This window comes from Mycobacterium fragae (assembly GCF_002102185.1).
In the GTDB taxonomy this organism is placed as follows: domain Bacteria; phylum Actinomycetota; class Actinomycetes; order Mycobacteriales; family Mycobacteriaceae; genus Mycobacterium; species Mycobacterium fragae.
Genome location: NZ_LQOW01000014.1, coordinates 114,259 through 171,929, shown reverse-complemented (window position 1 = coordinate 171,929; position 57,671 = coordinate 114,259). Strand labels below are relative to the sequence as shown.

47 protein-coding genes and 1 tRNA gene (2 of these 48 only partly in view) are annotated in these 57,671 nt (G+C 65.6%); 28 read left to right on the top strand and 20 right to left on the bottom strand.

From position 1 onward, the window contains the following. The 3 genes from AWC06_RS07290 to AWC06_RS07280 form a co-directional block, all read left to right on the top strand. On the top strand, window positions 1–1,004 hold the 3' portion of the coding sequence (locus AWC06_RS07290) for a DUF3152 domain-containing protein (RefSeq protein ID WP_085195862.1). The gene continues 46 nt to the left of window position 1, outside the view; the window shows 1,004 of its 1,050 coding nt (coding positions 47–1,050); its start codon lies beyond the left edge, outside the window; its stop codon occupies window positions 1,002–1,004. 246 nt (window positions 1,005–1,250) lie between these two features. Then, the gene (moeZ, locus tag AWC06_RS07285) at window positions 1,251–2,417 is read left to right on the top strand and encodes an adenylyltransferase/sulfurtransferase MoeZ (protein ID WP_085195860.1); all 1,167 of its coding nucleotides are present in this window, start codon (window positions 1,251–1,253) and stop codon (window positions 2,415–2,417) included. A 36-nt stretch (window positions 2,418–2,453) separates the two neighbouring features. Next, complete coding sequence (locus AWC06_RS07280) at window positions 2,454–3,308, top strand: TIGR02569 family protein (protein ID WP_085195858.1); 855 nt, start codon at window positions 2,454–2,456, stop codon at window positions 3,306–3,308. On the opposite strand, the gene AWC06_RS07275 is transcribed toward AWC06_RS07280, so the two are convergent. Both AWC06_RS07275 and AWC06_RS07270 read right to left on the bottom strand, forming a co-directional pair. Next, window positions 3,305–3,601: an MGMT family protein gene (locus tag AWC06_RS07275; RefSeq protein WP_085195856.1), complete on the bottom strand. Its 297-nt coding sequence runs from the start codon at window positions 3,599–3,601 to the stop codon at window positions 3,305–3,307. The two genes, AWC06_RS07280 and AWC06_RS07275, sit on opposite strands and share 4 nt — an antisense overlap. A gap of 1 nt (window position 3,602) precedes the next feature. Continuing rightward, on the bottom strand, window positions 3,603–4,382 hold the full coding sequence (locus AWC06_RS07270; protein ID WP_085195854.1) for an alpha/beta fold hydrolase: 780 nt from the start codon (window positions 4,380–4,382) through the stop codon (window positions 3,603–3,605). A 76-nt stretch (window positions 4,383–4,458) separates the two neighbouring features. On the opposite strand from AWC06_RS07270, the gene AWC06_RS07265 reads away from it, so the two are divergent. Together AWC06_RS07265 and AWC06_RS07260 are read left to right on the top strand one after the other, a co-directional pair. Beyond that, window positions 4,459–7,569 (top strand): ATP-dependent DNA helicase, encoded by a 3,111-nt coding sequence (locus AWC06_RS07265; RefSeq protein ID WP_085195852.1) that lies wholly within the window; start codon window positions 4,459–4,461, stop codon window positions 7,567–7,569. After that, window positions 7,566–10,805, top strand: coding sequence for an ATP-dependent helicase (locus tag AWC06_RS07260; protein WP_085195850.1), 3,240 nt, complete (start codon window positions 7,566–7,568; stop codon window positions 10,803–10,805). The genes AWC06_RS07265 and AWC06_RS07260 overlap by 4 nt, the downstream gene beginning before the upstream one ends. On the opposite strand, the gene AWC06_RS07255 is transcribed toward AWC06_RS07260, so the two are convergent. After that, entirely contained in the window at window positions 10,789–11,184 is a 396-nt protein-coding gene (locus tag AWC06_RS07255; protein WP_085195848.1) for a DoxX family protein, read from the bottom strand. The two genes, AWC06_RS07260 and AWC06_RS07255, sit on opposite strands and share 17 nt — an antisense overlap. Window positions 11,185–11,223: 39 nt before the next feature. On the opposite strand from AWC06_RS07255, the gene AWC06_RS07250 reads away from it, so the two are divergent. Both AWC06_RS07250 and nudC read left to right on the top strand, forming a co-directional pair. Next, window positions 11,224–12,291, top strand: a complete 1,068-nt coding sequence (locus AWC06_RS07250; protein WP_085195846.1) for a potassium channel family protein — start codon at window positions 11,224–11,226, stop codon at window positions 12,289–12,291. Window positions 12,292–12,301: 10 nt separating this feature from the next. After that, on the top strand, window positions 12,302–13,225 hold the full coding sequence (nudC, locus tag AWC06_RS07245) for an NAD(+) diphosphatase (RefSeq protein WP_085195844.1): 924 nt from the start codon (window positions 12,302–12,304) through the stop codon (window positions 13,223–13,225). A 2-nt stretch (window positions 13,226–13,227) separates the two neighbouring features. On the opposite strand, the gene mrx1 is transcribed toward nudC, so the two are convergent. Next, entirely contained in the window at window positions 13,228–13,491 is a 264-nt protein-coding gene (mrx1, locus tag AWC06_RS07240) for a mycoredoxin Mrx1 (RefSeq protein WP_085195842.1), read from the bottom strand. Window positions 13,492–13,579: 88 nt separating this feature from the next. Here mrx1 and AWC06_RS07235 point away from each other — a divergent pair, with 88 nt between their 5' ends. The 3 genes from AWC06_RS07235 (at window position 13,580) to AWC06_RS07230 (ending at window position 16,270) form a co-directional block, all read left to right on the top strand. After that, window positions 13,580–15,682, top strand: coding sequence for an ATP-dependent DNA helicase UvrD2 (locus AWC06_RS07235; protein WP_169715312.1), 2,103 nt, complete (start codon window positions 13,580–13,582; stop codon window positions 15,680–15,682). 87 nt (window positions 15,683–15,769) lie between these two features. Continuing rightward, on the top strand, window positions 15,770–15,895 hold the full coding sequence (locus AWC06_RS23795) for a hypothetical protein (RefSeq protein WP_264033113.1): 126 nt from the start codon (window positions 15,770–15,772) through the stop codon (window positions 15,893–15,895). A gap of 132 nt (window positions 15,896–16,027) precedes the next feature. Beyond that, the gene (locus AWC06_RS07230; RefSeq protein WP_085195838.1) at window positions 16,028–16,270 is read left to right on the top strand and encodes a WhiB family transcriptional regulator; all 243 of its coding nucleotides are present in this window, start codon (window positions 16,028–16,030) and stop codon (window positions 16,268–16,270) included. A 67-nt stretch (window positions 16,271–16,337) separates the two neighbouring features. On the opposite strand, the gene AWC06_RS07225 is transcribed toward AWC06_RS07230, so the two are convergent. The 3 genes from AWC06_RS07225 to AWC06_RS07215 are packed head-to-tail and all read right to left on the bottom strand — an operon-like array spanning window position 16,338 to window position 20,013. Beyond that, window positions 16,338–17,681 (bottom strand): macrolide-binding ATPase MABP-1, encoded by a 1,344-nt coding sequence (locus AWC06_RS07225; protein ID WP_085195836.1) that lies wholly within the window; start codon window positions 17,679–17,681, stop codon window positions 16,338–16,340. 43 nt (window positions 17,682–17,724) lie between these two features. Further along, on the bottom strand, window positions 17,725–18,576 hold the full coding sequence (locus AWC06_RS07220) for a cyclodehydratase (protein ID WP_085195834.1): 852 nt from the start codon (window positions 18,574–18,576) through the stop codon (window positions 17,725–17,727). A gap of 36 nt (window positions 18,577–18,612) precedes the next feature. Continuing rightward, window positions 18,613–20,013, bottom strand: coding sequence for a zinc-dependent metalloprotease (locus AWC06_RS07215; protein WP_085195832.1), 1,401 nt, complete (start codon window positions 20,011–20,013; stop codon window positions 18,613–18,615). Window positions 20,014–20,092: 79 nt separating this feature from the next. Here AWC06_RS07215 and AWC06_RS07210 point away from each other — a divergent pair, with 79 nt between their 5' ends. Next, the gene (locus tag AWC06_RS07210) at window positions 20,093–21,115 is read left to right on the top strand and encodes a YlbL family protein (protein WP_085195830.1); all 1,023 of its coding nucleotides are present in this window, start codon (window positions 20,093–20,095) and stop codon (window positions 21,113–21,115) included. A gap of 73 nt (window positions 21,116–21,188) precedes the next feature. Further along, entirely contained in the window at window positions 21,189–24,176 is a 2,988-nt protein-coding gene (locus AWC06_RS07205; RefSeq protein WP_085195828.1) for a UPF0182 family protein, read from the top strand. A gap of 8 nt (window positions 24,177–24,184) precedes the next feature. On the opposite strand, the gene AWC06_RS07200 is transcribed toward AWC06_RS07205, so the two are convergent. After that, window positions 24,185–25,198, bottom strand: coding sequence for a GlxA family transcriptional regulator (locus AWC06_RS07200; RefSeq protein WP_211281921.1), 1,014 nt, complete (start codon window positions 25,196–25,198; stop codon window positions 24,185–24,187). A gap of 78 nt (window positions 25,199–25,276) precedes the next feature. Between AWC06_RS07200 and AWC06_RS07195 the strand changes: the two genes are divergently transcribed. The 4 genes from AWC06_RS07195 to AWC06_RS07180 all read left to right on the top strand — a co-directional run bounded on the left by AWC06_RS07195 (window position 25,277) and on the right by AWC06_RS07180 (window position 27,413). Further along, window positions 25,277–25,987, top strand: a complete 711-nt coding sequence (locus AWC06_RS07195) for an SDR family oxidoreductase (RefSeq protein ID WP_085195826.1) — start codon at window positions 25,277–25,279, stop codon at window positions 25,985–25,987. 100 nt (window positions 25,988–26,087) lie between these two features. Further along, complete coding sequence (locus AWC06_RS07190) at window positions 26,088–26,738, top strand: HD domain-containing protein (protein ID WP_139819945.1); 651 nt, start codon at window positions 26,088–26,090, stop codon at window positions 26,736–26,738. A gap of 11 nt (window positions 26,739–26,749) precedes the next feature. Further along, window positions 26,750–27,280 carry a cupin domain-containing protein gene (locus tag AWC06_RS07185; RefSeq protein WP_085195822.1) on the top strand — a complete coding sequence of 177 codons (531 nt, stop codon included), beginning with the start codon at window positions 26,750–26,752 and terminating at the stop codon, window positions 27,278–27,280. A 59-nt stretch (window positions 27,281–27,339) separates the two neighbouring features. Continuing rightward, window positions 27,340–27,413: transfer RNA gene (locus AWC06_RS07180), tRNA-Met, on the top strand. 109 nt (window positions 27,414–27,522) lie between these two features. On the opposite strand, the gene AWC06_RS07175 is transcribed toward AWC06_RS07180, so the two are convergent. Next, the gene (locus AWC06_RS07175; protein ID WP_227371004.1) at window positions 27,523–28,446 is read right to left on the bottom strand and encodes a helix-turn-helix domain-containing protein; all 924 of its coding nucleotides are present in this window, start codon (window positions 28,444–28,446) and stop codon (window positions 27,523–27,525) included. A 414-nt stretch (window positions 28,447–28,860) separates the two neighbouring features. Between AWC06_RS07175 and AWC06_RS07170 the strand changes: the two genes are divergently transcribed. The 4 genes from AWC06_RS07170 to AWC06_RS07155 all read left to right on the top strand — a co-directional run bounded on the left by AWC06_RS07170 (window position 28,861) and on the right by AWC06_RS07155 (window position 33,155). Beyond that, entirely contained in the window at window positions 28,861–30,354 is a 1,494-nt protein-coding gene (locus AWC06_RS07170) for an FAD-dependent oxidoreductase (RefSeq protein WP_244899035.1), read from the top strand. A 61-nt stretch (window positions 30,355–30,415) separates the two neighbouring features. Next, window positions 30,416–31,564, top strand: a complete 1,149-nt coding sequence (locus tag AWC06_RS07165; protein WP_169715311.1) for an LLM class flavin-dependent oxidoreductase — start codon at window positions 30,416–30,418, stop codon at window positions 31,562–31,564. 163 nt (window positions 31,565–31,727) lie between these two features. After that, the gene (locus AWC06_RS07160) at window positions 31,728–32,156 is read left to right on the top strand and encodes a cupin domain-containing protein (protein WP_227371003.1); all 429 of its coding nucleotides are present in this window, start codon (window positions 31,728–31,730) and stop codon (window positions 32,154–32,156) included. 99 nt (window positions 32,157–32,255) lie between these two features. Then, on the top strand, window positions 32,256–33,155 hold the full coding sequence (locus tag AWC06_RS07155) for an SAM-dependent methyltransferase (RefSeq protein ID WP_085195815.1): 900 nt from the start codon (window positions 32,256–32,258) through the stop codon (window positions 33,153–33,155). A 19-nt stretch (window positions 33,156–33,174) separates the two neighbouring features. On the opposite strand, the gene AWC06_RS07150 is transcribed toward AWC06_RS07155, so the two are convergent. The 7 genes from AWC06_RS07150 to AWC06_RS07120 form a co-directional block, all read right to left on the bottom strand. Beyond that, window positions 33,175–33,879: a nitroreductase family protein gene (locus AWC06_RS07150; protein ID WP_085195813.1), complete on the bottom strand. Its 705-nt coding sequence runs from the start codon at window positions 33,877–33,879 to the stop codon at window positions 33,175–33,177. 159 nt (window positions 33,880–34,038) lie between these two features. Next, window positions 34,039–34,740 (bottom strand): alpha/beta fold hydrolase, encoded by a 702-nt coding sequence (locus AWC06_RS07145; protein ID WP_085195811.1) that lies wholly within the window; start codon window positions 34,738–34,740, stop codon window positions 34,039–34,041. A 78-nt stretch (window positions 34,741–34,818) separates the two neighbouring features. Continuing rightward, entirely contained in the window at window positions 34,819–35,601 is a 783-nt protein-coding gene (locus AWC06_RS07140) for an alpha/beta fold hydrolase (protein ID WP_085195809.1), read from the bottom strand. After that, a complete protein-coding gene (locus AWC06_RS23580) occupies window positions 35,598–35,753 on the bottom strand; it encodes a PPE domain-containing protein (RefSeq protein WP_425320173.1) in 156 nt (51 codons plus the stop codon). The genes AWC06_RS07140 and AWC06_RS23580 overlap by 4 nt, the downstream gene beginning before the upstream one ends. A 488-nt stretch (window positions 35,754–36,241) precedes the next feature. Continuing rightward, on the bottom strand, window positions 36,242–37,840 hold the full coding sequence (locus AWC06_RS07130; protein WP_085195805.1) for a UbiD family decarboxylase: 1,599 nt from the start codon (window positions 37,838–37,840) through the stop codon (window positions 36,242–36,244). A 10-nt stretch (window positions 37,841–37,850) separates the two neighbouring features. Beyond that, on the bottom strand, window positions 37,851–38,450 hold the full coding sequence (locus AWC06_RS07125; RefSeq protein ID WP_085195803.1) for a UbiX family flavin prenyltransferase: 600 nt from the start codon (window positions 38,448–38,450) through the stop codon (window positions 37,851–37,853). Between the two features lie 368 nt (window positions 38,451–38,818). Then, complete coding sequence (locus AWC06_RS07120; RefSeq protein WP_085195801.1) at window positions 38,819–39,850, bottom strand: LLM class flavin-dependent oxidoreductase; 1,032 nt, start codon at window positions 39,848–39,850, stop codon at window positions 38,819–38,821. Between the two features lie 376 nt (window positions 39,851–40,226). Here AWC06_RS07120 and AWC06_RS07115 point away from each other — a divergent pair, with 376 nt between their 5' ends. The 6 genes from AWC06_RS07115 (at window position 40,227) to AWC06_RS07090 (ending at window position 49,483) form a co-directional block, all read left to right on the top strand. Then, on the top strand, window positions 40,227–41,672 hold the full coding sequence (locus AWC06_RS07115; protein WP_372458022.1) for an aldehyde dehydrogenase: 1,446 nt from the start codon (window positions 40,227–40,229) through the stop codon (window positions 41,670–41,672). Between the two features lie 171 nt (window positions 41,673–41,843). Further along, a complete protein-coding gene (locus AWC06_RS07110; protein ID WP_085195797.1) occupies window positions 41,844–42,287 on the top strand; it encodes an MmpS family transport accessory protein in 444 nt (147 codons plus the stop codon). Beyond that, a complete protein-coding gene (locus tag AWC06_RS07105) occupies window positions 42,284–45,145 on the top strand; it encodes an MMPL/RND family transporter (RefSeq protein WP_085195795.1) in 2,862 nt (953 codons plus the stop codon). The genes AWC06_RS07110 and AWC06_RS07105 overlap by 4 nt, the downstream gene beginning before the upstream one ends. Before the next feature lie 169 nt (window positions 45,146–45,314). Beyond that, a complete protein-coding gene (locus AWC06_RS07100) occupies window positions 45,315–46,292 on the top strand; it encodes a helix-turn-helix transcriptional regulator (protein WP_169715310.1) in 978 nt (325 codons plus the stop codon). A 485-nt stretch (window positions 46,293–46,777) separates the two neighbouring features. Next, on the top strand, window positions 46,778–48,520 hold the full coding sequence (locus AWC06_RS07095) for an acyl-CoA dehydrogenase family protein (protein ID WP_085195791.1): 1,743 nt from the start codon (window positions 46,778–46,780) through the stop codon (window positions 48,518–48,520). Between the two features lie 21 nt (window positions 48,521–48,541). Then, entirely contained in the window at window positions 48,542–49,483 is a 942-nt protein-coding gene (locus tag AWC06_RS07090) for an NAD-dependent epimerase/dehydratase family protein (RefSeq protein ID WP_085195789.1), read from the top strand. A 13-nt stretch (window positions 49,484–49,496) separates the two neighbouring features. On the opposite strand, the gene aceA is transcribed toward AWC06_RS07090, so the two are convergent. Further along, window positions 49,497–51,806, bottom strand: a complete 2,310-nt coding sequence (gene aceA / locus AWC06_RS07085; RefSeq protein ID WP_085195787.1) for an isocitrate lyase ICL2 — start codon at window positions 51,804–51,806, stop codon at window positions 49,497–49,499. Between the two features lie 227 nt (window positions 51,807–52,033). Here aceA and AWC06_RS07080 point away from each other — a divergent pair, with 227 nt between their 5' ends. Then, the gene (locus AWC06_RS07080) at window positions 52,034–52,987 is read left to right on the top strand and encodes an alpha/beta fold hydrolase (RefSeq protein WP_085195785.1); all 954 of its coding nucleotides are present in this window, start codon (window positions 52,034–52,036) and stop codon (window positions 52,985–52,987) included. Here the strand turns inward: AWC06_RS07080 and AWC06_RS07075 are convergent. After that, entirely contained in the window at window positions 52,982–54,328 is a 1,347-nt protein-coding gene (locus AWC06_RS07075; protein ID WP_085195783.1) for a flavin monoamine oxidase family protein, read from the bottom strand. The genes AWC06_RS07080 and AWC06_RS07075 overlap by 6 nt on opposite strands. 62 nt (window positions 54,329–54,390) lie before the next feature. Here AWC06_RS07075 and AWC06_RS07070 point away from each other — a divergent pair, with 62 nt between their 5' ends. After that, window positions 54,391–55,866 (top strand): flavin-containing monooxygenase, encoded by a 1,476-nt coding sequence (locus tag AWC06_RS07070; protein WP_085195781.1) that lies wholly within the window; start codon window positions 54,391–54,393, stop codon window positions 55,864–55,866. 81 nt (window positions 55,867–55,947) lie between these two features. On the opposite strand, the gene AWC06_RS07065 is transcribed toward AWC06_RS07070, so the two are convergent. Together AWC06_RS07065 and AWC06_RS07060 are read right to left on the bottom strand one after the other, a co-directional pair. Continuing rightward, complete coding sequence (locus tag AWC06_RS07065; RefSeq protein WP_085195779.1) at window positions 55,948–57,063, bottom strand: Rv3169 family protein; 1,116 nt, start codon at window positions 57,061–57,063, stop codon at window positions 55,948–55,950. Then, window positions 57,060–57,671: the 3' portion of a phosphotransferase family protein gene (locus AWC06_RS07060; RefSeq protein WP_085195777.1), read on the bottom strand. It continues 537 nt past the right edge of the window; the window shows 612 of its 1,149 coding nt (coding positions 538–1,149); its start codon lies off the right edge, out of view; it ends in the stop codon at window positions 57,060–57,062. The genes AWC06_RS07065 and AWC06_RS07060 overlap by 4 nt, the downstream gene beginning before the upstream one ends.

The window sequence follows — 57,671 nt, the reverse complement described above, 5'->3', positions numbered from 1 at the left end:
ACACGCGGGTACCGGTGCTCCGCGACGACTGGCGAGAACCGCTGCGCGCGCAGCGGGACCCGCTCGCGTGGGGGTCCGGAAGGGTCCGGTCGAATCGGGACACTAACCGGTGGCGCAAACAGACTTGGCTGGGCCGCTTTGTATCTACCTACGGCTGGCGCGCCTACGCGCTGCCCGTGCTGGTCGCGCTCACCGCGGTAGTGGTGTATCAGACGGTGACCGGGACCAGCGTGCCGGCGCCGGCATCGGGGGAGCCGGTGCAGGGCCCGCCGAAAATCGGCGCCGTGGGCACCGAGATCATTGACGCGCCCCCGCACGGTCTGACGCAGTTCGACGCGAATCTGCCTACCGGGATGCTGCCCGACGGTGGTCCGTTCAGCGAAGCCGGCGACAAGACATTTCGTGTGGTTCCGGGTGGCACACCCAAGTTCGGCCAAGGCACCGCCAAAGTGTTCAAGTACACCGTCGAGGTCGAAAACGGCGTGGACACCGCGGCATTCGGCGGTGACGACGCCTTTGCTGCGATGGTCGACCAGACCTTGGCCAACCCGAAGAGCTGGACCCACAATCCGCAGTTCGCCTTTACCCGCGTCGACCGAACCGACACCGGCAAGCCCGATTTCCGGATCTCGCTGAGCTCACCGATGACGGTGCGCGACGGCTGCGGCTACGAATTCCCGCTGGAGACATCGTGCTACAACCCGTCATACGGGCCCGACACACAACCGCGGGTGTTCATCAACGAGGCGCGGTGGGTGCGCGGCGCAGTGCCGTTCCAGGGAGATGTGGGTTCATACCGGCAGTACGTGATCAACCACGAGGTTGGCCACGCCATCGGATATCTGCGCCACGAACCTTGCGATAAGCAGGCCGGCCTGGCCCCGGTCATGATGCAGCAGACCTTCTCGACCGCCAACGACGATGCCGCGAAGTTCGACCCGGAATGGGTCAAACCGGACGGCAAGACCTGCCGGTTCAATCCCTGGCCGTATCCGATCCCCTAACTGCTCTGGCTATCGGCGCCGCCAAAGGTACCGCCTCTTCATCGAAATTGACGTTATGCAGACGAAGTGCGAGTGCTGGCCTGCGTAACGTCGATCTCGGCGCAGGAGCACGCTCGGTCGGGGAAGCAACGCAGGCCGTTTGCCGTTGTTCCACACAACTGCTGTGATGGTTCTTGGCTGACACGCGCGGAATGTGGATTTAGCAAACGAATCGAGGAGAGATCGGTGTCTGGGCAACATAGGCCGTTGCCGCCGCTGGTTGAGCCGGCCGCCGAGCTGACGCGGGACGAGGTTGCCCGCTACAGCCGGCATCTCATCATTCCCGACCTGGGTGTGGACGGCCAGAAGCGGCTCAAAAACGCTCGGGTGCTGGTGATCGGGGCCGGTGGGCTGGGGGCGCCGGCGTTGCTGTACCTGGCCGCCGCCGGCGTCGGCACCATCGGCATCGTCGACTTCGACGTGGTCGACGAGTCCAACCTGCAGCGCCAGATCATCCACGGGGTCTCCGACATCGGCCGGTCCAAGGCGCAGTCCGCGCGCGACTCGATCGCCGAGGTCAACCCGCTGGTCCAGGTCCGGTTGCATGAGGTGCGGTTGGAGCCGGCTAACGCCGTCAATCTGTTCAAGCAGTACGACCTGATCCTCGACGGCACCGACAACTTCGCCACCCGGTATCTGGTCAACGACGCCGCCGTGCTGGCGCACAAGCCCTACGTCTGGGGATCGATCTACCGCTTCGAAGGCCAGGTTTCGGTGTTCTGGGAGGATGCGCCCGACGGGCGCGGACTCAACTACCGCGACCTGTACCCCGAAGCGCCGCCGCCGGGCATGGTGCCGTCCTGCGCCGAAGGCGGCGTACTGGGCATCCTGTGTGCGTCCATCGCATCGGTGATGGGCACCGAGGCGATCAAGTTGATCACCGGCATCGGTGAGTCGCTGCTCGGCCGGCTGATGGTCTATGACGCGCTGGAGATGAGCTATCGCACCATCGCGATCCGCAAGGACCCGTCCACACCGAAGATCACCGGACTCATCGATTACGAGGAATTCTGTGGAGTGGCGTCCGAAGAGGCCGCCGAGGCCGCCGCCGACTCTTCGATCACCCCGCGCGAGTTGCGCGAGCTACTGGACTCCGGCAAGAACATCGCGCTGATCGACGTGCGCGAGCCGGTGGAATGGGACATCAACCACATCGATGGCGCTCAGCTGATCCCACAGTCACTGATCAACTCCGGTGAGGGCCTGGCAAAGCTGCCGCAGGACCGGATGCCCGTGCTGTATTGCAAGACCGGGGTGCGCTCGGCGGAGGCGCTGGCCGCGCTGAAAAAGGCCGGTTTTGCCGACGCGGTGCACCTGCAGGGCGGGATTGTGGCGTGGGCCAAGCAGATGCAACCCGACATGGTGATGTACTAGCCCCGACACCCAGTTGGGCGCGATTAGGCTGGTCGTGTGAGTTTCGAGCCGCCGCCCGAGCATGTATTGGCGGCGTTCGGTTTGAGCGGTGTGCGGCCCGTGCCGTTGGGGGCCAGCTGGGAAGGCGGCTGGCGGTGCGGCGAAGTGGTGCTGTCGATCGTGGCCGACAACGCCCGTGCCGCTTGGTCAGCACGGGTGCGTGAGACCCTGTTCGTCGACGGCGTACGGCTGGCCCGGCCGGTGCGCTCGACAGATGGGCGCTACGTGGTTTCCGGTTGGCGGGCAGACACATTCGTCGCCGGCAGGCCGGAGCCCCGGCATGACGAGGTCGTCTCGGCGGCAGTGCGCCTGCACGAGGCCACCAGCAAACTGGAACGGCCCCGGTTTCTCACCCACGGCCCAACGGCGCCCTGGGCGGAGGTCGACGTGTTCATCGCGGCTGACCGCGCCGCGTGGGAAGAGCGGCCGTTGGCCTCGGTGCCCCCGGGGGCACGGGTGGCTTCTCCCACGGCCGACGGGCAGCGGTCGATCGATTTGATCAACCAGCTTGCCGGCCTACGGCGGCCGACCAAGAGCCCCAACCAGCTGGTCGACGGAGATCTCTACGGGACAGTGCTGTTCGCCGGCACCGCCGCACCCGGGATAACGGACATCACGCCCTATTGGCGGCCCGCGTCGTGGGCGGCGGGCGTGGTCGTCGTCGACGCATTGTCGTGGGGAGAAGCCGACGAAGGCCTTATCGAGCGTTGGAGCGCATTGCCGGAGTGGCCGCAGATGTTGTTACGGGCGTTGATGTTTCGACTCGCGGTCCACGCGCTGCATCCACGCTCGACCGCCGAGGCCTTCCCGGGACTGGCACGCACCGCTGCCCTCGTTCGGCTGATCCTTTAAAGCTCGTGACGGACCTCGGCTAGCGCAATCCTGCCGTCAACCGCCAAAACCCCTTCGGCGCGCAGCAATTCCAGCTGCCGGGTGGCAAGGTGTCGCGCCGGCCGGCCGGACGCCGTGATCACTCGGTGCCAGGGCAGATCCGCGGAGTCCGTGCGCATGATCCACCCGACGATCCGTGGGCTGGAAAGCCCTGCGGCAGCGGCGATATCACCGTACGTGACGACCCGGCCCGCGGGGATGGCGGCGACCAGGGCGCGCACTCGCTCGACTTGCTCGTCGGTCACCGGTGCCATGTCAGCGCATCCGTTCCCGGATCAGCGCGGCGACCTCGGCCGGCTTGGCCTGCGCAACCATGTGCTCGCAGTCGAAATCCAACAGCCGGAAACCGGGTCCCAGTCGGTCGCGCAAGGCGGCGATCAACTCATCGGTGACATACGGCGGCGACGTCGAGGTAGCCCGCACCAGCGTCGTCTCGATTCCTCTGGGCGGCAGCCTGATTCCCCGGGCGAGCTCGCTCCAATAGGACATCATCGCCGGTAGGCTGATCCGCCAACCATAGCGACCGCTCGGCAGCGCGACCAGGTGCTCGTCGAGCTCGGCTTGCAGGATGGCCGGGTCCACATCGGCCCACGAGCCCGTCGCCTTCTCAGCGCGGGCTTCTTCGGCGTTCGGGTAGTCGGGGGAGGCCAGCATCTCCTCGGCGATCTCACCCATCCAGACACCGTCTAGCGCGATCGCCGGGTCAAGCAACACCAGCGCTGCCACCCACTCGGGATGAGCGGCGGCCAGGTGCATGGCGACCGCGCCCCCGAACGAATGGCCGACGACGACCACGGGGGCGTCGGCGTGCCGGTCGAGCAGCGCTGCCAGCGCCTCGACATTGGCATCGATGGTCCACGGTGCGGCCCACGTCGATCTGCCATGGCCGATCAAATCGGGTGCAGCCACACTGATCTCGCCCAGGTGGTCGGTGGCCAGCGGTTGCCAGCGCTTCCCATGTCCGGTCAGCCCGTGAATCGCCAACACTTGCACCGGTTCCGCCGGGCCGTAACGGTGCACGTGCAGGTCGGTCACGCGTTGATGGTGCCAGCTGACGTCACCTCGTCGTCGGCCGGGCCGACTTGTCGGACCCTCGTGATGTCATGCCGCTATGTCTGATCGTTGGGGCCGCGAAGCGCGAGCAGTGCTGGATCCCGGTCTGCGCGGGCTGGTTCGGGTGTTGGGCGGTCCCGGAACCGGCAAGAGCTGCCTGCTGGTCGACGCGGCGGCCGCCCGTATCCGCGCCGGCGCAGATCCCGAATCGGTTCTGTTGCTGACCGGTTCGGGCCGGATCGGGGCGCGGGCGCGCAGCGCGTTGACCACGCAGCTGTTGCGTTCGCGGGCGGACGCTCCGTGCCGTGCGGTGATCCGCCAGCCACTGGTGCGTAGCGTGCACAGCTACGCGTTCGCGGTACTGCGACTGGCCGCCCAGCGTGCCGGCGCTCCGCCACCTCGCCTGGTGACCAGCGCCGAACAAGACGCGATCATCGCCGAATTGCTCGCCGGTGATATCCAGGACGGCACGGGTGCGGCGACGGCGTGGCCTGCTGAGCTACGGCCGGCCCTGCGCACTGCGGGTTTCGCCGCCGAGCTGCGTGACCTGCTGGCCCGCTGCGCGGAACGCGGCGTTGACCCGCGCGAGCTGCAGCGGCTGGGCCGGTTGTGCGGTCGTCCGGAGTGGACCGCCGCAGGCCAATTCGCGTGCCAGTACGAGCAAGTGATGCTGCTGCGGGCTGCGGTAGGGACGGCGGCTCCGCAGGCGACGACGCCCGCGGTGGGGGCGGCCGAACTGGTCGGGGCCGCGCTGGAGGCGTTCGCCGCCGACCCGGAATTGCTGGCCGCGGAGCGCGCCCGGATTGCGGTGCTGCTGGTGGACGATGCCCAGCAGCTGGACCCGCAAGCCGCCCGGCTGGTTCGGGTGCTGGCGGCCGGCGCAGATTTGACCCTGCTGGCCGGCGACCCGGCCCAGGCGGTGTTCGGGTTCCGCGGGGCCGAGCCGGCTGCGCTGTTGGGAGCCGATTCGCCGTCGGTGGCGCTGACGGTCTCGCACCGCTGCGCTCCGGCGGTGGCACGGGCCATCTCCGGCATCGGGAGCCGGCTTCCCGGCAACAACGAAATAGCCGGCAGCGGAACGGATTCCGGATCGGTGACGGTTCGGCTGGCCGCCTCCGCGCACGCGGAGGCGGCGCTGATCGCCGACGCGCTGCGGCGCGCACATCTCGTCGACGGTGTGCCGTGGTCACAGATGGCGGTCATCGTGAGGTCGGTGCCGCGCGCCACCAACGGGTTGTCGCACGCGCTGGCGCGGGCCGGGGTTCCGGTGGCCCCGACTGCGGTCGCCGGTTCACTGTCCGACCAGCCCGCTGTACGGGCGTTGCTGACGGTGCTGGCCGCCACCGCCGACGGGCTGAACGGCGACCGGGCCCTCGCGCTGTTGACCGGGCCCATCGGCCGGGCCGACCCGATTCTGCTTCGCCAGCTGCGACGCGCGCTGCGCCGCAGCGATAAGAACGGCCTGCCAAGGGAATTCGGCGAGTTGCTGGTGGAGGCGCTGTCCGGCGAAGCGTCGTCGGGGCTGACCGCCGCGCAGGCCAGACCGCTGCGACGGGTACGCGCGGTGCTGGACGCTGCGAGCCGCTGTCATCGACGCGGCGCGGATCCGCGCTACACCCTTTGGGCGGCCTGGCAGCGTTCGGGCCTGCAACGTCGCTGGCTGGCGGCCGTTGAGCGGGGCGGCACGTCCGGCGCGCAGGCCGGCCGAGACCTCGACGCGGTGACGGCTCTGTTCGACGTCACCGACCAATACATGTCCCGCACGGCCGGTACGTCGCTGCTCGGGCTCATCGACCACGTCGGCGCCCTGCAACTGCCCGCAGTCAGCCCCGGGCCGGTAGCTGCGGCGGAGCAGGTCGCCCTGCTCAGCGCGCACGCTGCCCTCGGACAGGAGTGGGATCTGGTGGTCATCGCCGGCCTGCAGGAAGGCTTGTGGCCCAACACCATTCCGCGCGGCGGCGTACTGGGTACGCAGCGGCTGCTCGACGTTCTCGACGGGGTCGGCGACAAGGCCTCGATGAGCGCACCGCTGCTCGCCGAGGAACGCCGGCTGCTAATGGCGGCGATGGGCCGAGCGCGCAAGCACCTACTGGTGACCGCGGTCGACGGGGAGGGTGACGAGACCGACCTGCCCTCGCCGTTTTTCGTCGAGATCGCGCGGTGGGCCACGGGGGATCTCGACACCTCCCCGGTCACAGCGCCGCGGCTGCTGTCGGCGGGTGCGGTGGTCGGCCGGCTGCGCGCTGTGGTGTGCGCGCCGGAGGGCGCGGTGAGCGACGCGGTGCGTGGTTGTGCGGCAGCGCAATTGGCCCGCCTGGCCAGGGCGGGCATTTCGGGCGCTGACCCGACCGAGTGGCATGGCATGACGCCGGTCAGCAGCACCGAGCCGCTGTGGAGCGGTGGCGGTCACACGGTCACCCTGACGCCGTCGAGCTTGCAGACGTTGACCGACTGCCCGCTGCGCTGGCTGGCCGAACACCACGGTGGAACGGACGCGCGCGATCTGCGCTCCACGATCGGTTCGCTGATGCATGCGCTGATCGCCGAATCGGCACGCAGCGAGTCGCACTTGCTGGTCGCCCTGGAGCGGGCTTGGCAACATCTGCCGTTCGAATCCCAGTGGTATTCCGCCAACGAGCTGGCCCGCCATCGCGCCATGATCCAGACGTTCCTCGGCTGGCGGGCCCAGTCGCGCCGCGAGCTGACCGAGGTCGGCGTGGAGGTCGACGTCGACGGGGTCCTCGACGGTCAGGGCGGCGCGGCCGGCAACGTGCGGCTGCGCGGCCGCGTCGACCGGATCGAACGCGACGGCGCCGGCCGCCTGGTCATCGTCGACGTCAAGACCGGGAAAAACCCGGTCAGCAAGGACGACGCGCAACGGCATGCCCAGCTGGCGATGTACCAGCTGGCGGTGGCCGAAGGCTTGATGCCGCACGGTGACGAGCCCGGCGGCGCGCGCTTGGTTTACCTGGGCAGGACCGGGCCGGCGGGCGCCCTTGAACGCGAACAGGACCCTTTGACCCCCGCGACACGCGCCGAGTGGCGCGACCTGGTCGGGAAGGCCGCCGCCGCCACGGCCGGCCCGATGTTTGTGGCCCGGATCAACGACGGCTGCACGCATTGCCCGCTGCGGCCGAGTTGCCCCGCCCACGCCGGGGGATCGCAATGACGCCGCACTACAGCCCCGCTGAGTTGGCTTGCGCCCTAGGTGTTTTCGAACCGACCGCCGAGCAGGCGGCGGTGATCGCGGCGCCGCCGGGACCGCTGGTGGTGATCGCGGGCGCCGGCGCCGGGAAAACGGAGACGATGGCCGCGCGGGTGGTGTGGCTGGTCGCCAACGGCTACGCCGAACCCGGCCAGGTGCTGGGATTGACATTCACCCGCAAGGCCGCCGGCCAGCTGCTGCGGCGGGTCCGCTCGCGGCTGGCCCGGCTGTCCGGCGTAGGCCTGTTGGCCGCCGAGCCCGCCGACGCTCCGACGGTCAGCACCTATCACGCCTTCGCCGGCCGGCTGCTGCGCGACTACGGCCTGCTGGCCGGGGAGGGATTTCAGCCGGTCGAGCCGGATACCCGGCTGCTCAGCGAGACCGAACTGTGGCAGCTGGCGTTCGACGTGGTCAACGGATATCGCGGCGAGCTGCACACCGACAAGACCCCGGCCACGGTCACCTCGATGGTGCTTCGGTTGTCGGGTCAGCTCGCCGAGCACCTTGTCGACACCGGGCAGCTGCGCGATACCCACGTCGAGCTCGAACGGTTGGTGCACACCCTGCCGGCGGGCCGCTACCAGCGCGAGCGCGGCCCCAGCCAGTGGCTGTTACGGATGCTGGGCACTCAGACCGAGCGCGCCGAGCTGGTTCCGCTGATCGACGCGTTGCACCGGCGGATGCGCGACGAGAAGGTGATGGACTTCGGTGCGCAGATGGCCTACGCCGCGCGGCTGGGCTCGGCGGTTCCGCAGGTCGGCGAGCAGCTGCGCAACCGCTACCGGGTGGTGCTGCTCGACGAATACCAAGACACCGGATACGCCCAGCGCGTCATGTTGTCGTCGCTGTTCGGCGGCGGGGTGGACGACAAGCTGGCATTGACCGCGGTCGGTGACCCGATTCAGTCCATCTACGGCTGGCGCGGTGCCTCGGCGACCAACCTGCCCCGGTTCAGCACCGATTTCCCGCGGCACGACGGCAGCCCGGCGCCGGTCCTGGAACTGCGGACCAGCTGGCGCAATCCGCCACGAGCGCTGCGCGTGGCCAACGCCGTCTCGGCCGCGGCGCGCCGGCGTTCGGTGGCCGTGCGCGCTCTTAGTTCCCGCCCGAACGCCGCGCCGGGCACCGTCAACTGCGCGCTGCTACCCGACGTGGCGGCCGAACGCGAGTGGATCGCCGATCACCTGCAACGGCGCTATCAGCAAGCCAACGCCGACGGGGCGGCGCCGCCGACCGCCGCGGTGCTGGTGCGGCGCAACGCCGACGCCGCGCCGATGGCCGATACGCTGCGTGCCCACGGTATCCCGGTGGAAGTCGTTGGCTTGGCTGGGCTGCTGTCCATCCCCGAAGTCGCCGACTTGGTCGCGATGCTGCGGCTGGTCGTCGACCCGACCGCCGGTGCTGCCGCGATGCGGGTGCTCACCGGCCCGCGCTGGCGCCTCGGTGGCCGTGACATCGCCGCGTTGTCGCGGCGCGCCGTAGCCCTGAGCGACGGGACACCCCAAGCCGATTCCGCCGAGCAGATCGCCGCTGCGGCCGCGCCGGACGCCGACGCGCCGGGCCTGGCCGACGCGCTCGTCGATCCCGGACCGGCGAGCGCCTATTCGCCGACGGGCTATCGGCGCATCGTCGCGCTCGCCGACGAGCTGGCCACGCTGCGCAGTCATCTCGGTCATCCGCTGCCCGACCTCGTCGCCGAGGTGCGCCGGCTGGTGGGCGTCGACTGCGAGGTCCGGGCGGCGCGGGCGGCGCCGGGCTGGACGGGCGCCGAACACCTCGACGCCTTCGCCGACGTGGTCAGCGGCTACGCCGGGCGGGCGACCACTACATCTGTCGCGGGCCTGCTGGCTTACCTGGATGCGGCCTCGGTCGTCGAGAACGGTTTGCCGCCGGCCCAGTTCGCCATCGCCAAGGATCGGGTGCAAGTGCTCACCGTGCACGCCGCCAAGGGTCTGGAGTGGCAGCTGGTGGCCGTCCCGCACCTGTCGGCGGGAGTGTTCCCGTCGACCGCGTCGGCTCGCACCTGGCTCACCGACGCCGCCGACCTGCCGCCACTGCTGCGCGGCGACCGCGCGTCGACCGGTGTGCACGGCGTCCCGGTCTTGGATACCTCGGATGTCACCGATCGAAAGCAACTGTCGGACAAGATTTCAGCGCATCGCCGCCAACTGGAGCAACGGCGACTCGATGAAGAGCGCCGACTGCTCTACGTGGCGATCACCCGCGCCCAGGACACCCTGCTGCTGTCCGGCCACCACTGGGGCGCAACCGGGATCAAGCCGCGCGGCCCATCGGATTTCCTGTGCGAGCTCAAGGATGTCATCGAAGGCCAGGACTGCGGCGTGGTCGAACACTGGGCACCGGCGCCGGCAGATGGCGAACGAAACCCGTTGCATGACAGCGTTGTCGAAGCACTGTGGCCGGTCGATCCGCTCGGGGCACGGCGCGCCGACGTCGAGCGCGGTGCGGCGCTGGTGAACGCGGCGCTGTCGGCCGACGCACCGCCACCGACGGCAGACGCCGAAGGTTGGGCGGCCGACGTCGATGCGCTACTCGACGAGCGTGCCCGGGCCGTCCAACCACAGATACAAGCGCTGCCCAGCCAACTGTCGGTCAGCAGCCTGGTGGACTTGGCTCGTGACCCGGACGAAGCGATGCAAAGGCTGGCGCGCCGCCTTCCGGCGCGTCCGGACCCGCATGCGTTGCTGGGCAACGCATTTCACGAGTGGGTCCAACGGTTCTACGGAGCCGAGCGATTGTTCGACCTCGCCGACCTGCCCGGCGCGGCAGATACCGACATTGCGCAGGCTGACACCGAGAAGCTGGCCGAGTTGCAGGCGGCCTTTCTCGGCTCACCGTGGGCGTCGCGCACGCCCGTTGCCGTCGAAGTTCCGTTCGAGATGGCCATCGGCGCCACCGTGGTGCGCGGTCGCATCGACGCGGTCTTCGCCGACCCGGACGGTGGCGCCACCGTGGTGGACTGGAAGACCGGCGAGCCGCCCCACGGCCCGCAGGCCGCCCGGCACGCCGCCATTCAGCTCGGCGTCTATCGGCTGGCCTGGGCGGCGCTGTCCGGTTGCTCGGAGTCGTTGGTGCGCACCGCGTTTCACTATGTACGCACCGGCGCCACCGTCATGCCCGATGTGCTGCCCGAGCCCGAGGAGCTGGCCGCGCTGCTCGACGCTAGGCGTTGCGCCTGACCTTGAGCGCTTCGGTGATCATCGGAATCTGCAACGGCAGCCGGGCCAGAGCGGCGATCCGCATGGGCCAAGGCTTGTCCCACCACAACCTGACCATGTTGACGTTCGCCGGAAAGACCGCGACGAACAGTGCGACGGCCGCAAGTGCGCCGAACCGCCGGGTCCGTCGCACCAACAGCAGCGTTCCGATGGTGATCTCGGCGACGCCCGACGCGTAGGTGTAGAGCCGCGGGTTTCCGGGCAGCTCGGCGGGAATGATCGTGTCGAACGGTTGCGCCGCCACAAAATGAGTGGCGCCGACGCCCAGCAACAGCGCGGCGAGTCGGTAAGCGGCCGTCGGGCTGGCGTCACGCTGAGCTACTGGTGTGATCGCGGTCATGGTTACATTGTGTCGTGCGCCAGCCGATGACGGGTTGCCGTGGCCAGAGCTAGGTGGCGGCGGAGCGGTGTCGACGAGTCGCTGACCGCCCAGCCGGATTACGCATTGGTCGGCGTGCTGCGGATCCCCGAGAGCCAGATCGGCCCGACCCGCGCAATCTCGCGGCGCATCGGGATCGCGCTGCTGGCGTTGCTGGTTGCGGTGATCGTCGTCTACATCGACCGCGACGGCTACATCGACGTGCGCGGCGGTCGAATGTCGTTTCTGGACTGCCTGTACTTCGCCACTGTCTCGCTGACGACGACCGGCTACGGCGATGTCACGCCGTTAACCGAATCCGCGCGCCTGATCAACATCGTGATCATCACCCCGCTGCGGGTCTTGTTCTTGGTGGTGTTGGTCGGCACGACGATTCAAGTGCTCACCGAGCGGTCCCGGCAGGCATGGAAGATCCAGCGTTGGAGGAACAGAGTGCGCAACCACACCGTCGTCGTCGGCTACGGCACCAAGGGCAAGACGGCGGTCGCCGCGATGCTCAGTGACGGCGTGGCTGCGGGAAACGTCGTCGTCGTCGACACCGACCAAACGCCACTGGATCACGCCGCGGCAGCCGGCTTGGTCACCGTGCACGGCGACGCCACCCGAGCCGACGTGCTGCGGTTGGCTGGGGCGCAGCATGCATCGTCGATCATCGTGGCCACGAGGCGTGACGACACCGCGGTGCTGGTCACACTGACCGCGCGGGAGATCGCACCCCAAGCCAAAATCGTGGTGGCCATCCGGGAGGCCGAGAACCAGCACCTGCTGCGGCGATCCGGCGCGGATTCGGTGGTGGTGTCCTCGGAGACCGCCGGCCGGCTGCTAGGCATCGCCACCACGACACCCAACGTCGTGGAGATGATCGAAGACCTGCTGACCCCGGCCGCGGGCTTCACCATCGCCGAGCGCGAGGTCGAGCAAACCGAGGTCGGCGGCTCCCCGCGGCATCTGTCCGACATCGTGCTCGGCGTCGTCCGCGACGGGCAGTTGCTGCGGGTCGACGCGCCCGAGGTCGACGCCATCGAGGCCAGCGACCGGCTGCTCTACGTGCGCAGCGTCGGAAAGTAGCCCGATCAGCGTGGACTTCCGACTGCAGAGCGTTCCGCTGTTGTCGCGGATCGGCGCTGACCGCGCTGATCAGGTGCGTACCGACGTCGAGGCGGCTACCGCGGGTTGGGCGCAAGCGGCACTGCTGCGGCTGGACTCGCGCAACCAGGTGATGGTCGCGAACGGTCGGGTGGTGCTCGGCAGCGCGAAGGTCTTGGCCGACAAGCCCCCGCCGGATGCGGTGTTTCTCGGCCGCATCGAGGATGGGCGGCACGTGTGGGCGATCCGTGCTCCGCTGGAAGCACCCGAAGATCCTGAGGTGCAAGCCCAGGTGGCCGATCTTCGCCGGGCCGGCCAGCTGTTCGACGAGATCAGCGCGCAGCTGGTGTCCTCCGCCGCGGCACTGCTGAATTGGCATGACAGCAACCGCTTCAGCTCCGTCGACGGCTCACCGACCAAACCAGTCCGGGGCGGCTGGGCGCGGGTCAACCCGCTCACAGGTCATGAGGAGTTCCCGCGCATCGACCCGGCGGTGATCTGTCTGGTCCATGACGGCGGCGACCGGGCTGTGCTGGCTCGCCAGACCGTGTGGCCGGAGCGGATGTTCTCGCTGCTGGCCGGGTTCGTGGAGGCCGGCGAGTCGTTCGAAACCTGTGTGGCCCGCGAGATCCGCGAGGAAATCGGGCTGACCGTTCGCGATGTGCGCTATCTGGGCAGCCAACCGTGGCCGTTTCCTCGCTCGCTGATGGTCGGCTTTCACGCCGTGGCTGATCCCGATCAGGATTTCTCGTTCAACGACGGGGAGATCGCCGAGGCGGCGTGGTTCACGCGCGAGGAGGTGCGCGCCGCCCTTGCCGTCGGCGACTGGACCAGCGGGTCGGACTCCAAACTTCTGCTACCGGGCTCGGTTTCGATCGCTCGGGTGATCATCGAATCCTGGGCGGCTCTTGACTGAACTCACCGCGTCAATTCGGCCAGCTTCGCCTTGACTTCGTTGGCGCCCGGGTTGGTCAGCGTCGACCCGTCGGCGAACTTCACCGTCGGAACCGTGCGGTTGCCGCCGTTGACCGAGCCGACGAATTCCGCGGCGGCGGCGTCTCTTTCGATATCGACCTCGTCGTAGGGAATCCCGGCGGCCTCCAGCATCGTCTTGAGTCGACGACAGTAGCCACACCAGGCGGTCGTGTACATGGTGAGCGCGGCACCAGAAGCATTCGTCATAGTTTCTTCAACATAACTTGCCTCCCGCGTATTGCCGCGGCGTGGCGCTGCCCGGGGTTTGTCGGCGGGCACTGCCAAGATGGACGCCATGCCGGTGATCGCAGACGCCTTGATTGCCGGCCTCGACGACGAGCAGCGCGAGGCCGTGCTGGCCCCGCGCGGACCGGTGTGCGTCCTCGCCGGGGCCGGAACCGGTAAGACCCGCACGATCACGCACCGCATCGCCCAGCTCGTCGCCGCCGGTCATGTCGCCGCCGGGCAGGTCCTGGCGGTCACCTTCACCCAGCGCGCCGCCGGCGAGATGCGCGCCCGGCTGCGAGCATTGGGCGCCGCCGCGGAGACAGGCGAGGGCGCCGGCGCCGTGCAGGCGCTGACGTTTCACGCCGCCGCGCACCGGCAGCTGCGGTACTTCTGGCCGCGGGTGGTCGGAGACACCGGCTGGCAGGTGCTGGAGAGCAAGTTCGCCGTCGTCGCCCGGGCCGCCAGCAGCGCCGGACTGCACCTGAGCACCGACGACGTGCGGGATGTCGCCGGTGAGATCGAGTGGGCCAAGGCGTCGTTGATTTCGCCGGAGCAGTACCCGGCCGCCGTGGCGGCCGCCGGCCGCGACATCCCGTTGGACGCCGCCCAGATCGCCACCGTCTACACGTCGTATGAAGCCCTCAAATCCCGCCGTGACGGCGTTGCGCTGCTCGACTTCGACGACCTGTTGCTGCACACCGCGGCCGCGATCGAGGACGACGCCGCCGTCGCCGAGGAATTCCGGGACCGGTACCGCTGCTTCGTCGTCGACGAATACCAGGACGTGACACCGCTGCAGCAGCGGGTGCTGTCGGCGTGGCTGGGCGACCGTGACGATCTGACCGTCGTCGGTGACGCCAACCAGACCATCTACTCGTTCACCGGGGCCTCACCTCGTTACCTGCTGGACTTCTCGCGGCGGTTCCCGGACGCCACCGTGGTGCGTCTCGAGCGGGACTACCGATCCACGCCGCAGGTGGTGTCGCTGGCCAACCGGGTGATCGCCGCTGCTCGCGGACGGGTGGCCGGCAGCAAGCTGCACCTGGTCGGTCAGCGTGATCCTGGACCAGACCCATCGTTTCGGGAACATCCCGACGAAGTCGCCGAGGCCGCCGCAGTGGCGGCATCGATCGCGAAGCTCGTCGACGCCGGCACGCCGCCGGCCGAGATCGCGGTGCTGTACCGGATCAACGCCCAGTCCGAGGTCTACGAGGAGGCGCTGACCGAGGCCGGCATTCCCTATCAGGTCCGCGGCGGCGAGGGCTTTTTCAGCCGCCAGGAAATCCGGCAAGCGCTGTTGGTGTTGCAGCGCGCGCTCACCCGCGGCGCCGACGGACCGCTTCCCGACGTGGTGCGCGAGCTGCTCGAGCCGCTGGGTTTGACCGCCGAACCGCCGGCCGGCACCCGGGCCCGGGAGCGCTGGGAGGCGTTGACCGCGCTCGCCGAGCTCGTCGACGAGGAGGTGGCGCAGCGCCCGCGGCTGGATCTGCCCGGGCTGCTGGTCGAGCTGCGCAGCCGCGCCGACGCTCGCCACCCACCCGTGGTGCAGGGCGTCACGCTGGCGTCGCTGCACGCCGCCAAGGGGCTGGAGTGGGACGCGGTCTTCCTGGTCGGATTGGCCGACGGCACGCTGCCTATTTCGCATGCGTTGGCTCACGGCGCCGAGAGTGAGGCCGTCGAAGAGGAACGGCGGCTGCTCTACGTCGGAATCACCAGGGCCCGAGTGCATTTGGCGCTCAGCTGGGCGTTATCACGGACCCCGGGCGGGCGGCAGAGCCGCAAACCGTCGCGGTTTCTCAGCGGGTTGGCCCCCCAGACGCAACCCCACTCCGCGCCCAACCGGCCGCGGCGCAACCGCGGCTCCGCACAACGCTGCCGGATCTGCAACAACGTGCTGAGCACACCGGCGTCGATCATGCTGCGCCGGTGTGAGACGTGCGCGGCCGACATCGACGACAAGCTGTTGCTAAGGCTCAAGGACTGGCGGCTGCGTACCGCCAAGGAGCTCAACGTGCCGGCCTATGTGGTGTTCACCGACAACACCCTGATCGCGATCGCCGAGATGCTGCCCACCGACGACGCGGCGCTGGTCGCGATACCGGGTATCGGTGCCCGCAAACTGGAACAGTTCGGCCCGGACGTGCTGCAACTGGTCCGTAACCGCGGATAAAACCGCTGGTAGAAAATCGCTTGCCTGGCCAAGCTGCTACCCTTTAACCTCTTAGCCGCAGTTCCGACAGCGCGAAAGGAGGGAGCCATGATGATCACCACGACTGGCTTCCCCCGTGCTGCGCATGCCGCGGCGGCGGCCGTATTGGCTGCGCCGCGTCATCGCCGTATCGCCGCCGCAGCCGACGCGTCCGTGGATCGAGGGTCCACCTAGGTTCTAGGAATCCCCCGACGGCCACGGACTCGAAATCAGATCCGTGGCCATTATTTTCGGGTCATCCGCCCGCCACCTGGTCCGGATCTTTTGAAAAGACCACCACCCGACCAGGAAGCAGGTGACCAGGACATGTCGACTCTGGAGTTGCCATGTAATCGCGATCCCGACCTGTGGTTCGCCGACACTCCGTCCGGCTTGGAGCGGGCCAAGGCGTTATGCGCTGACTGCCCGATCCGCAGCGCGTGCCTGGCCGCGGCGCTGGAACGGGCAGAACCGTGGGGAGTGTGGGGCGGTGAGATCCTCGACCGCGGCTCGATCGTGAGCCACAAGCGTCCGCGCGGCCGTCCGCGCAAGGACGCCGTCGCCGCCTAGCGCGCGAAAGTGCAACTGGCAACGCATTTCCCGAGAGGGAGCGTCGGTAGTTGCACTCTCGCGGTGGTTAAACCACCGCCGTGTCGGGTTCGGCAAAGCCGGGGATCAGCTCCTCCGAGAGCGCCTTCATCGGCACATGCGCGTCCAGTTGGCACAGAATCGCGCCCACCGACGCGAGCACCCGCATCGGCATCGCCAGCTTGGCCGGCAGGTCCAGCTGTCGCACTGTCCTCATCTGCGACACCGACCGGTCGATACGTTGGGCGGCCGCCCGCTGCAGCCACTTGCGGTTGTAGTGGAACACCTCAACTTCGACGGGTTCGACGTGCTGGCGCAGCATGTCGTCGATGTCGCGCACCGACACCTGCTGGCCCTTCTGGATCAGGCCTGCCTTCTCCATCGTCGGCAGCAGCAGGTCGTAGTTCTTCTCCCGGGCCAGCCGGATCGACATCCCCAACTCGATGGGGAAGCCGCCGGGCAGCGGCGCGACCGCCCCGAAGTCGATGACGCCCATCCGGCCGTCGGGCATCAGCATGAAATTGCCGGGATGCGCGTCGCCGTGGATCATCTCGAGCCGACGCGGCGCGTCGAAGGTGAGTTCGACCAGTCGGGTTCCCATCAGGTCACGCTGTTCGGTGGTCCCGTTGCGGATGATCTCCGCCATCGGGATGCCCTCGATCCACTCCTGGATCACCACCTTCGGCGCGCTGGCCACGACGTGCGGCACCAGGAAGTGCGGGTGGTCCTGGTATGCCTTCGCGAACGCGCGCTGGTTGTCGGCCTCCAGCCGGTAGTCGAGTTCCATCTCGGTGCGCGATATCAGCTCGTCGACCACGCCTTGGACGTCCGCGCCGGGTGCGAGCTGCTTGATCACGCCAACCATGCGCTGCATGGTCTTCAGGTCGGCGCGCAGCGCTTCGTCGGCGCCGGGGTATTGGATCTTGACCGCGACTTCGCGGCCGTCGTGCCACACCGCCTTGTGGACCTGTCCGATGCTGGCCGAGGCCACCGGCGTGTCGTCGAACTCGATGAACCGTTCGCGCCACTTGGTGCCGAGCTGCGCGTCGAGCACCCGATGCACCTTGTGCGCGGCCAGCGGCGGGGCATCCTTCTGCAGCTTGGTCAGCGCTTCGCGATACGGCTCGCCGAATTCCTCGGGAATAGCGGCTTCCATCACGGACAACGCCTGGCCGACCTTCATCGCGCCACCCTTGAGCTCACCAAGCACGGTGAACAGTTGATGCGCGGCCTTCTCCATCAGCTCGGCGTTGACTTCGTCTCTCGACTTGCCGGTCAGTCGCTTGCCGATCCCGAGCGCTGTGCGGCCGGCGATGTTTACCGACAGGCCGGCCAGCTTCGCGTTGCGCGCCGCGCGGCCCCGTTTGATGTCCGTCACAGAACCATCATCCATGACGGCGCCCGGCTCGCCCGCATCGATCTGGCAACAAGTGCTGTCAACAAGAACACAGTGGGTGCCGCGGCCAGTGCCGCGTCACGATCGAACCGGCATGGACATCGAACTCCAGCGTCGAGTTCAACGCCGGCGGCGGCCCCGGATCAGGCATCGAATCGGATCCGCGAACCGCACCGATCACCCGGCTGACCTGGCTGAGCGCCAGAGCTGCCGTCGCCAGAACGGTCGCGCGGTCGGCCGTGCCTACGGTGTCGCGCAGCTGGGCGGCGACGGCCGGCCACGCCGCATCGCGGTCCCTGCGGTGCAAATCCGCGCAGTCCAGGCAGCTGGTGACACCGGGTATGACCAGCGGACCGACCAGGCCGACGCCGTCACGCACCCGAACCAGAAGGTGCGCGACGCGGTGGCTGTGCAGATCGCGGACCAGTCGCGGGTCGGCGACCAGGCAGTCGGACAACACAAATAGGTCGGCTCCGGCGGGCGGCACGGCCGCGTGGGGCTGGCTGCTCTGCCGGAGTCGGGCACCCGAGCAGCGCAGCGCCTCGACGAGCAGTTCGGAGAGCGGCCCGCGCCCGTGCACCCGAATGGACGCCGAGCGGCCGGCTCGTCGCCGGCTCGCGCGGGTGGCGACACCCGCTTCGACCAGTTGCTCGACGAGATCCGCCAAGTCCTCGGCGGGCACCGCCTTCGCCCTGCGTTGCAGCTCGGTTATCGGGGTCGGCGAGTGCATCGAACGCAGCAGCGTGGCCAGCCCGGCGGCGGTCAGGCCGCGGGGCGGTCGGACCAGCACCGCCCGACGCGGATCCCAGCCCACCTGTACAGCGCCGTCGGGTCGCAGCAGGACCAGCATGACGGGGTCCAACGCATACAACGGCGGCGTGGGCTGCGCCATCCTGGCACTGTGCCACGGCCGGGCCGGATCGCCAGCTCAGTTATCCACAGAACCATCTGGGCCGTCGCGGTCCGGACCATTGTCGGCGCGCCGCTCGAACTCGGCTATCGCCTCGTCGATACCGCTGGTGTCGCCGCCGATGACCCGGTCGATGAACCCGGCCGGTTCGTCGAGATCGTCGGACGAGGGCAGCAGATCCGGGTGCTGCCACACCGCATCGCGGGCGTCCACCCCGGCTGCCTCGGTCACCCGCTCCCAGAGCGCGGCGGCCTCGCGCAGCTTGCGGGGCCGTAGCTCGAGCCCGACCAGGGTGGCGAAGGTCTGCTCGGCGGGCCCACCGGTGGCCCGGCGGCGCCGCAGCGTCTCGGCGAGCGCGGCGGCACCCGGGATGCGATCGCCCAGAGCCGCAGTGACCACCGTCTGCACCCAGCCCTCGATCAACGCCAGCAGGGTCTCCAGCCGTTCAAGTGCCTGGGTCTGTTCGGGCGTCGCTTTGGGCTCGAACACACCCTGGGTCAGCAGCTGCTCGACGGCCGCCGGATCGTTCAACGAGGTCGGGTTGAAATCGCGCGCCAACTCTTCGATCCCGGTCATGTCGATCTTCATGCCCTTGGCGTAGGCCTCGACGGCGCCGAGCAGTTGGCTGGACAGCCACGGCACGTGGCTGAACAGGCGATGATGCGCGGCCTCGCGAGCCGCCAAGAAGGTCACGATCTCGCTGCGGGATCGCTCGAGCCCGGCGGCGAAGGAATCGATGGCGTCCGGCAGCAGTGCGGCTATGCCCTTGGGCCCCAAGGGTAAACCGATGTCGGTCGATGTCAGCACCTCGCGGGACAACCGGCCCAGAGCCTGGCCGAGCTGCGAGCCGAATGCCATGCCGCCCATCCGCGACATCATCGACAGCAGCGGACCGGCCATGTTCTTGGCCTCTTCGGGCAACGCCGACGCCCACACGGTTGCGATCTGCTGGGCCATCGGATCACACAGCCGCTTCCAGGTCTCCAAGGTGTTGTCCACCCAGTCCTGGGGTGTCCACGCGACGGCCTTGATGGTGCCGGCCGGCAGGGAGGTCACCCCGTCGAGCCAGGTATCGGCGAGGTGTACCGCATCGTTGATCGCCGAGTTCGTGGCCGCCGGGATCGGCGCGACGAACCCGATCGAGCTGGACGCCAGCTGGCGGGCCAGCTCATAGTTCACCGGGCCCGACGACTGGCCGCCGGCCATCGCAGAGCCGGCGCCACTGAACATCTGCCCGAGACGGGTGAAGATCTGGCCCAGGTCGGCCATGTCGAACTCACCGCCGAGGCCGCCGAGACCGAACGGGTCGGCTGAGCCCGAACCGGAATTGGGGTCGTTTTCGCCGCGCTTGTCGCGGTCGGGGTCGTCTCCCGCGGAGAACCCGAAGGGCAGGTCAGCCATGCCCACAACGGTACTCATCGGCGGTGAACGACGTGCGATCCGCGGTCACGCTCTGAGTGAACCGGGCCGCCATTCGGGTCCGTCTAAGGTAAGCGGAGTGAACAGGCGGATCTTGACGCTGATTGTGGCGCTGGTGCCGATCGTCGTCTTCGGTGTGTTGCTTGCGCTGGTGACCGTGCCGTATGTGTCACTCGGCCCGGGTCCGACCTTCGACACGCTCGGCGAGGTCGACGGCAAACAAGTGGTGGATATCCAGGGCACCCAGACGCACCCGACGTCGGGTCACCTGAACATGACGACGGTGTCCCAGCGCGACGATCTCAGCCTGGCTGAAGCGCTGACGCTCTGGCTCTCCGGGCAGGAACAGCTGATGCCGCGCGCCCTGGTCTATCCGCCGGGCAAGTCGCGGGAGGAGATCGACAAGGCCAACAACGCCGATTTCCAGCAGTCCGAGCACAACGCCGAGTACGCGGCGCTGGGGTATCTGAAATACCCGCAGGCCGTCACCGTCGCGAAGGTCAGCGACCCCGGTCCGTCATTGGGCAAGCTGCAGGCGGGTGACGCGGTGGACGCGGTCGACGGTAAGCCGGTGAAGGATGTGGATCAGTTCACGTCCCTGCTGAAGCACACCAAACCCGGCCAGTCGGTGGCGACCGACTTTCGGCGGAAAAACGCGCCGCCGGGGAGCGCGCGGATCACCCTGGGCACCAACCCGGATCGCAAGTACGGCTTTCTGGGTGTGTCCGTGATGGACGCCCCGTGGGCGCCGTTCGTCGTCGATTTCAACCTCGCCAACATCGGCGGGCCCTCCGCGGGATTGATGTTCAGCCTGGCTGTCGTCGACAAGCTCACTACCGGCAATCTCGTCGGCTCCAAGTTCGTCGCAGGGACGGGCACGATCAAGGCGGACGGCACGGTGGGCCCCATCGGCGGCATCGTGCACAAGATGGCCGCCGCCCGCAGCGCCGGGGCGACAGTGTTTCTGGTGCCGGCGAAAAACTGCTATGAGGCCAGCTCCGACAAACTGCCCGGACTGCAATTGGTGAAGGTCGATGACCTCCGTCAGGCGGTGGACGCGCTGCATACGGTGACGGCCGGCGGCGAGCCGCCCAGCTGTTAACTCCTGCGTACAGTTGTGACACGAGCACAAAACGCCGACGGGCACCGTCAACTTTGACCAGGGAGCGTAGCTAGTGGGGATGCGGCCCACCGCCAGAATGCCGAAGCTGACTCGGCGCAGCCGGATTCTGATCGCGATCGCTTTGGGAGTGATCGTGCTGCTGCTCGTCGGCCCGCGGCTGATCGACGGCTACGTCGACTGGCTGTGGTTCGGTGAACTGGGCTACCGATCGGTGTTCGCCACCGTGCTGCTGACCCGCTTTCTGGTCTTCCTCGTCGTGGGGCTGCTGTTCGGCGGCATCGTGTTCGCCGGGCTGGCGCTGGCCTACCGCACACGGCCGGTGTTCGTCCCGAGCAACGGCAACGATCCGGTGGCGCGGTATCGCACGGTGGTGATGTCGAGGCTGCGGGAGTTCGGTATCGGGATTCCGGCGGCGGTAGGCCTACTGGCCGGGATCATCGCCCAGACCTACTGGGTGCGGATTCAGTTGTTCCTTCACGGTGGTGATTTCGGCATTGCCGATCCGCAATTCGGCAAGGATCTTGGCTTCTACGCCTTCGAGCTGCCGTTCTACCGTCTGGTGCTCAGCTATTTGTTTGTGGCGCTGTTTCTGGCGTTCGTGGCAAACCTGTTGGCGCACTACATCTTCGGGGGCATCCGCCTGTCCGGGCGCACCGGCGCGTTGAGCCGTTCGGCGCGCATCCAGTTGATCAGCCTGATCGGCGCACTGGTGCTGCTCAAAGCGGTCGCGTACTGGCTGGACCGCTACGAGCTGCTGTCCCACACCCGCGCCGGAAAGCCGTTCACCGGTGCCGGGTACACCGACATCAATGCGGTGCTGCCGGCGAAGCTGATCCTGTTGGCCATCGCGGTGATCTGCGCGGCCGCTGTGTTCTCGGCGATCGCGATGCGGGACTTACGGATTCCGGCCATCGGTTTGGTGCTGCTGTTGCTGTCGTCGTTGATAGTCGGCGCCGCCTGGCCGCTGATCGTCGAGCAGATCAGCGTCAGACCCAATGCCGCACAGAAGGAAAGCGAGTACATCAAGCGGAGCATCACCGCGACCCGACAAGCCTACGGCCTGACCGATGACGTGGTGAGCTACCGGAACTACAGCGGTGACAGCCAGGCCACCGCCGCACAGGTCGCCGCCGACCGTGCCACCACGTCGAACATCCGGTTACTGGACCCCACGATCGTCAGCCCGGCGTTCACGCAGTTCCAGCAGGGCAAGAACTTCTACTACTTTCCCGACCAGTTGTCCATCGACCGTTACCTCGACCGCGACGGCAACCTGCGCGACTACGTCGTCGCCGCCCGTGAACTCAACCCGGACCGGCTGATCGACAACCAGCGAGACTGGATCAACCGGCACACCGTCTACACCCACGGCAACGGGTTCATCGCGTCGCCGGCCAACACCGTGCGCGGTATCGCGAACGACCCCAACCAGAATGGCGGGTATCCCGAGTTTCTGGTCAACGTCGTTGGCGCCAACGGCAGCGTGCTCTCCGACGGGCCCGCCCGGCTGGAGCAGCCGCGAATCTATTTCGGGCCGGTGATCTCCAACACGCCGGCCGACTATGCGATCGTCGGAAAGAACGGCGCCGACCGGGAATACGACTACGAGACCAACACCGAGACCAAGAACTACACCTACACCGGAAGTGGTGGAGTCCCTATCGGCAGCTGGGTGTCGCGTAGCGTCTTCGCGGCCAAGTTCGCCGAGCGAAACTTCTTGTTCTCCAACGTGATCGGCTCCAACAGCAAAATCTTGTTCAACCGCGACCCGGCCAAGCGGGTGGAAGCGGTGGCGCCCTGGCTGACCGCCGACAGCAGCGTGTACCCCGCGATCGTCAACAAGCGGTTGGTGTGGATCATCGACGGCTACACCACGCTTGACAACTACCCGTACTCCGAGCTCACCTCGCTGTCATCGGCCACCGCCGACTCCACCGAGGTGGCGTTCAACCGGCTGGCCCCCGACAAGCGGGTGTCCTACATCCGGAACTCGGTGAAGGCCACCGTCGATGCCTACGACGGGACCGTCACGCTGTATCAGCAAGACGATCGAGACCCTGTGCTCAAAGCGTGGATGAGAGTTTTCCCGGGCACGGTCAAGCCGAAAGGCGAGATCACGCCCGAACTCGCCAAGCATCTGCGCTATCCGGAGGACCTGTTCAAGGTGCAGCGGATGCTGCTGGCCAAATATCACGTCAACGACCCGGTGACCTTCTTCTCCACATCGGACTTCTGGGACGTGCCGCTGGATCCGAACCCGACGGCCAGCAGCTATCAGCCGCCGTACTACATCGTCGCGAAAGACATTGCCAAGGGCGATAGTTCGGCAGCGTTCCAACTGACCAGTGCGATGAACAGGTTCAAGCGTGACTACCTGGCCGCCTACATCAGTGCCAGCTCCGATCCGGCGAACTACGGGAAGATCACGGTGCTGACCATCCCGGGCCAAGTCAACGGGCCCAAATTGGCCAACAACGCGATCACCACCGACACCGCGGTGTCGCAGGATCTCGGCGTGATCGGCCGCGACAACCAGAACCGGATCAAGTGGGGCAATCTGCTCACGCTGCCGGTGGCCCAGGGCGGATTGCTTTACGTCGAACCGGTTTACGCCTCCCCGGGTGCCAGCGATGCGGCGTCGTCGTATCCACGGCTGATCCGGGTGGCGATGATGTACAACGACAAGATCGGGTACGGCCCCACCGTGAGCGACGCCCTCACCGGATTGTTCGGGCCGGGTGCCGGCGCGACGGCGGCCGGGATCGCGCCCACCGACTCCGGCGCGCCCGCCAACCCGCCGCGGGGAACTCCGCCGCCGGCTGCTGATTCGCTGCCCCCTGCCGGGCCACCGGCCGCGGCGGTCCCGCCGTCTCCGAACGGGGCGACGTCGTTGTCCCCGGCCAAAGCGGCTGCGCTGAAGGACATTCAGTCGGCGATCGGCGCGGTGCGCGACGCACAGAAGAAAGGCGATTTCGCAGGCTACGGGGCGGCGTTGCAGCGCCTGGACGACGCAATCACCAAGTTCAACAACACCAAGTAGCGCAGCCCTCAGCCTCGAGCTGCCGTGCGGAACCTGTCCCGGTACGCCTTTGGTGACACGCCGAGGCGGGTGATGAATACTCGCCGAAGGGTTTCCGTGCTGCCGAAGCCCGCCAGGTGGGCGGTGTCGCTGATACTGCGGCCGGCGTCCAGTGCGGCGCGGGCAGCGTCGATGCGGACCATCTCGACATAGCGGGCCGGGGTGGTGCCCAGTTCGGACTCAAAGAGTCTCGTCAGTTGTCGTGTGCTCAACGAGGCCCGCGCGGCAAGGGTTTTCACGCTGTGGTCAGCAGCCGGATCGGCCGCGACGGCGTCGGTGGCCGGGCGCAGCGCCGACTGCGGTGGCGGATCGGCCTCGACCAGCGCCGAGAATTGCGATTGCCCGCCCGCGCGTTTGAGATAGACGACCAACCACCGGGCCACGTCGCGGACCAGCTCCTGGCCATAGTCCATTTCGACTAACGCCAGCGCGAGGTCGATGCCCGACGAGATTCCGGCGGAGGTGAAGATATCGCCGTCGCGGACGAATATCGCGTCCGGCTCGACGGTGACATCCGGGAAGGCGCGCGCCAGCCGTCGCGCATCGTGCCAGTGCGTGGTGGCCCGCCTGCCCCTGAGCAGGCCGGCCTGGGCAAGGATGAACGACCCTGTGCAAATCGACGCCAGGCGCCGAGTCCGGCCGGCCACCGACCTGACGGCCTCGACGAGCGCGGGATCGATGGCCCGCCCGGGCAGGTTGTCACTGCCGGCCACCATCACGATGTCGGGGGCATCGATTGAGGAAATGCTGCCGGTGACACCCAATCGGGTCCCGGCCGAGGTTGTCACGTCGCGCCCATCCACCGACGCGAACTCGAGCCGATAGTTCGCGCCGAACCGGTTGGCTTCGACGAAGACCTCGGCCGCCCCGGCGACATCTAACAGCGTCACGTCGTCGAAGACGACGATGACCACCAGCCTCGAACGCGCGTCGGTCCCAGCCACACCGCCATTGTGTCGCTTTTTGTGGGAAAGAGGGCGCATCAGCCATGGCCGCTTTTTCGTTCACCAAGCCGAGACTGGTCACAAACCATCCGACTCGGTCATCGGAAGGAGTGCGTCATGCCGTCACGACGGGTCCTGATCACGGGAGCGTCGAAGGGTATCGGCCGGGCGGTGGCCGACCGGCTGGCCGATGGCGGCCACTGCCCGATCGGTCTTGCCCGAACGACGCCCGCAGATTTTCCCGGCGAGTTCTACGAGGTCGACCTCGCCGACCGGGCGGCCACCGAGGCGACGCTGGACAAAATCGTTTCCAAGGCCGCGGTCGACGCGGTGGTCAACAACGTCGGTTTCGCGCAGTTCGGCAGGATCGGGTCGATCGACCTGGATCACCTGTTCGACACCTACGACCTGAATGTGCGCACCGCCGTGCAGGTTGTGCAGGCCGCATTGCCCGGCATGCTCGCCGCAGGATGGGGCCGCATCGTCAATGTCACGAGCCTCACCACGCTCGGCACTCCGGAGCGCACCCCGTACGCCGCGGCCAAAGCAGCCCTGGAAACCTGCACCCGCATCTGGGCCGGCGAGCTGGCCTCAACCGGCATCACCGTGAATGCGGTGGCGCCCGGGCCCACCGAAACCGAGATGTATCGCCAACGCAGTCCGGTGGGCTCGGAACGCGAAGCCCGCTTCCTGCAAAGCATTCCGCTGCATCGGCTGGGCACTCCGCGAGAGATCGCCCACGCCGTGTGTTTCCTGCTCGACGACGACGCCGGATACATCACCGGTCAAATCCTTCGCGTCGACGGGGGTGGAAGCCTCGCCGCATGACGCATCATGTCGCATTTTGTGGGCGGGACGACTCAATCGCCACAGTCAAATAGTCCAGAATCCGGGCAGACTGGCTCCAACCCAGCGTAGGAGGTTGATCGTGGCCGCCAAATCGATTGAAACCATCGCCGACGTCGTCATACCTGACACCGCGCTCGTCCGCGACATCACCGACTTCATTCGCGACGCCGAAAACGACTTGCTCTTTGACCATTCCCGGCGGGTGTTCCTGTTCGGCGCGCTGCAGGGCCGCCGCCGCGGGCTACAGCCCGACCTGGAGCTGCTCTACGCCGGGGCAATGTTCCACGACCTGGGCCTGACGCCGCGCTACCGCACCTCCATGCTGCGTTTCGAGGTCGACGGCGCCAACGCGGCACGAGAGTTCCTGCTGCAACGTGGCGTTGACGAAGCCGACGTCCGAAAGGTATGGCTGAGCATCGCGTTGCACACCACCCCCGGGGTCCCGGAATTCCTCGAACCCGAAATCGCGCTCGTCAGCGCCGGTGTCGAAACCGATGTGGTCGGCATCGGCCGCGACGACCTCTCACCCGAGGCCATCGCCGCGGTGACCGCCGCGCATCCGCGACCGGATTTCAAGAATCGCATCTTGGCCGCGTTCAACGACGGCATGAAGCACCGCCCGCACAGCACCTTCGGCACGATGAACGCCGACGTGCTGCAGCACTTCGACCCGACATTCATCCGCGACGACATGGTGGACTTCGTCCTCAACAGCACCTGGCCCGAGTAGGAGGCAGTCAGATGACCAGCACGACTCAAACCGAGGTCACGGTGGTAGAACCCGGGCAAGGGGAGAAGGTGTCCCTCCCCACCTTCGGCGCCGTGTACAAGCTGACCAGTGCGGACGTGGCGCTCGTCGAGCATCCGTTCGAGGTTGGCTCGATCACTGCGGCGCATCGCCACTCCCGCGAGGACGAGCGCTCGATCGTGATCGCCGGCAAGATCGGCTTCCGCTCCGACGACACCGAGGTGGTGCTCGAGGCCGGCGGCTACATCACCAAGCCACGGGGGCAGATGCACGCGATGTGGAACGCCGGCACCGAGCCCGGCCGCATCATCGAGGTCATCACACCTGGTGCGTTCGCCGGTTACTTCCGGGAACTGGGCAACCTGCTCGCGCACGCGGGTCATCCGGCCGATTACGGCGTTCGGACTCTGCACGAGCTGCCCGAATTCACCGAACTGGCAGACAAGTACGGGCTGACGTACGGCTACCCGGACTGGATGGATGACATCATCGAGCGATACGGGCTGAACCCGCCCACGCACTGACCAAGCCCGCCCGCGATTTGGCGGCCTCGGCGGCGTTGGGTAACCTGGTATTCACCCGTCGCGGGGTGGAGCAGCTCGGTAGCTCGCTGGGCTCATAACCCAGAGGTCGCAGGTTCGAATCCTGTCCCCGCTACTAAATCGAAACGGCCCCCGGAGATCACTCCGGGGGCCGTTTGCATGCTTGATGGCACGCGTTTGGACACATTAGGCCTCATCGGCCGACGGGTTAAGCCGCTCACCTGTCAACCGAGTAGCTGTCGGCGGTACTCAGTCGGCGTGATGGCGAGTTTTCGTCGGGTCACGGTAGCCAGGTGTTGAGAACTGGCGAACCCACATTGGTAGGCGATTTCACTAATACTCAGAGACCTCTCGCCCAACAATTCAAGCGCTCGTGCGAAGCGGCGGTTCATCAACCAGCGGTGAGGGGGCTCGCCCGTGCCCTCGCGAAAAAGAGCTGCCAGACGGGCCGTTGACAATCCCACCACGTTAGCCACCTCGGTCAAACCGACGTCGTCCGATAGGTGTGCTTCGAGGTACTCGATCGCGCGCCGCAGCCGCCAATCCCGATAGCCTGGGCCCCTGTTCTCGGCGAACACTGCGGAGCCCGACACAGTTGAATGCCGCCGTATCAGGCGGACAGCGAGTTGTTGGCCGAGCGACTCGAACATCATCCGAGAACATCCGTCACCCATTGTCATCTCGCGAAGGATCTGCCGACAGATCACCTCGACGGACGGGTCACGTGAACACATCGGATCGACAAGAACAACTTTCCGACCTCTCTCGATCGCACCGCTCTGCATGGCGAGGCGCTCAACCATGGTGTGCGGCATATATACGTGCAAGTAGGTGAAGGGATGCTCTGAATTGAACACCCCTCGCGGTTGCTCTCCCGCGGCCACGATGTTCATGTGAAAGGCCGCATGCATACGGCTCCACTTCTGTCGCCCATTGGCGAAGTAGGTGTGGTGGTGGCGCCCACTCACGGACATCGAGATCACGTCCATGTTCTCGTTTGCGCGCCCGGTCAATTCGTATGACGACTTGTGTTGGAACCGCCAGATGGCCGCCGACATCGTTTCATCAGGAGTTGTGATGCGCTGGTCTGGTGTGAAACCCAGTCGGCGCGCGACATTGTCGGGCGTCGCGTTTACCGCTGCGCTCACCGTGATTCCATCCGTCTGTTCAGCAATGACGACGATATCTTGGTGCGGCAGTGAGTGAGCAAGCTGACGTCACACAAGCAGGATGGACCCACTATTAAGTCCTGAAGTCACAAATTCATTGTCCACGCCGCGACGTCTCGGACACTGGTTTAGACGGGACATCTTTCCCTCAACTCGCGACATCATGCGGGTAGGCACGCTCAGCGAGATCCGATGCAGGTCTCGTGCACAGGATTTGCGATAGAGACACGACTGTCTCAGCCAATCACGGTAGACACGGCTTAGTCACCTCCTGCACCGGATACAGCCGCAAAGTCTGTGGGCGTGGCAGATCACCTGGCAACAGATGGAGGGACGGCCCTCGTCCGCCGCGCCGCTGGATGCGGCGAACCGAATATCCATGAAAGGTACTAGATGTCGATTGCACCGCCCACCGACGCAGGCCCGCAATGGCGAGGAGACGACGTGCCCAAACTTGGCGAGGCCGCAGTAGTTCTCGGGGCGAGCATTGGTGGGTTGCTGGCCGCCCGGGTGCTTGCGGACTTCTACAGCACGGTCACGGTGGTCGAACGCGATTTCCTCCCGGATGGCCCGGTGACGCGTCGCGGTGTGGCGCAAGGCGACCTGCCCCACCTTCCGGCAGCGCGTGGGGTGCAGATCATGGGTGAGCTGTTTCCCGGGTTCGTCGATGAGCTGATCGCCGGCGGCGCGCGGGTGTGGAACGACGGTGACCTGTCACGGTTTTGGGTTTCGTTTGGTGGGCACCGGTTTTTGCGATCTGGCGCGATCCCGGACCCTGATTCGATAGTCAGCTATTACGTCAGCCGACCGTTTATCGAGTGGATCCTGCGTCGTAGGCTGCTTGCCATTTCCAAGGTGGAGATCGTGCAGGGTCACGACGCGGTGAGATTGACATCGGATCCGAAAGGCGACCGCGTGACCGGTGTTGTCGTGGCGCGGCGCGACTCTGGCGCCGAAACCACTTTGGCCGCAGACCTTGTCGTGGACGCCACCGGGCGCGGCTCACGAGCACCGGTGTTTCTTGACGACCTGGGCTATCCTCGCCCGCGCGAAGACCAACTCACGGTGCACGTCAGCTACGCCGGCCTGCCGGTCCACCTACCGTCGGGCACGTTGCGCGAGTACCTCGCCTTCAGCGGCCCCGAGCCCACCCGTCCCGTTTGCTTCGCGATGTTTGCCGGCGAGAACGACACCTACAGGCTCGCAGTCCAAACGGTTGCAGGACAAAAACCACCCGTCGATCGCATAGCGCTGCTGGACTGCCTGGCCGACATGGCGCCCCCGCACGTGCTGGATGCCGCGCGCCGTGCCGAGCCGCTCGCAGACATGACGCACTATCGGTTTCCATCAAACCGGTGGCGCCGTTATGACCAATTGGCGCGAACCCCTGGCGGTTTTATCGTCATGGGCGACGCGCTATGTAACTTCAATCCACTCTACGGGCAGGGCATGTCGGTGGCCGCCATCGAAACGCTCATCCTCCGCCACTGCCTGCGGCAGGGTGACCGCAACCTACCGCAGCGGTTTTTTCGCGCGTCCGCCAAAGATATTCGTGTGGCCTGGCAGGCGGCCGTGAGTTCAGACCTGGCTTTGCCGCAGATAGCGGGAAAGCGGCCGCTGTCTATACGGATCACCAACGCTTACCTGGACCGGGTGCTGGCGGCCGCCGAAACCGATCCAGCAGTCGTCCAGCAATTCCTGCGATCGATGAACCTGGTTGACCCGCCCTCCCACTTGCTGCGCCCATCGACAATGCTTCGTGTACTCACGAAGTCACGAAAGCAGGCGGTAGACAACAAGACAACGCGAAGCGCGGAGAAGCGGGACGTGGCTGCGACCGACAGTCTGTGCGATGCCAGTCTCGAAGAGAGGTTACCGGATACGTGATGTTTGAAGCCGTGAACACTGGCCTTCGCCGCAGCAACAATCCGCACCTGAGTGAATGCGCTTGACCATGTTTAAGGTCGGTCTGATAGAACAACCGCTACATACTCGTTACTCACCGACGGCGTTGGTGAGCGCGAGTTATCTCAGCGCGGTTGGGAACCGGGTGGACTCGTTTTGGATGCCCGACCATCTCAACTCTTTGTTTCCGCGATCGGTGATGACATCACAGTACCTCGGGACTGCGCGGCTGGTCCCCGAAATCGACGCGCATTACGACGCGTGGACGATCCTGGGCTATCTGGCCGCCCGCAATAAATTGGGACGGCGCCGGCTTGGGATCGGGGTAACCGATGCCGGCCGTCGCAATCCTGCCGTCACCGCCCAGGCGGCGGCCACGCTAAACCTGCTCACCCGGGGCCGAGCCATCCTCGGCATCGGGACAGGCAACCGGGAAAGCAACGAACCCTACGGTGTGGATTGGTCAAAGCCGGTGGCACGTTTCGAAGAAGCCATTGCCACCATTCGCGCGCTGTGGAACTCCGGCGGCGAACTCGTCACCCGTGATTCACCATTCTTCCCGCTGCACAACGCCGCGTTCGACCTACCGCCGTACCGGGGCAAGTGGCCGGACATCTGGATCGCTTCCCACCGGCCACGCATGCTGCGTGCCACCGGTCGCTATGCCGACGGGTGGCTTCCCGCCACGATGACGATGCGGCCTAAGGACTACGCCGCCGGCCTGGAAAAAGTCCGCGCCGCGGCTTCGGACGCCGGCCGTGACCCCATGTCCATCACTGCCGCGGGCTTTTTTATGGTTATGACTGGTCCCAGCCGTGAGCAGGTCGACGAAGCGTTGGCCTCCCAACCCATGAAAGCGTTCGCACTCTGCGCGCACGCCGAGTTATGGGCCCGCCACGGCGCGAGTCATCCGCTCGGCGTCGACTTCACCGGCGCACAAGACATCATCCCGCAGGCGCTCGACAAACAGACCGTTTTATCCTTGACGGCTGATGTGCCGCCTTCACTACTCAAAGAGTGCCTCCTCACCGGCACGCCGGGTGACGTCATCGAGCAGCTCGCCGAATGGCGCGACCACGGTCTGCAATATTCCATAGTCGGCAACCTCAGCAGCTTGCAGCCCAGCCTGCGCCGTGGGCTGGCCGCAAATCTTCCATTCACCAAAATCCTTCGCAGACTACGCAAATTGTGAACCAGACCGCCTATGGGCGTGACTTCGTCGATGACGAAGTGCAACAGCGCAACAGGAAAGGAATTAAATGAGTTCCCCTAAGGATACAGCGGCTATCCTCGACCGGCTCGCAGGCGCAACCCGAGGACCGAGGCTGGAAGTTTTCGGGCCGATCATCGAGTTCGTGACGCCGGAAGACGACGAGCAGATTTGCGTCATGCGCGCGGTCGTGCCGCCCGGAGTTACGGTGCCGCTGCACAGCCACGACGACTTTGAGGATTTCTTAATCCTCGCGGGTGGCCACCAGGTTCTTGTCGATTGCGAGAGCGGGCTGGAATGGCGTGACGCCCACCCCGGAGATTACATCCGGGTGCCCGGTAATGTCCCGCACGCTCATCGCAATATCGCCAACGAACCCGCTGTCGACCTGGTCATAACAACGGCAGCCATGGGCCGGTTCTTTCGGGAAGTCGGTCGCCCAATTGGCTCCCCACCGCCGACTGCTCGGGAAGTGGCGCGCTTCGCCCAGACTGCAAGCCGTTTCGGCTACCGACTCGCAACGCCAGAGGAAAATGCAGCCGTCGGCATAACGTTACCGGCGTTCACAGCGTGACAGGCCAGGCTAGTCGAACGCGTGCTAGCGGCCGCCGAAACCGATCCAGCAAGTGATTTCATGCCGAACGCCATTGGTGTGCGGAACAGGAGGAAACGAATGAAACGGAGTGACAACGACACATGGAATCTGGCCACGAGTGTGGGTGCGACGGCAACTCTGGTGGCGGCTGCCAGGGCAGCGGCCAGCAGGCAGGCGAATCCGATCATCAATGACCCTTTCGCCGGACCCCTCGTTCGCGCTGCAGGTGTCGAGCTGTTCGCCCGCGTGGCCAGCGGCGAGCTAGAGTTCGCCGATGTTGAAACCGGTTGGGTGGTAGATTTTTTCGCCGCGCGCACACGATTCTTCGACGATTTCTTCCCCAGCGCGTTTTCCGCCGGCATCCGGCAGGCGGTGATCGTAGGATCCGGACTGGACTCCCGTGCCTATCGCCTGGAATGGCCAGCGGGCAGCATCGTTTTCGAGATCGACCAACCCGAGGTGATCGAGTTCAAGGACTCGATACTGACCGGGCTGGGCGCCATAGCAGCTACCCAATTGTGCACAGTGGGCATCGACCTGCGCGAAGACTGGCCAAAGGCACTGCGACAAGCGGGTTTTGATCCCGAGCAACCGACCGCCTGGCTGGCCGAGGGACTGATGATCGGATATCTCCCTTGCGATGCTCAGAATCGCATGCTTGACCAGCTCACCGCGCTCAGTGCACCAGGCAGCCGATTGACGGCGGACCACGTGCCGGATAGCTCCATATCCGTCGGCTCAAATGTGCAAGAGGTTGCAGAGAGCTGGAAGCGGCATGGCTTCGACGTCGCCTTCGGTGACCTTACCTACCCCCACGAGTGCGACGACGTCGAAAAGTACCTACAAGCACACGGCTGGTACACCAGAGCGGACGGCTTAGCGGATTTGCTCAACGCTGCTGGGGTGTCCGGGGACGCCGGGGACACCGTCTTGAGCAGGGTTGAGACGATCCATTATCTCACCGCCACCACAAACTAACCGGCTGCTTCGCAGGCATTCATCGCACGGCGGTCGGGCCGGACGTCATCTCGCCGTCAGGCGGCCACAGCGGCTCCGGTACCTCTACACCGAATGGTGAATCCCAGTGGTTGCGGGATGAAACCTCTTGCACCGGACGCCGATTGGCTGCCACACCCCATTTGCCCCGTGGGTAGCCCAGGGTCAGCATGGCCGACATCTCCCAGCCCTCCTCAACGGGGACGCCCAGTAGCTCGTTCACCCTGTCCTCGAAATTGCGCAGCACCAGCGTCATCACGCCGCCAACGCCCTCGGCACGTGCGGCCAGCAAGATACTCCAGATCGCCGGATAGATGTTGGCGCCACCCAGGTCATCGATGGCGAAGACGAACAGCAACAGCGGGACTTCTTCGAAATGGTCGGCCAGGTAATTGCCTGAGCCTTTGATTCGGCGCATCGTTTCGGCGTGAGCGGCCGGGTCCACACCCGGCGCCGGCGCTACCATCGGTCCGGTCCCCGTGCTGAATTTCTCGTATTCGAGGGCGCGGGCCTGCCGGAATAGCTGGGCGAACTCATGTTTAAGTGCTGGATCATCGACCGCCAAAAAGTGCCAGCGTTGGGTGTTACCCCCGTTGGGGGCGCGAATGGCCGCATCGAGGATGCGGGCCTGCGTGTCCAGCGGAATCGGATCCGGGTGCAACCGCCGCATCATCCTGGTCGTGTAGAGCGCTTCATAGATGTCCATTTGTCTGCTCCTCACTGGATTGGCCCAGTTTGCGCCGCGACATAGTCATTCCACTAGCGGGTTGCGGCGTTTTCCCAAGAAAATTGGCATGTGCCGCGGCGTTGAGCAGACCGCCGGGTCACATGACCGAATCGACATAGGCGCAGGATCCTGCGCCGGTCAAGCGGCAAGGATTGCCTTCGCCACCTCGTCGGGATGGGTCAGCATGCTGTTGTGCGTCCCAGGAACCACGATTGGCTGAACTCCGATCCGGGCGGCGGATTCGGCCGCCGGCCGCGGCATCGCCAAGTCGTCGTCGGCGGTGATGTAGACCATCGGGATACCGAGATCGAGCGGGTGGAAGTCGAGGGCGCCAAGGAAGTAACCGCCGGGCTGAAGCGTCAACAGGTCGGCCACTAACCGCTGCAGGTCAGGAGAGACGCCTTGCATCAATTCCTGCTTGAGGTATTCCAGGGTTGCGGGAGTGGCACCAACCGGGGATTCCTTTATCCGCCGCAGCCCTGATACGCGCTTGTCGCGGGGATTCTCGTCCATCAGGGACCTGCCGGGAAGCGGCACGTGCCCGTTGTAGTAGACGAGTTTCTCGACTCGGCCGGCAAGCGACTGAGCGGCGCCCGTTGCGGGGAAGCCTCCCCAGCTGTGCGCAACCAGCGTCACCTTGCCGGATTCCAGCCGCCGCACCTCGTGGGCGATGTAATCGATCGCATCCTGAAGCTGGTATCCCGAAGGATCGTCGCCGTCATTCATGCCGGGCAGCGTCAAGGTGATCGCCCGGTGACCCGCCGCGCGAAGCCGCTCGGCGACTGGTCGCCAGGACCACGCTCCGTGCCAGGCGCCCGGGATCAGTACATAAGTCGACATCGTTTCACCGCACCCTTCTGGGCAGTCCCTGCAAGGTTGAAATCATTTGGCCGACACCCGTGACTAGCGGGCGTCACGCTATAGCGCGTTAGAGTCGAATTCGAGCACCGCACGAGCGAACTGTTGTGGGTCGTAGTCGATCGCCTGGTGCCCCTGGCCGTGCAATGCGACGATCGTGGCGCCCGGGATTTGGGCGGCGACGGCCGCGGTGGCCGCGCGCAGGTACGCGGGGCTCTCGGTGCCGAGCAGCAACCGGACCGGCACGGTGATGGCGGCCAGCCGCTCGGTTGCGCAATACGCGCGGACCTCCGCGAACTCACGGACGGCGGTGTGTGCGATCGACCCGGCAATGTGCGAGAACTCGCGGTCTGCAAGGTCTTTGATGGCCGCCTCGGGTAAGTGCAGGGTTTCACGGTAAAAGATGTTCAGGATTTCTTGCGGGTCAGAGATCGTGGTAATCCGTGCCCAGCCCTCCGGCGACATGACGTTGAGGCCCGGCGAGAGTATGGGCGGCTCGTAGAGCATGATCCGGCGGAAAGCTGATGTGATCAGAGCAGCTTCCAAGACTGTCAACGCTCCGTAGGAATGCCCTACGACGTAGACGTCGCCGCCAACGGCCTCGGCAACGGCCGCGACATCCTCGGCTTCTCTGCCCAAGCTGTAGGGTTCAACCTCGGCCGTGCTGAGTCCCCGACCGCGGCGGTCCATCGCATGGACGGTGTAACGCTGCGCCAGCGCCGGCGTCACCGTGCGCCAGCGAGCAAGCGTGCCCGTGCTGCCGTGGACAAGCACCAAGGCCGCTCCGGCACCGACGGATTCATAACCGATCACTGTTCCGTCCGGGGAAATTACGGTCGTCATGCTAACGTCCGTACAAGCACTGCCAAGCGATTTCGGTTAGCTGCGACCAGCTCGGGCGGCACCGTTGCTGCAAACGCGGTCCCGAAAGCAGCTGCAGCCGCGCGGGTTTGAGCTGCGGGCCTCTCAGCTTGTGTACAGTCGCTGTCAGTCACGACTGGGAACGTGCCGCTACTGTCGCCGTCGCGGCCGCCGACGCCGAAACCGTTTGTCGACGACAGTTCGGGCTCACTGACATTCACGAAGTTTGTCCTCCTTGGGTCATCGTAGAGGGCCCCTGAACGAGTCACCGTCGTTCCGGCCGCTGTCTGATGAAAAGCTAGGGACGGGGGCGCCGCCGGTCTACCCGAATCGCGCGGCCGATGGCCGGAAAGCGCGGTCAGACCCCCGCGCGACGTTGACCTTTGAGGGCGCGCTTTCGCCGTCGTATGGTGCTCGGCGTCAGCGGCTTTCACGCCAACTTGAGGAACGGCTGATGACTCTGTCGAACCTCAAGGTCCGAACGAATTGTGTTGGGCCTGAAGGTCTGATAGGACACTTCACCTTGCCGAAGGTTGATGGCGCAGCCGAGGGGTCCGCGTCCTACTTCCTTGGAGGGCGTCGAATGCTCGGCTCATCGGGACCTGGACTTCCCGATGATGATCTACACCTCCGGTAGCCGCTTGCTCAGCTCTTCCATCGTCAGCATTTCTCGCCCCTCGGCGTCGAGATAGGGGATGCCTATCCCGTACTCCTCCCACCGGGCGGCGACGCGGGATTCCAGTTCGGGGTCAACTCTGTCGATCGGCGGAAAGTGGCGGCCGCCCCATTCCGGGCGCTGTCCGAATTCCCAGGTTCGGGTGGCGTCGATAAGTACCCGGGTCCATTCGCCGGCACCGTACTTGGTGGTGTTGTTTTTCTCCGGCGGGGTGGACGGGTCTATCGAAGAGCCCATGGTCGGTCCATAGAACGCGATGTCGCCGAGGCCGGCATTCACGCGGTATGACGTAGCCCATTCCAGCGCGACCGGATCGCGGATATCGATGTCCTCTTCGACGACCGTGACATTCTTGTGCATCCAGACCGCTCCACCGGTACCCCACAGCGCCGCCGCCACCTGTTGGGCATGCCCGCGGTAGGCCTTATGGATCTGCACCACAGTATTTTGGCCGTTGCTCACCTCGGTCATCCACAGGTCGGTGATGCCACCGATCCCTAGACCTTCGAGCACGTTCCAGGTAATTGCCGACCGAGCGAAGTTGACGATGCTGTCTTCGTTGAAGCATCCGGGCCGGATCCCCTCGAGAGTGCCTCGCAGGACGGGGTCGTTGCGGTGGGTGATCCGGGTGACCTGCAGGACCGGCGCCGTTCCGGCGTCACCGTGGTAGCCCGGGTACTCTCCGAACGGGCCCTCCTCTACAAAGGTCGCGGGGTCGGGGTCGATATAGCCCTCGACGACGATCTCAGCGCTCGCCGGAACATGCAACGGCACTGTTTCGCAGGCCACCAGGTCGACGGGGCGGCCGAGAAGAGCCCCCATCATGTCCCATTCACACACGTCCTTGGGGAATGGGCTGCCGGCGCAAAAACCCAACACGTCGTGCCACCCGTAGACGATGGCGACCGGCATCGGCTCTGGCTTGTACCCCTGCATATGGACGCCCCAACCCTGACTGGGCGCCAAAAGCTTGGCGATCTTGTTGCGATCGACGATCATCCCGCGGTAGCAACCGATGTTGTCGCGTCCGGTCACCTTGTCCTCGGTGACCACACCGCAGAACGTGTCGATATAGCGACCGCCGTCTGAGGCATGCCACTTCGGGGCCGGAAACTGAAAGAGGTCGATCTCATCGCCTTCGATGATGTTCTCCTTCACCGGTCCGGTGTCGACCACGCGCGGGGGAATGGGTTTCTTGAAGGCCTCCCGAAGGTGACGCACGATAGCTGCGTCGCTAGTGCCTTCCGGCAGACCAAGCATCAGCTGGACCTGGCGTCGGTTGCCGATTGCCGACGTCAAAAGCTTCCTGCACCGAGTGTTCTCGTGGCCGATGATGTTCTCGAAGAGCAGCGCGGGGCCACCGAGGGAAAGGTTGGCCCGCGTGATCGCACCGATTTCTTCGTCCCAATCGACGGAGGCCGTGATGCGACGCAACTGGCCCGCGGCTTCGAGTGTGGCCAGCCAGCTGCGCTGGTCGGGCCCTGTCTCCTGGTCTGTCGGCTGGGTGATGTTTGTGGTTGCCGGCGGGCTCGTACTGGTAGTCACTTTGCTCTCCTCACAGAATTGCGGCTCGTTCGCCGTTCACGCGGACCGGATGCTGATCGTCCTTCCAGCGCTTGATCAGGGAGTGCTCGATCCCGAGTTGATCGATAATGCGGCCGACCACGTAGTCGTTCACCTCGTCGACCGAAGTGGGCCGCGCGTAATAGGCCACGGTCGGCGGAAAGATCACGGCACCGGCGCGCGCCAGATAATGCATATTCTCCAGGTGGATCTCGCTCAACGGAGCCTCCCGCGCGACAAGAACGAGCCTGCGGCGTTCCTTCAGTGTCACGTCGGAGGCACGGGTGATCAGGTTGTCACTGAAGCCGATCCGGATGGCGCTCAACGTCTTCATGCTGCACGGGCAAACGACCATGCCATCCGTACGGAAGGACCCACTGGAAATGCCTGCGGCGAGATCGCGGGCACTGTAAGCGCGTGAAGCCAATGCCCGGACCTCGTCGACGCTGGTGTCGGTCTCGAGCTTTATCGTCGCCCGTGCCCAGTCGCTGAGAATCAGATGCGTCTCAACCCCCAGCTGCCCAAGAACTTCCAGCAGACGGATGCCCAGAGCGGCCCCGGTCGCTCCGGTCATAGCAACCACCAAGCGCATCGTCTTCGTCCTAATCGTTTAGTAGGGGTTGGTTTCTGGTCGTCATGACCGGGACGATTGCCGTATGAAGGAACGGAGCGTCTGACGGCAGATCACGGTCTTTCGTGCTGGGATGTCGTTGCTCGAGCCCGCCGCGGGGTCGAGCAACGACTGAGTGACCATGATCAACTCCTCTGCTGGCCAACTTCGATCAAGTCTGCTCGGGCGCTGCATAATTCACCTACAGCTATTGAGCCGTTCTGCCCACAAATTGCGACACAATGGCGCTGTCGTAGCGGCAGGTGCAGGTGGCCGTGCGGCGCATCAGCGGCCAGCGGCGCCGACACGTCGAGAGCCTTGTCCCACAGCCGGGGTCACCGATTGATCGGTCAGAACAACTCTTTGGCCAGTAGCTCAAGCGTCGCCACGCGTCCCGGCGCGGTTGCGGGGTCAGTACCGGCGTGGGCCGACGCGACCGGGATCACCATCACCTCGTCGACGTCGAACCGTTCGGCGAGTGCCCGCAGCTGCTCGGCGGCCTCGGCGGGCTTGCCGAGAACAGCACGTCGCATCCTGTCCTGCACGATGTGATGCTGCTGTACCGTCAGCTGGGCGGTGGCTGCTTCCTCAACCAGCGGCACAGGGCCCAGCGGCGCCCTGGTGAGCATCCGTGCCGTCATCTGCTGGTCGGGCAACATCAAAGCCGTTGCCTCTTTGCAGGTTTCCGCCACCGTGGCGTCCACCGTCATAAACGTCACCGGTTCGGCGGCGAACTTGCTGGGCACGAACCGGGATCGGTAGGTCTCGAGCGCTTCTTCGATTCCCTTGCCGGAGAAGTGATTGGCAAAGACGTATGGCAGTCCCTTGGCGGCAGCCAATTGCGCCGAATACATCGACGAGCCCAGCAGCCAGAGCCGCGGTTCACCAATCGCGGCCGGGGTTGCCTTGAGTCGGTAGTCGCCCGAGCGCGCCGGAACCTCCACGCCGCGGGCGCTCAGCAGCGCCGTCACGTCGTCGAGGTATTCGGGGAAGTTCTCGATGTCGCGGTCGTCACGACCGCCGCGGAGGGCAGACGTCGTCACCGGGTCGGTGCCGGGCGCCCGGCCGATGCCCAGGTCGATGCGGCCGGGTGCGGCCGCTTCCAGCAGCGCGAACTGCTCGGCCACCGCCAGTGGTGCGTGATTAGGCAGCATCACGCCGCCCGACCCTAGGCGCAGCTGCGAGGTCTGCGCGGCAAGATAGGCGATCAGTACCGGCGGGCTTGTGGCTCCTACGTTCGGCATGTTGTGGTGCTCGGTGACCCAGTACCGGGTGAAGCCCAGCCGGTCGGCGGTCTGCGCCAGTTGCACGGTGACCGCTAGCGCATCGCGGGTCGTCTGGTCGCTACGTACGGGGACGAAGTCAAGAACGGAAAGTCGCATGGCGGCGTTAACGCCGGGTGTCGTGCGAACATTCCCGGCTTACTACGTCTTGGGTGTGATGAAGCGCACGATCCGGTCGAACACCATGAGCCTTCAGGCCCAACGCAATTCGTTCGGATGTTGAGGACACGCTGATCTGCCGTTGCCCATGCTGGCACGAAAGCCAGTGCGGCCGAGCACCATACGACGGTGAAACAGCGAGCCAATCAAGGCTCAAAGTCGCGCGGCGGTCCGCGGACCGCGCTTTCCGGCCATCGGCCGCGCTTTTCGGGTAGACCGGCTCGGCCTAGGTGCCTAGGTTTGCATCGGACCGCGGCCGGAACGAAGGTGACTCGTTCAGGCGCCATCGACGATGACCCAAGAAGGACCAAGCTTCGTGAATATCAGTGAGCCCGAACTGTTCATCGACGGAGGGTTTCGGACTGCCAGCGGTGTTGAACCGGTAATAGACGCCACGACCGAACAGCTACTCGGCGAGGGACCCAGCGCCGACATCGGCGACATCGACGACGCGGTGGCCGCATCCCGACGGGCGTTGCGTGAGTGGAGCACAACTCCCGCGGTTGACCGAGCCCGTCTCCTCGAGCGATTCGCCGACGCCCTGACCGCGCGGGCGGTAAAGACCAGCGAGTTGTGCACCCGCGAAATAGGTTCGCCCATAACGTTTTCCCGGATCATGAACGGCCTCGTGCCAGCAGCGGTGCTCCGCTACTACGCGGCCCTTATCAGCAAAACCGATGGCGAAGAAATTCGGCACAGTGCATCAGGAAACACGATTGTGCGCCGAGAGCCGGTCGGTGTGGTGGGTGCTATCGTTCCCTGGAACGTGCCGCAAGTACTAGCTGCTATGAAGTTAGCGCCGGCATTGGCCGCAGGCTGCACAGTGGTTCTCAAGGCGGCCCCGGAAACCGCTCTGGACGCCAGGGCCTTCGGAGAAGCCGCCGCCGAAGCGGGATTGCCGCCCGGCGTACTGAATGTCACCGCCGGCGGCGGCAAAGCGGGCGCCTATCTGGTCAGCCACCCCGACGTGGACAAGGTAGCGTTCACGGGATCCAGTGAGGTCGGCCGCGTCATCGCCGAAACGTGCGGACGGCTGATGCGACCCGTGACGCTGGAGCTAGGCGGGAAATCTGCGGCGATCATCCTCGACGATGCCGACCTCGAGTTGACGATGCGTGGGCTGCGCACGTCGGCTTTCGCCAACAACGGTCAAATGTGTTACGCGAGTACACGCGTCCTGGCCCCGCAATCGCGCTACCGCGAGGTCGTAGCCGCGCTGGCGGACATGACGAAATCTCTGCGGGTCGGTGATCCGCTTGACGAAACCACCGAGATCGGCCCGCTAGCGAGTGCACGACACCGCGAACGGGTGTTGGGCTACATCGAGATCGGAAAAGCCGACGGCGCTCGCCTTGTGACCGGCGGCGGAGCACCCACCGATCAGCCGCGCGGCTGGTATGCGGCGCCTACAGTTTTCGCTGACGTTGACAACTCGGCGCGCATCGCGCGCGAGGAGATCTTCGGCCCGGTTTTGACGGTGACTCCGTACGGAACCGACGCCGAAGCCGTCGACCTCGCCAATGACTCCGATTTCGGCTTGGCCGGGACTGTATGGTCGTCCGACGAAGCGCGCGCGACCGAGATTGCCCGCGGTGTGCGAACTGGGACCATCGGCATCAACGGATACCAGCTCGATGTCGATGCGCCCTTCGGCGGAGTCAAAGCCAGCGGCGTCGGGCGAGAATTGGGACCCGAGGGCCTCGCCGCCTATCAGACCCTCAAGTCGATCTTCAGGCTGGGCTCGCCGGCCGAAACCACCTAGCTGTTGCTTCAACGTCGGCCTTCGATCCAATCAGGATTGAAGGGAAGCAGCGTCTGCTACGAACATTTCGGTACGAAGACCCATGTCTCCCAGATCATCTCAGCAGAGATCACACGCCTGGCCGCGGCTGCGTGAGGTCTGCCTTGCCGCGAACCATGGAGGGTCGCAACAGTGAGTCATTACATAAATCGTCGACTAGTGAGCAGGCTATGGCTGCCGACAGTCGTGTCTGTCGTGGTCACCCTGGCGGCATTCACCATCCATGCCGCTCACGGCGTCTTCGGCTCCCGGGACCGAACTCGAAGCCCGGGCAACAAGTTCGCGGTCGTTCAGTTCAATCCCAAACGCATCGAATACGACGTCTTCGGTGAGCTGGACGGCTGGGGGAGGGTGAGCTACTGGGACGTCAACTCTCACCCCATCGCGGTCGACCTGACGGCATTGCCCTGGACGCACACGGAAACGACTGTGTTGACGACGGCTACCGCCGACATCACCGCGCAGGTGGCAGGGGGAAACATTGGCTGCCGCATCACTGTTGACGGCCAGGTCCGTTCCGAACATACGGCCGCGGGTGAGCACGCCGGCGTCTGGTGCCAGGTGCTATCTGCATGAAGCACAGCGCAAGCAACGATGTGCGCACGCCATTCTTTGCAAGGACCATCCGGAAATTCGCGGCGTTGGTGGTGCTCGCGTGGCTGGCGCTGCTGGTTGTGGTCAACGTGGTCTCTCCGCAGCTCGAGCCCGTCACCAAAGCGAACCGAAGCCCGCTGGTCCCCCTCAATGCGCCGTCGGCAACAGCACTCATCCACATCGGGGAAGTATTCAAGGAATCCGATAGCAACAGCATGGTAATGGTCGTCTTGGAGGGCGACCACAAACTCGGCGAATCCGACCACGCGTTCTACAACGAGTTGGTCGCAAAACTGCGGCACGACAAGCACGTTCAATATGTCATGAACCTCTGGGGCGAAGGATCGACAGCCGCGGGGGTGCAGAGCAGCGACGGACAAGCCTCCTACACATTGGTGCGGGTCGCCGGCTACCAAGGTTCGACGCTGTCCGACGAGTCCATCGAGGCGGTGCGAGAGCTGATTTCGCACACCGCAACACCGCACGGGTTAAAGGTCTACGTGTCGGGTTCGGCGCCCCTGTCGGCGGACATGCTCCAGGCCGGCAACAAGAGCCTCTACACGATCATGTTCGTGACCATCATTCTCATCACCGTGATGCTGCTGATTGTCTACCGCTCGATGACGACCGCGCTGCTCACCCTGTTCATGGTGATGATGGAATTGAACTGCGGGCGCGGCATTGTCTCATTCCTCGCATTTCACAAGTTCATCCACATAGCCGACATCGCGTCCAACCTTCTCGTTTCACTGATTCTCGGCGCGGGTACCGATTACGCGATCTTTTTGATCGGCCGCTACCACGAAGCGCGGCATGCGGGCGAAGACCGCGAAACGGCCTACTACACCGCCGTAAGGGGCGTGTCTCACGTCATACTCGGCTCAGGTCTCGCAGTGGCGGGCGCGACGTTCTGCCTCGAATTCACCCGGCTCAACTACTTCAATACATGCGGCATTCCCTGCACAGTGGCCATGCTCACCACAGTCGCAGCCGCGCTGACATTCGGTCCGGCCGTGCTGGCGCTGGGCAGCCGCGTAGGCATCTTCGAACCGAAGCGTCGAGCCGGGGCGGGCATTTGGCGCAAAGTCGGAACGCTGGTCGTACGCTGGCCGGGGCGAATCCTGCTGGCGAGCTGTGTGGTGGTGCTCGTTGGATCGATCACGCTTCCCACATACCGCCCCAACTACGACGACCGCATCTATATCCCCGATGACGCCCCATCGAAGCAAGGGTATGCCGCAAGCGACAGGCACTTTCCGGCCAGCAAGCTGAACAGCGAAATGATGATGGTGGAGTCGGATCACGACATGCGCAACAGCACGGACATGATCGCGCTAGATCGGGTGGCACGCACTGTTTTTCACACCCCGGGTGTGGGAATGATTCAGAGTGTCACAAGGCCGTTGGGCACCCCCCTCGAACATTCGTCATTCACCTACACCATCGGCACGATGGGAACGAAAATCAAAGAATTGCTGCCGTTCCTGACCGACCTGAACAATCGGCTCACGGACATAGCCTCCGTCACAGACCGCATGACGGGCCTCTTACGTCACCAGCAGGAGTTGACGTCGCAACAGGCCGGAGCGACCCATATTGCCGCTGAAGCCGCCCAAGGCATGAAAGACGTCACCGATTCGATGCGGGACAACCTCGCCGACTTCGACGACGTCTGGCGACCGATCCGAGGCTACTTCTATTGGGAGAAACACTGTTTCGACATCCCGATTTGCTGGTCGCTGCGTTCGCTGTTCGAATTGACCGACAAGGTCGACCAGCTGGCGGACCAAATGGGCAAGAATCTCAAAGCCGCGCTGATTCAGGATGCGGTGACGCCGCAGCTCGTCCAGCTGATCGGCCAGAGCGCCGACCAACTTGACCAACTACACCAGCTCATTCTGACCGAACGCAGCACGATAGAACCTCAGTTGACCCAGCTGGATGAGCTCAGCCGGCAGATGATGGATCTGGGCTACGCCTTCGACAGTTCGAAGAACGACGAGTTCTTCTATCTGCCGCCAGATGCGTTCAGCAACCCCACTTTTCAGATCGACCTGAAATTCTTCGTGTCCCCGGACGGCAAAACGGCCCGATACCTGATTTACCACGACGGTGAAGCCCTGACCCCCGACGGCATCAAGCATGATCAGACACTCCTGCCTGCCGCGAAGGAGGCGTTGAAGGGCACCACGCTCGCCGGATCGCGCGTCTACCTTGGCGGCGCCGCGGCGACGTACTGGGACATCCAGGATGCGACAAAAACGGATCTGATCATCGCGGCCACCGCCGCATTCGCGTTGATCTTCCTGGTCATGCTCCTCATCACAAGGAGCTTGGTAGCGTCGCTGGTCATCATCGGAACCGTGGCGTTTTCGTACTCGGGAGCGTTCGGTTTGTCGGTCCTGATCTGGCAGCACCTGCTCGGGATCCCACTCAGCTGGCTGGGCCTGCCTCTGAGCTTCATCGTGTTGGTGGCGGTCGGTTCGGACTACAACCTGCTGCTGGTTGCCCGCTACCTCGAAGAAAGTAGAGCCGGGTTGAACACCGGGCTGATCCGAGCGGTCGCCAACTCTGGCAAAGTGGTCACCACGGCCGGTCTGGTGTTCGCCGTCACCATGATGGCGATGGTTTCCGGCGAATTGCTCTCGGTCGGGGAAATGGGATCCATCATCGGCCTTGGGCTCCTGCTCGACACGCTGATCGTGCGGTCGTTCATCACACCGGCGATCGCCCGCCTGCTCGGGCCATTCTTCTGGTGGCCCCGACTGATCCGTTCCAGGCCACCGCGTGCGGCCGCCCGACGACCGGTTGCGCCGGTCGAATACGCCGAAATCCCGTGACTTCGCCGAAGGGTAGTCGGCGGGCGTGACGAGAGTCACCGCAGTGGTGCACCCCCGACATGCATGCCGCTCCCAGATAAAACATAGAATCTCTATGTTGACGCGACGCGGATCGAAGCGCCTGCTCGATCGTTTCGTCGCTGAGGTTGTGACCCCAACGGGAGCGAACATGATCGCCGGTCTTCGCATCCGGACCGACACGTCTGACCCAAACGAGGCTCGAATCCAGCTGACGCCTACCTACCCCGCCCACCGCCTCACTATTCACGGCGAGGTGTCGGCGTTCCGTGCGCGGCATGCGGAGGGGGGCACCAGTGATCTTGGCGTGTACTACCTGTCCTATGGGCCCAGCACCACGACGGTCGATCCGCTGAAGTTTTGCGACTTCGTGCAGATATCGCAACCGATTCGCGGGCGGTTGGGGGTTCGTGCCGAAAGTGGGGAACGGATGTTGTCACCCGGAGACCACCTGGTCATGGACGCTCACACCTTCTATCACCTGCGCTGGGAAGACAACTGCGCGGTTTTCAACGTGCGGCTTCCTCGCGCAGAATTCGAAACGGCGATCGCGGAGCTCAGCGGTATGGATGAGCCAGGCCCGATCAGCATCCCGGTGAGCCGACGCCCATCCTCGCCAGGAAGGACGGCAGTCGACAAGGTCATCCGCTTTCTGCTCCGGGATGCCGTGCCGACTGGGCTACTGACGTCCGCGCCGCTATTGCGTGCCCAGATGCGTCGGATGTTGGTAGCGAGCATCGTCGAGGCCTATTCAGGGGTCTTTCATGCGGTCGATGCGGGTTCGAGCGGGGATGTCAAACCGCCGGCCGTTCGTCGTGCGATCGCGTACATCGAGGACGCCGTAGCCGAGGACATCCGGATCAGTGACGTCGCGGCGGCAGCACGGTTGAGCACTCGCGCCCTCCAGGAGGCGTTTCGCAAGCACCTGGACACGACTCCCATGGCATACCTGAAGTCGATCCGTCTCGCTCGGGCGCACGCCGACCTAAGGCAGTCATCAGTCGAGGAAGGGATGACCGTGGCAGCCGTCGCATACCGGTGGGGCTTCGGCAATCTCGGCCGGTTCGCGGCCGACTACCGGCGGGAGTTCGGCCGCTCTCCAAGCGAGGTACTTCGTGCGCCGCGGTGACGCCGCCGTCCGAAGCCGTGGCAAGCCGCCCAACCACCTACCAGGTAAAAGGCCCCCGGAGATCACTCCGGGGGCCGTTTGCATGCCGCCTTAACCGCCGTATGTGGGCCCCGGCACCCCGTCGCGGTACGTAGTGCATTTCGGGCCGGTGCAACAGGTCTCGATAAGAGTCGGGGCGGCACCCCAATGCGGGGCTACCTCCTCCGACGTGTACTGGCCGCCCGAGTTCTTACAGGAATTTTCGATATCAGTTTGTGCGTGAGAAAGAGGCGCGGCCAAAGTCATCAATGCTATTGCGAAACCGGCCGCGGGAATGGCGCTGAATACCCGACGTTTCAATTTTCCTCCATCGCTCGCGTAGCTCCCGAGGCCATTCCTCGACGAAATCCCTCTTGCGGAACTGACTGGTGCCAGTTTACCGAGGGATTTTATCGGCTGCGACGAAGTTCGGCGTCGTACGGGTGGCGAGGGCTAGATTCCACGCCATGGCCAACTCCAGCGGACTGCTCTTCAACCCGAATCGTTATGACCCGTCGCACTTCGATCCCGAGACGCGGCGTCAACTCCGCGCCGTGATCGACTGGTTCGAAGAGCGCGGCAAACAGAAGCTGCTCCGCGACGACCTCGAGGCCGTGTGGGTGTCAGACTTCCTCGACTTCATCAAACGGGAACGGATCTTCGCGACCTTTCTGACGCCCTCGGAGTACGGCGGGGGCGACCCGAACAAGCGCTGGGACACCTCGCGTAACGCCGCACTGAGCGAGATATTCGGCTTCTACGGCCTGGCGTACTGGTATGCCGAGCAGGTCACGATCCTGGGCCTCGGACCGATCTGGCAGAGCGAGAACATCAAGGCCAAACAGCGCGCGGCCGAACAACTCGAGGCGGGCGGTGTGATGGCGTTCGCCCTCTCCGAACGCGAGCACGGCGCGGACATCTACAACACCGACATGCTGCTGACACCCGCTCGCGACGGAGACGACGAGGGAGTCGTGTTCAGGGCGTCGGGGGAGAAGTACTACATCGGCAACGGCAACGTCGCAGGCATGGTGTCGGTGTTCTCGCGGCGCACCGACGTCGAGGGCGCCGACGGTTACGTGTGGTTCGTCGCTGACAGCGGCCACCCGAACTACGAATTGGTCGGCAACGTCGTGCACGGCCAGATGTATGTGAGCAACTTCCGGCTCAACGATTACCCGGTGCATGAGGAGGACATCTTGTGCGCCGGGCCCGAGGCGTTCTCGGCCGCACTCAACACCGTCAACGTCGGCAAGTTCAACCTGTGCAGCGGCTCAATCGGCATGTGCGAGCACGCTTTCTACGAGGCGATCACGCATGCCAACAACCGCATCCTCTATGGCAACCCAGTCACCGACTTCCCCCACGTGCGCGCTGGCTTCGTCGACGCCTACGCCAGGTTGATCGCGATGAAGCTGTTCAGCGACCGCGCGATCGACTACTTCCGCAGCGCCAGCCTCGACGACCGTCGCTACCTGCTGTTCAATCCGGTGACCAAGTCCAAGGTCACGTCCGAAGGCGAGGCGGTCGTCACCCTACTGTGGGATATCCTCGCCGCCAAAGGCTTCGAGAAGAACACCTACTTCAGCGAGGTCGCGCGGCTCATCGGTGCCCTGCCCCGGCTCGAAGGCACCGTGCACGTCAACGTCGCGCAAATCCTGAAATTCATGCCCAACTACATGCTCAACCCGGCGGCGTACCCGGAAATCGGCACCCGCGACGACCCGGCGGATGACGTCTTCTTCTGGGCGCAGGGCCCGGCGCGGGGCGCCTCGAAGGTACAGTTCGCTGATTGGACCGCGGTCTACGAAAAGTATTCGGGCATACCAAATGTGGCGCTCTTCTACGAACAGGCGCGAGCGCTCAGGGAGCTATTGGTCAGCGCCGCGCCGGACGCCGATCAGATGCGTGACCTCGACTTCCTCCTCGTCCTCGGGCACCTGTTTACTCTCGTCGTCTACGGCCAGTTGATTCTCGAGCAGGCCGATCTGATCGGCCTGGACCACGAGCTGGTGGACCAAATCTTCGACGTCCAGATACGTGACTTCTCCGGACACGCCGTCGCCATGCATGGGAAGCCGAGTTCCACTTCGGCACAACAAGACTGGGCGATAGCCGCAGTGCGTAAACCGGTGGTCGACCAGCACCGCTTCGATCGGGTCTGGGAGCAGGTCAAGGCCTACGACGGCGCCTATGAGATGCGCCCATAGCGGCTGGCCTACCATCGGCGCATGCGCGGCTCCAAGATCCTGATCACCGGTGCGACAGGCCAGGTCGCCACACCCATTGCCGAGGCGCTCGCGGCTGACAACGAGGTCTGGGGCATTGCCCGCTTCACCAACGCCGCGGCTCGTGGACGCCTCGAAAACGCGGGGGTGCGATGCCACACGGTCAACCTGGCGGCCGGGGAGTTCACCGGCATCCCCACCGACTTTGATTACGTCCTCAACTTCGCGGTGGCCAAGAGCGGCAACTGGGACAAAGACCTCGCGGCCAACGCAGAGTCGGTCGGCCCGCTGATGGCTCACTGCCGCAGCGCAAAAGCCTTCCTGCACTGCTCCTCAGCGGCGGTCTACGATCCGCCGGACGACGAACCCCGGGCCGAACGCGCCGCCCTGGGCGACAATCACAAGTTCTTGTTCCCGACGTATTCCATCTCCAAGATCGCCGGCGAGGTCGTCGCTCGGTCGATGGCGCGCGTTCTCGGCGTCCCCACCACCATCGCCCGGCTCAACGTCCCTTACGGCGACAACGGCGGATGGCCGTACTACCACATGGAGATGATGCTGGCCGGCATTGCGATCCCGGTTCCGCCCGGCGGGCCGGCCCGCTACAACCCGATCCACGAGGACGACATCATCGCGACCATCCCCAAACTGCTCGAGGTGGCGTCGGTCCCGGCGACCACGGTCAACTGGTGCGGCGAGCAGACCGTCAGCCTCCAAGACTGGTGCGGCCATCTCGGCTCGCTGGTCGGCAAGGAACCCGTCTTCGAGGAAAGCGCAGAGGCGCTGCGCGGCAACCCAACCGACGCGAGCCTGATGCGCGAACTCGTCGGGGAAACCACCGTCGATTGGCGCGACGGGATGCGCCGCATGGCGGCGAAGTTCCACCCGGAGTTGGTGGCGATCGCAAGCGCGGCGGAGCCGGGCGCAGCGGGTCGCCGCCGATGAACCTCGTCGGGTCCTAGTCTTCCTTGCGGATCAACCGGCCCAGCGCCTCACGGTCGGATGCCAGCAGCTCCTCGATGCGGGGATGGTTCACCTCGGCGACGATGATCTCGCCGACCTCCTGGTGCACGTCGCTGAAGATCCCGTGCGACTTCATCTTCTCGGTCTGATAAACGTTGTCCTCGGTGGGCGTGACGTAGTGCACCGCGTCGGCCTTGAACCGGTGCACCAACCAGAGGTGGATCAACGTCATCAGGCGCTTCTGCCGCAACTTTTCTTCGAAGGTGTTCTGGTCGCGCACCGTGAGGATGGTGGTTTCGCGCCGGTCTTGGAACGGAGCGAAGATCACGTTGGCGAGCTTCTCGTCGGCGTCGCTGCCCTCGCGATAAATCACGAGCTCGAGCAGCTCCGAGCCGGCGCGCTGCGGACGCAGCCGAACGCGCAGCTTCTCGTCGAGCTGGTAGTGCTCGCTCCACATCGCCAGCCAGTCCTCCAGCAGCTTGCGCGGCACCTCGGTCTGCACCAGATGTTGATGCTGGGTGGAACCCTTGCCCATGGCCTTGGTGGTGGCGGTGCGCCCCGAGGAGGCCAGCAGCGCGGCGTCGCTGCGCGGCCCGCCGACCAGCGTCTGGGGTGTGCGGTACGGCGACTCGACCAAACGCAGCTGACGCTGCAGGCGAGCCAGCGCCAGCATGCCGTCCTGCCGCAGCGAAGTGGCGAATTCCTCGGCGGCGAGCCCATCGATCTGGTGACCGCCGTAGGTGATGAAGTTGAAGACGAAACCCATCTTGCCGAGTTCCTCAGGGAAGGCGCGCATTTCGTCGTCGGTCATGCCGGTGGTGTCCCAGTTGAACGACGGCGAGAGGTTATACGCCAACATCTTGTCCGGATACACCGCATGGATCGCCTCGGCGAACTCCCGCGCGTCGGCCAGATCCGCGGTCTTGGTCTCCATCCAGAGCAAGTCGGCAAACGGCGCCGCGGCAAGCGATTTGGCTATCGCATACGGTATGCCGCCGCGAACCTGGTAGTAGCCCTCCGGGGTCTTCGCCAGCTCGCAGTCCCACTTGGCCAGCACCCCAAGTTCTTTCGCCTTTTCCCGGGCGGCGTAGAGCGACGCGCGCGCGGCGAACTGCCGCCACTCCGCGGAGGTCATGTCGAGCGGTTCGTCCTCGCTTTCGGCGAATTCGAGCAGCTCGGCCACCGCCTCGCCGTAGGTCTCCAGCCCGGCGTCGTCCTCCCAGGCGTCGACGAACTGCGCCTCGACGTCGTCGAACACCGCGTCGACCGACTGCTGGCCGTTCTGCTGCCAACCCTTGGCGGCCTTGGTGATCAGCTCGGCGATGCCGTGCCGCTCCAACCAGGCATCGGCGGCGGCGTATTCGCCGTCGGGCAGCGAGTAGAGAAGGTGGCCGTTGAGCTCCTTGACGCCCAGCTCATAGAACCGCCGCATCAAGGCCAGCCAACAGGCTTTGTACGACGGGATTTTCAGGTTGGTGGCGCCGAGCAGGAACGGCTGGTCGCGCTCGTCGGCGCGGCTGTCGATCAGGTTGCCGGCCTCGGCGTCCGTGCGGGCGACGATGATGCCGGGCACCCCCATCACGTCGAGCTGGAAGCGGGCGGTGTTGAGGCGCTTGATCTGTTCGTCGGACGGCACCAGAACCTTGCCGCCCTGATGGCCGCATTTCTTGGTGCCGGGCCGCTGGTCCTCGATGTGATAGCCGGGCACGCCCGCCTCCACGAAGCGGCGAATCAGGTTGCGCACGTGGGGATCACCACCATGACCGGTATCGGCGTCGGCGATGATGAATGGGCGGAAGTCGGTGGCCGGCGTCGCTGCGCGTTGCTCCTCGGTCATGCGCAGCCGCAGGTATTGCTGGTTGCGGTCGGCGGTGAGCAGGGCGCGCACCAGGCCGGCGGCTTCTTCGGGCACCTGGCTCAGGGGATAGCTCGCCAGGTCTGGCCCGGGATCCTCGGTGGTGGAGCCCTTGGCCGAGGTTGCCCAGCCGCCGAGGTAGATCCCCTCGATGCCCATCCGTTTCATGGTCACGGCCTGCCCCGGCGAGTAGGGGCCGAAGGTCGTGATGCTCTTGCGCTGGTCGAAGAGCTCGCGTAGCCGGGGATAGAACGCTTCGGCGGCCTCCCGGGCCACGGTGTAGTCGGCCGGGATGGTGCCGCGCTGCTCAACGACTTGGCGCGCCGAATACAGCCGAATGATCCCCTCGAAGCGCGGACTGTCGAAGTATCGCTGTACGGCGGCCACCTGCTTCTCAAAGTCCTGCTTGGACGGTGTGGTCGCCTCGGCGTCCTTCTCGATGGTGGCCATGGTTATTCGCTCCTCTTCAGCCCGCTTCCCCCCGACGGTTGCGAGTCTATGGGGTGTCGCGGCGGGTGGGTTTCCAAATCGGCAGAACGGCACTGACCTGCGGTAATGCTATACCCGTCCGGGATGTCAAACGAAACGTCCGGACCGGAGATGTTCTGCGCCGTTCGGGGTATTCGCCCGGTTAGACTCACCAGGCGGCGACGGGGCCGCATCCGAGGGGAGCGGCGATGGGTTCTCGGCGATCGGCTCGCACCTCCTCCTTGCCGGTGGCATTGCCGCCCGCTCGAACCGTGCCTGTGCGATCCGCAGACGGCACCCGACTGCACACCCAGGTGTTCGGGCCCGAGGACGGCTATCCGATCGTGCTGGCGCACGGCATCACCTGCGCCATTCGGGTCTGGGCCTATCAGATCGCCGAATTGGCCGCCGACTACCGGGTGATCGCGTTCGATCATCGGGGCCATGGACGCAGCGGCCTTCCGCCGCGCGGTAACTACAGCCTCCATCACCTCGCCGCTGACGTGGACGCCGTGCTCGAGGGCACCCTCGCGCCGGGCGAGCGTGCCATCATCGCGGGGCATTCGATGGGGGGCATGGCCATCGCCGCGTGGTCGGACTTATACCGCCACAAGGTCGAGGCGCGCGCCGACGGCGTGGCGCTGATCAACACCACCACCGGTGATCTGCTGCGCGAGGTGCGGTTCCTGCCGGTGCCGGCGCCGTTCGCGGCGGTCCGGGTGTTCGGTGCGCGCGCACTGGTGAACATCTTCGGCTCGTTCGCGGTGCCGCCCGCGGTGGAGCGCGCCACCCGCGAGATGATCTCCCTGCTGGCGGTGGGGGCCGACGCCGAACCCCACGTCGGCGCACTCATCTACGAACTGTTCGACGCCACCTCGCCGGCGGGACGCGGCGGCTGCGGCAAGGCGCTGGTCGACGCGATCGGGTCGCGCCACATCAGTCTGTCCGGCTTGACGGTCCCGACGCTGGTCATCGGCAGCGAACGGGATCGGCTGACGCCGCTGAGCCAATCCCGACGGATCGCGGCGGCCGCGCCCAACCTGGTTGAACTGGTCGTGTTGCCCGGCGGGCACTGCGCCATGCTGGAACGCCCCGCCGAAGTCAATCGGGAGCTACGGGCCCTCGCCGAATCGGTCGCCGGCAGCCGGCGTATCAGCTCATAGCCGCGCGGCAACCTCAGCGCCTGCCCGCTGCCCCGAGCGAACCGCGCCGTCGAGAAAGCCGGTCCACTCGTCGGCGGTCTCGGTGCCGGCCCAATGGATGGGTCCGATCGGACGGCGTAGCCACGGCCCGTAGCGTGTCCACGAGCCGGGCGGCACTGCCGCCGTCGGCCCACCCGGCGCGAATCCTTCGGCGCCCCAACGATGGTCGACGTAATCGAGCGGTTTGAGCGCTTGCTCGCCGAACAGCGATGCGAAGCAGTCCAGCGCGCGCTCGCGGCGCTGATCGGTGGGTAGCTCGTCGAAGCCGCGGGCATCGACGAATCCCAGCAGGACACCGGGCCCGTCGGGCTGCGGGCTGACGTCGAAGGTGATGAACACCGGGCCTTCGTCGGAGAGCGCTTCACCGGAGTACCCGTCGGCCCGCCAGAAGGGGGTGGGATAGGCGGCATACGCCTTGGACAGGCGGCCTTGCGGCCAACATGTGACAAGCTGCTGGTATTCGGGGGGCAGCGGCGGTGTGAACTCGATACCCGCTCGATGCGCCGGTGGGATCGCAACGATGACGAATCGGGCGTTGGCGCAGCCCTTTTCGCAGCCGACCGTCACCCCGCCGTCGTGCCGGTCGATGCGGCTTACCGCGGCGTCCAGCACGACCCGGTCGCCGAGTTCGGCCGCCATCTTCTCGGCGATCTGCTGCGTACCCGCGGCGAAACGGTCCTGCTGCGCGCCGTTTTCCACGTCCAGCAGCCGGTCCAGGCCGCCGGCCGCCCGAACGTACCGGGCGGCGTGCAACATCGACACGTCGTCGGGCTCGCAGCCCCACGTCACCCGCGCCATGATGGCAAGCAGATCGCGGGAGGTGGCGCCGGCGTGCACCGACCGCAGCCAGCCGCCTAGCGACTGGCCATCCAGCCGGGCCGCGCGCCGCGCGGTCCACGGCTCCGTCAACGGGATGTTGCGGGCGATGCGCTCGAATTGCCAACGCACCCGACCGATATCGAGCAACCCGCCCAGTGAAAGCCTCGGGATGGTGCCGCGATACGAGCGGATCATGCCGCGCCACCGGATCAGGTTTGCGCCGTCGTGATAGGTCGGGATGGTGGGGATCCCGAGCTCAGCGGCCAGCGCCAGCACCGCGTCCTGGGTCGGGCCGACGAATGTGCCGCCCATGTCGACCGGGATGCCGGCGACATGACCGGTATGCGAGCGCCCGCCCACCCGGTCGCGACCCTCGAGCACCAGCACGTCGTGGCCACGGCGCACGAGGTCTCGGGCGGCGCTGAGCCCGGCGAAACCGGCGCCTATCACCACCACGTCGGTGGTCCAGGTGGCGTCGGGCATGCTTGTTAGTCAACCCCATCGTGGGCTGCGCACCTACCCTGGAGGGTGAAAGGAGACTTTCGATGACTGCGGACCCGTTCTTCGACGTGGTGATCATCGGTGCCGGGATATCCGGGATCGGCGCCGCGTATCGCATCCGGGAGCGCAACCCGGGGCTGAGCTTCACCATCCTGGAACGGCGCGAACAGCTCGGCGGAACCTGGGACCTGTTCCGCTACCCGGGCGTGCGTTCGGACAGCGACATCTACACACTGTGTTTCCCCTGGGAGCCGTGGACCCGCCCGGAGATGATCGTCGACGGCGAGCACATCTGGCAGTACCTCGCCGACACCGCTGCCAAGCACCACATCGACGAGCACATCCGGTTCAACACCTACGTCCGGTCCGCCGACTGGGATTCGGGCACCGACACCTGGACGATTCGGGCTGAACAAAACGGCTCCGATCAGACCTACCGCTGCCGGTTCCTGTTCTTCGGCACCGGCTATTACGACTACGACCATCCCTACAAACCGCCGTTTCCGGGGATCGAAAACTTCGCCGGCGACGTGGTGCACCCGCAACACTGGCCGGAGTCGCTGGACTGCACCGGCAAGCGGTGCGTGGTGATCGGCAGCGGCGCGACGGCGGTCAGCCTGATCCCGTCGCTGGCCGAACGAGCCGAGCACGTGATGATGCTGCAACGCACGCCGTCCTACATGATCTCCGCGCCGCAAGTAGAACCGACTGCTGTGGGGATTCGAAAAGTGTTGCCGCGCAGGGTCGCCCACTGGATCATTCGCTGGCGCAACGCTCTGGTCGGGGTGCTGCTGTGGGAGGTGTCGCGGCGGGCGCCGGAGGTGATGAAACGACACCTGCGCCGCATCGCCGAGCGCAACCTGCCCGCCGGCTACGACATCGACACCCATTTCAAGCCGCCGTACAACCCGTGGGATCAGCGGATGTGCTTCCTGGTGGGCGCCGACCTGTACAAGGCGATCGCCGACGGCGCCGTCGAGGTGGTCACAGACCACATCGACCATGTGGACGCCAGCGGCATCGCGCTGAAGTCGGGGCGGCACCTGGATGCCGATGTGATCATCACCGCGACCGGGTTGCAGCTGCAGGCGCTGGGCGGAATCACGCTCAGCGTCGACGGCGAAAAGGTCAACCCGCACGACCGCTTCGTGTACAAGCGGCACCTGCTCGAGGACGTCCCGAACGCGGCGTGGTGCGTCGGTTACGTCAATGCGTCCTGGACGCTGGGGGCCGACATGACCGCACGTGCGGTGGCAAAGCTGTTGGAATACATGAATGCTCACGGCTACACCCACGCCTATCCGCACCTAAACGAGACCGACATGAGCGAGCAGCCGACGCTGAATCTGCAGGCGGGCTATGTGCTGCGGGCGTTGGATGTGCTGCCCAAGTCGGGCACCCGCCGGCCCTGGATGGTCAGCCACGACTTCCTGCGCGACGTGCTCGACCACCGGTTGCGGCCGATCGAGGACCAGATGGTATTTGGCCGGGTAGAGGTCGACGAAGCGCAATCCGCCTAAGCTGAACGCCCGCCGAGTGTGGACTTATGACACGCTTTTCCGTTAATTGCGTGCAATAACTCCACGTTCGGCGGCGCTAAGCTACGGCGCCACGGTCAGCCAGTCTTTGAAGCCCGACGGGTCGTGGCGGCCCAGCGCGCCGTGCTCATAAAGACCCCAACCCTCCACCGGGTCGCCGTCGCCGTCGCGGCACACCGCCCGGCCCACATGGTCGATCACCCCGAAGCCGGAGCGCCCGATGACCGCCGGATCGGTCATGTCGTAGGTCAGCCGCTCGACGAACTTCTCGCCCTTCCACATGCCGTGCAGCCAGTCCGAATCCCCGCCGTAACCGCCGCCGACATGGATGGGCACCGGCAGCTTCGACTCGACCTCGAAGCGGACCGGCGTGCCGTCGGGCCGGGATGCCTCGATCGTCGCCCCGGTGGGAATGCGGGTGCCAGACCGGTAGCGGGTGCTGACCCGCGGCCAGCCCAGCTGCTCGACGCGGCCGTCGCGCCACACCCGGGTGCAGTCGTTGAGCGACCGGAACCCATTGGGCTCCTCCTGGATGATCAGCACAATGGCGAACTCGTCGAACGCCATCGGCACATACAGCCACCACATGCCCTCGAATGGCGGGTCGGCCGGCCGGCCCGCAGGTTCCGGCTCACCGACGGGTCGGATGCCCCAGGACCGGTCGCGAGAGCCAATCCAGGTTTCCGGGTCGACGGCGATCTCCTCACCGTCGACGAGGATTCGCCCGCTCCAGGAGCCCAGTTGGGCGAACCGCTGCGCGTCAAGTGTCACCCGGTTGCCCGAACGCAGCAGGTGCGGCTGCTCCCGGACCACGTCGAACAGCCCCTCCCAGGACAGGTCGACGGCGATGCCTTCGGTTTCCTCGAGAATCACCCGCAGCCTGCGCAGCGGCTCGGCGATTTCGATGCGGTAGCCGCCGACGCGCTGGTTGAGCCGGTCCTGATCGATGGCGTCGGACAGGTGGACCGCGGTCTGGACATCGCCGCGGCGAATCAATACGAACGCGTCCTTGACGCCGAGGTTGGGGTAGTAGCCGAGCCCGGTGATCAAGAAGATGTTTCCGGTGCGGTCGTGGGCATTGAGGTAGCAGCGATCGTAGAAGTTGCGGTCCGACGAACCCGGCCAGGCGATCGGCTGGGGGATCTGGTGTACCGGGAACTCGTCGAGCGGTCCGATCATCGGTCTTCTCCTATAAGTCTTTTCAGCAATGCGGCGTGATAGAACAGCGATTCTGGGCAAGTGGTGGGATCATCGGGCTTTTCCATCTCGCCGAAGTGGACGCGTCGCGCGCTGGTGCGCATGAACACGCACGCCCACATCAGCCCCGAATACGCGTAAAACCACCGCAAATCACTGAGTTCCACGTCGGTGAGCCGCCGATACGTTGCACGGACGTCGTCCTCGCGCAAAACATCGGGCAGACCCGGCAGTGTAGCCAAGCCGGCCAGTTCCTGGAAAACCATGTGCGCGAAGATGGTCCAGGCCACGTCGAGCTCGCGTGGACCCAGCGTCACCATCTCCCAGTCCAGCACGGCGACCGGCTTGAAGTCGCGGTACAGCACGTTGCCGACCCGCGCGTCGCCCCACAGCAGTACCGGTTCGCCGGCCGCCTGCTGGTGTGGCCAGTGTGTCTCGAGCCAGTCGAAGGTGCGTTCCAGCAGCGGCGAGCGGCCGATGTCGGGCACCGCGAAGTCGTACCAGGACCGCACCCAGCTGAAGTGCCTGCGCAGCGAGGTATCGCCCTCCAGCCCTTCTGTCAGGAATCCGAATGTCTTCTCCGCGTTGGG

Bases quoted from the DNA above. Each gene is read 5' to 3' on its own strand.
- AWC06_RS07275 (WP_085195856.1), bottom strand. From the start codon at position 3,601: ATGGCACCGGTGACCGACGAGCAAGTCGAGCGAGTGCGCGCCCTGGTC.
- AWC06_RS07265 (WP_085195852.1), top strand. From the start codon at position 4,459: ATGTCTGATCGTTGGGGCCGCGAAGCGCGAGCAGTGCTGGATCCCGGT.
- AWC06_RS07260 (WP_085195850.1), top strand. From the start codon at position 7,566: ATGACGCCGCACTACAGCCCCGCTGAGTTGGCTTGCGCCCTAGGTGTT.
- AWC06_RS07255 (WP_085195848.1), bottom strand. From the start codon at position 11,184: ATGACCGCGATCACACCAGTAGCTCAGCGTGACGCCAGCCCGACGGCC.
- mrx1 (WP_085195842.1), bottom strand. From the start codon at position 13,491: ATGACGAATGCTTCTGGTGCCGCGCTCACCATGTACACGACCGCCTGG.
- AWC06_RS07235 (WP_169715312.1), top strand. From the start codon at position 13,580: ATGCCGGTGATCGCAGACGCCTTGATTGCCGGCCTCGACGACGAGCAG.
- AWC06_RS23795 (WP_264033113.1), top strand. From the start codon at position 15,770: ATGATGATCACCACGACTGGCTTCCCCCGTGCTGCGCATGCCGCGGCG.
- AWC06_RS07230 (WP_085195838.1), top strand. From the start codon at position 16,028: ATGTCGACTCTGGAGTTGCCATGTAATCGCGATCCCGACCTGTGGTTC.
- AWC06_RS07225 (WP_085195836.1), bottom strand. From the start codon at position 17,681: ATGGATGATGGTTCTGTGACGGACATCAAACGGGGCCGCGCGGCGCGC.
- AWC06_RS07220 (WP_085195834.1), bottom strand. From the start codon at position 18,576: ATGGCGCAGCCCACGCCGCCGTTGTATGCGTTGGACCCCGTCATGCTG.
- AWC06_RS07215 (WP_085195832.1), bottom strand. From the start codon at position 20,013: ATGAGTACCGTTGTGGGCATGGCTGACCTGCCCTTCGGGTTCTCCGCG.
- AWC06_RS07200 (WP_211281921.1), bottom strand. From the start codon at position 25,198: ATGCGCCCTCTTTCCCACAAAAAGCGACACAATGGCGGTGTGGCTGGG.
- AWC06_RS07195 (WP_085195826.1), top strand. From the start codon at position 25,277: ATGCCGTCACGACGGGTCCTGATCACGGGAGCGTCGAAGGGTATCGGC.
- AWC06_RS07185 (WP_085195822.1), top strand. From the start codon at position 26,750: ATGACCAGCACGACTCAAACCGAGGTCACGGTGGTAGAACCCGGGCAA.
- AWC06_RS07170 (WP_244899035.1), top strand. From the start codon at position 28,861: ATGTCGATTGCACCGCCCACCGACGCAGGCCCGCAATGGCGAGGAGAC.
- AWC06_RS07155 (WP_085195815.1), top strand. From the start codon at position 32,256: ATGAAACGGAGTGACAACGACACATGGAATCTGGCCACGAGTGTGGGT.
- AWC06_RS07150 (WP_085195813.1), bottom strand. From the start codon at position 33,879: ATGGACATCTATGAAGCGCTCTACACGACCAGGATGATGCGGCGGTTG.
- AWC06_RS07145 (WP_085195811.1), bottom strand. From the start codon at position 34,740: ATGTCGACTTATGTACTGATCCCGGGCGCCTGGCACGGAGCGTGGTCC.
- AWC06_RS07140 (WP_085195809.1), bottom strand. From the start codon at position 35,601: ATGACGACCGTAATTTCCCCGGACGGAACAGTGATCGGTTATGAATCC.
- AWC06_RS07125 (WP_085195803.1), bottom strand. From the start codon at position 38,450: ATGCGCTTGGTGGTTGCTATGACCGGAGCGACCGGGGCCGCTCTGGGC.
- AWC06_RS07120 (WP_085195801.1), bottom strand. From the start codon at position 39,850: ATGCGACTTTCCGTTCTTGACTTCGTCCCCGTACGTAGCGACCAGACG.
- AWC06_RS07105 (WP_085195795.1), top strand. From the start codon at position 42,284: ATGAAGCACAGCGCAAGCAACGATGTGCGCACGCCATTCTTTGCAAGG.
- AWC06_RS07100 (WP_169715310.1), top strand. From the start codon at position 45,315: ATGATCGCCGGTCTTCGCATCCGGACCGACACGTCTGACCCAAACGAG.
- AWC06_RS07095 (WP_085195791.1), top strand. From the start codon at position 46,778: ATGGCCAACTCCAGCGGACTGCTCTTCAACCCGAATCGTTATGACCCG.
- AWC06_RS07090 (WP_085195789.1), top strand. From the start codon at position 48,542: ATGCGCGGCTCCAAGATCCTGATCACCGGTGCGACAGGCCAGGTCGCC.
- aceA (WP_085195787.1), bottom strand. From the start codon at position 51,806: ATGGCCACCATCGAGAAGGACGCCGAGGCGACCACACCGTCCAAGCAG.
- AWC06_RS07080 (WP_085195785.1), top strand. From the start codon at position 52,034: ATGGGTTCTCGGCGATCGGCTCGCACCTCCTCCTTGCCGGTGGCATTG.
- AWC06_RS07075 (WP_085195783.1), bottom strand. From the start codon at position 54,328: ATGCCCGACGCCACCTGGACCACCGACGTGGTGGTGATAGGCGCCGGT.
- AWC06_RS07070 (WP_085195781.1), top strand. From the start codon at position 54,391: ATGACTGCGGACCCGTTCTTCGACGTGGTGATCATCGGTGCCGGGATA.
- AWC06_RS07065 (WP_085195779.1), bottom strand. From the start codon at position 57,063: ATGATCGGACCGCTCGACGAGTTCCCGGTACACCAGATCCCCCAGCCG.